Source organism: Micromonospora sp. NPDC047670 (genome assembly GCF_043204915.1).
Lineage (GTDB): Bacteria > Actinomycetota > Actinomycetes > Mycobacteriales > Micromonosporaceae > Micromonospora.
The window spans coordinates 1-54,370 of sequence record NZ_JBIDDA010000011.1 but is presented as its reverse complement, the minus strand read 5'-3'; the positions used below and the strand labels follow the sequence as shown (position 1 = coordinate 54,370).

The following is a 54,370-nucleotide window of genomic DNA, read 5'->3' as shown; positions in this document are numbered from 1 at the left end:
AGGCTGGAGTCGACCTGGCGGACCAGCTCGCCGAGCCACTCGATGAGGTCGACCAGCTCGTCGGTCTTGGCGTCCTCGGGCACGGTCTGCCGCAGCGTCTTGTACGCGTCGGCGAGGTAGCGCAGGACGAGGCCCTCGGAGCGGGTGAGGGAGTAGAACTGCACGTACTCGGTGAAGGTCATCGCCCGCTCGTACATGTCCCGCACGACGGACTTGGGGGAGAGCTGGTGGTCGGCCACCCACGGGTGCCCCTGCCGGTACATCTCGTACGCCGAGTCCAGCAGCTCCGCGAGGGGCTTGGGCCAGGTCACCTCGTCGAGCAGTTCGAGCCGGGCCTCGTACTCGATGCCCTCGGCCTTCATCGCGGCGACCGCCTCGCCGCGGGCCTTGAACTGCTGCGCGGAGAGCACCTGGCGCGGGTCGTCGAGGATCGACTCGATCACCGACAGCACGTCGAGGGCGTACGAGGGGGACGCGACGTCGAGCAGCTCGATCGCCGCGAGGGCCAGCGGCGACAGCGGCTGGTTGAGGGCGAAGTCGAGCTGGAGGTCGACGGTGAGGCGGACCCGCCGGCCGGTCTCGTCCGGCTCGGCGAGTTGCTCGACGACCCCGCCGGCGCGCAGCGCGCGGTAGATCGCGATGGCGCGCCGGATGTGCCGACGCTGGGCGGCCCGGTCCTCGTGGTTGTCGGTGAGCAGGTGCCGCATCGCGGCGAACGCGTCGCCGGGGCGGCCGATCACGTTCAGCAGCATCGAGTGGCTGACCTGGAAGCTGGAGGTCAGCGGCTCGGGCTCGGCCTCGACGAGGCGCTCGAAGGTGGGCTTGCCCCAGCCGATCGACCCCTCCGGCGGCTTCTTGCGCACCACCTTGCGCCGCTTCTTCGGGTCGTCGCCGGCCTTGGCCAGGGCCTTCTCGTTGTCGATGACGTGCTCGGGGGCCTGCACCACCACCCGGCCGATGGTGTCGAAGCCGGCCCGCCCGGCCCGCCCGGCGATCTGGTGGAACTCGCGGGCCTTGAGCAGCCGGGTGCGCACGCCGTCGTACTTGCTCAGGCCGGTGAAGAGCACGGTGCGGATCGGCACGTTGATCCCGACGCCGAGGGTGTCGGTGCCGCAGATGACCTTGAGCAGGCCGGCCTGGGCGAGCGTCTCCACCAGCCGGCGGTACTTCGGCAGCATGCCGGCGTGGTGCACGCCGATGCCGTGCCGGACCAGCCGGGACAGCGTCTTGCCGAAGCCGGAGGTGAACCGGAAGTTCCCGATCGCCTGCGCGATCATGTCCTTCTCGGCCCGGGTGCAGACGTTCACGCTCATCAGCGCCTGGGCGCGCTCCAGCGCGGCGGCCTGGGTGAAGTGCACGACGTACACCGGGGCCTGCTTGGTCTCCAACAGCTCCTCCAGGGTCTCGTGCAGCGGCGTCATCGCGTACGAGAAGAGGAGCGGGACGGGCCGCTCGGCGGAGCGGACGACGGCGGTCGGCCGGCCGGTGCGCCGGGTCAGGTCGTCGACGAAGCGGGTGGTGTCGCCCAGCGTCGCCGACATCAGCACGAACTGGGCCTGCGGCAGCTCGATCAGCGGCACCTGCCACGCCCAGCCCCGGTCCGGCTCGGCGTAGAAGTGGAACTCGTCCATGATCACCTGACCGACGTCGGCCCGGGCGCCCTCGCGCAGCGCGAGGTTGGCCAGGATCTCGGCGGTGCAGCAGATGATCGGGGCGTCGGCGTTGACGCTGGCGTCGCCGGTCAGCATGCCGACGTTGTCGGCGCCGAAGACCTCGCAGAGGGCGAAGAACTTCTCCGACACCAGCGCCTTGATCGGCGCGGTGTAGAAGGTCGTCCGGTCGTCGGCCAGGGCCGCGAAGTGCGCCGCGATCGCGACCAGGCTCTTGCCGGAGCCGGTCGGCGTATTCATGATCACGTTGGCGCCGGAGACGATCTCGATGACCGCCTCCTCCTGGTGGGGGTAGAGGTCGAGGCCGCGCTCCTTCGCCCAGCCGGCGAACGCGTCGAAGAGGGTGTCGGGGTCGGCGCTTGTCGGCAGCGCGGCGGTGAGCGTCATAGCGGGTCCCATGGTGCCTGGATCATGCCCCCGCGCGCCAACCGGCCCGGCGGGTCGAGCCTCGGATAGGGCCCCTCGCGCGACGGAACCCGTCGACAGGGCCCTTCCGCTCACGGTCGGCGGTAGATCAGGTCGAAGACCGGGCGGCCGGCCGTCAGGGCCCGGCGCTCGAACTTGGTCACCGGGCGGTGCGGCGGGCGGGGGGCGAAACCGTCGTGCGCGTTGGCCAGCCCCGGGTCGGCGTCCAGGGTCTCCCGCATCGCCTCGGCGTACTCGGCCCAGTCGGTGGCGCAGTGCAGGGTGCCGCCGGGCGCGAGTCGGGAGCGCAGCAGCGCGACGTGGGCCGGCTGGATGATCCGCCGCTTGTGGTGCCGCGACTTGGGCCAGGGGTCCGGGAAGAAGACGTGTACCGCGTCCAGCGCCGCCTCCGGCAGACCCGCGACCAGGTCCAGGGCGTCGCCCTGCGCCACCCGCACGTTGCGCAGGCCGAGCCGGTCCACCAGGTCCAGCAGGTTGGCGATTCCGGGCGTGTGCACCTCGACCGCCAGATAGTCTCGATCCGGGTCGGCGGCGGCCATCGCGGCGGTGGTGTCGCCCATCCCGGAGCCGATCTCCATCACCACCGGGGCGCGGCGACCGAACAGGCCGGCCAGGTCCACCGGCGTGCCGGGCTCGTCCGGGACGCGCAGGCCGTGGACCGGCCAGAGCCGGTCCAACGCCTCCGTCTGGCGGCTGCTCATCCGGCCGCGGCGCGGATGGAAGGTGCGGATCGTCCGGGCGGCGGGCGGCGTGGGCGCGGCGGCGGCGAGGTCGGTGGAGGTCACAACGACCCGAGCGTACGCGACGGTCGCGCCGGATCGGATGTGATGTTCGCCCGGGGATGAGAGGATCCATCCCGTACGGCAGACCGGGTGTCTGGTGTTGCCCGGCACTGCCCCAACGCGCCGGGAGGGGGCGTCGTGTCGGTGCACCGCGGCGGTCTGGCGCTGGCGACCGCGACCGTGCTCGTCGGCCCGCTGCTCGCGACCGCGCCGGCCGCGGCCGCACCCTCGACCACCGTCCTCACGACCACCGCCCGCACGGGTTCGGGCAGCCCTGTTGTCATCGGCCTCCCGGCCGGTGGGCACTTCGCTGCCGCCGGCCTCTCCGGTGCCGTCGGGCAGCCCGCGGCCCTCGGCTGGCGGGCGGAGCCCGCGCCGGTGGGCGCGCCCCAGCCCGTCCCGCCGGAGACCGCCGTCTTCGTGGAGGTCAGCCCGAGCACCGTCCAGCCGGGCTTCCTGGTCGGCATCCGGGCCAGCTGCCGGGACAACTCGATCCCCGCGACGGTGGTCTCGGACGCCTTCGGTCGGGTGCAGGTGCAGCCGCAGCGCGGGCTGTTGACGGCCGCGCCGATGGTGCGGGAGCGCACCCGGCCCGGCAACTACCGGATCAAGCTGGAGTGCCGTGACGGCGAGACCGCCTCGACCATGCTCCAGGTGGTCAAGGCGGTGAAACCCAGCCGCGGCCCGGCGACGGGCTTCGGCGGGGGCGCCGGCGGCTTCACCGGCGGGCTGCTGCTCCCCGGTGGCATCGCGTTGACCGTGACCGGCATCGTCCTCGCGGTGCTCGCGGCGCGCCGGCCCCGCTCCGTCCGTGGCGTGGCCCGACGCTGAGCCCGCCATGGCCGCCACGCCCGCCCCGCAGCCGTCCGCCGCAGCCTCGCGGCGGCGTCCGCCGCCCGGGCGCCGCCCCTGGTCGGTGCCGCTGGCCGTGCTGCTGGTGCTGGTCGGGGTCTTCGCCACCGGCGCGGGGCTCGGGCGCACCGCCGGGCCGCTCGACTGGGCCGCCGGTGCGGGGGAGTCGCGTTCGGCGCGCAGCGCAAGTGGCGCCCTGTCGGCCAGCCGGCCGGTGCGCCTGTCGATCCCGTCGATCGAGGTGTCCGCCCCGGTGGCGCCCGTGGGCCAGGCCCGGGACGGGTCGATCGGCGTCCCGCCGCTGGACCGGGCCGACGAGACCGGCTGGTACGACCGGGGCCCGACCCCCGGCGAGCCGGGCCCGGCGGTGATCGTGGGGCACGTGGACACCAAGCGCGGCCCGTCGGTCTTCTACGACCTGCACAAGCTGCGCCCCGGCGACCCGGTCGAGGTGACCCGGGCCGACGGGTCGGTCGTGCTGTTCCGCGTCGACTCGGTGGAGCACTTCCCGAAGGACCGGCTGCCGGCCGAGCGGGTCTACGGCGACGAGGGCCCGCCGGGCCTGCGCCTGATCACCTGCGGCGGCGACTGGCTCGGCGGCCGGACGGGCTACGCCGACAACGTCATCGCGTTCGCCACCCTGCTCTCCTCCCGCACCCCGTGATCCCGCTGCGCCGAGCGGGCCTGCGCGCTCGGCCGGCCGCGTCGCTGCCCGTGCGGGAGGGCAAGGCGGCGCTGCGCCGGACGGGCGCGGGTCAGGGGCGCGGCGGCACCTGCTGGACGACCTCGAACTCCAGGAGGCTGGCGCCCGAGGCGACCGGGGGACGCCGCTCGCCCGTGCCGGCGTGCGCGGCGCGGGCGGGGCCGGCCGCCCACGCCTGGTACGCCTCCTCGCTCTCCCAGCGCGTGTAGACGAAGTAGCGGTTCTCCCCGGCGACCGGGCGGAGCAGCTCGAAGCCGAGGAAGCCCGGGGAGTTCTCCACGGCGCCGGCCCGGGCGGCGAACCGCTTCTCCAGTTCCTCGCCTGCGCCGGGAGGGACGTCGATCGCGTTGATCTTCACGACTGCCATGGCTCCACCCTAGTCACGGCGGCGGGGCTCAGAACGACTCGACCGCCGGAACGAGGTCGGCGTCGACCACGATCGGGGCGTGGTCGGACGGGCCCTTGCCCTTGCGGGCCTCCCGGTCCACGTACGCCGAGCGGACCGCCCGGGCGAAGGGCGCCGAGGCGTACACCAGGTCGATCCGCATGCCCTTGTTCTGGTGGAACATCCCGGCCCGGTAGTCCCAGTAGGTGAACGGGTGTGGCCCCTTCATCGGCGTGGGCACCACGTCGGAGAGGCCCAGGTCGCGCAGCTCCGCGAGGGCCGCCCGCTCGGCCGGGGTGACGTGCGTGGAGTGGGTGAACACCTGCGGGTCCCAGACGTCGGCGTCGGTCGGGGCGACGTTGAAGTCGCCGCAGACCGCCAGCGGCAGCCCGCTCGCCAGTTCCGTCTCCAACGCGTCCCGCAGCGCCGCGAACCAGGCCAGCTTGTACGCGTAGTGCGGGTCGTCCGGCGCCCGGCCGTTCGGCACGTACACCGACCAGACGCGCACCCCGTCGCAGGTGGCGGAGATGGCCCGGGCCTCCGGCTCGGGGAAGCCCGGCTCGTCGGGGAACCCCACGACCACGTCGGCCAGGCCGACCCGGGACAGGATGGCCACCCCGTTCCACCGGCCGTCGCTGTGACTGGCCACGGTGTAGCCCAGCTCGCCCACCTCGGCCACCGGGAAGGCGCCGTCCGGGCACTTCGTCTCCTGCAGGCAGACGACGTCCGGCCCGGTGCCGGCCAGCCAGTCCAGGAGCCGGGGCAGGCGGGCCTTCACCGAGTTCACGTTCCAGGTCGCCAGGCGCATGGGTCCAGCCTGCCCCATCCGCGCCCGCGCCGCCGCGTCAGCTCCCCGGGGTGTCGCCCGGGCGGGTCTGCTCGGCCAGGAACCGCTCCAGCTCCGCCCCCAGCTCGTCGGCGGTGGGCAGCGGCGCGGCCTCCGGGGCGAGCAGGCTCCGTTCGCCCCGGCCACGCGCGAACGCGTCGTACTGCTCCTCCAGGGCCTGCACGAGCTGGGCGGCCTCGTCGGTCTGCGCGACCTGCCGGTCGATCTCGAGCCGGACCACCTCGGCCGCCGAGCGCAGCCCGTCGCGGGGCAGCAGCAGCCCGGTGCTGCGGGACACTGAGGCGAGCAGCACCTCGGCGGCGGCCGGGTACTCGGTCTGCGCCACGTAGTGCGGCACGTGGGCGGCGAAGCCCAGGGCGTCGCGGCCCAGCTCGCCGAGGCGGAACTCCAGCAGGTGCCCGACGCTGCCCGGCACCTGCACCCGCTGCAACCACGGCTCGTAGCCGGCGATCAGCTCGCGCCGGGTCGCGTGCGCGGTCACCCCGGCGGGCCGGGTGTGCGGCACGGCCATCGGGATCGCGTTGAGCCCCACGGTGAGCCGGACGTCCAGCCGCGCGGCGAGCGCGCCGACCGCGGCCACGAAGCGCTCCCACTGCAGGTCCGGCTCCGGGCCGGTGAGCAGCAGGAAGGGCGTCTCGTCGTCGTCCTGGAGCAGGTGCAGCTCCAGCGCCGGGGCGTCGTACGACTCCCAGTGGTCCTCGACGAAGGTCATCACCGGCCGGCGCGAGCGGTAATCGAAGAGCTGGTCGACGTCGAACCGGGCGATCGGGCGGGCGTCCAGCGAGGTGAGCAGCTGCTCCCTGGCCAGTCGGGTGGCGCTGCCGGCGTCGACGAACCCGGTGAGGGCCTGGATCAGGACGGGCTGACCGAGGTCGGGCAGCTCGTCGGTGAGTTCGTAGAGCTCGTGTGGGTCGAGCACCGGTGCGGACCTCCCTGGTCGTGCGTACGGGTCGCCGTGCGGGGACGGCACCCCGTTCGGGGAACGTACCCGCCATCCTCGTGCATTCCTGCCGGCGACTCCCCGGGGGTCACCGGCAGGACCAGCAATCGGGGCGTATCCCCGCAACTCCACCGTCGGGCGTCAAGCAATGGCTGCGAGGTGGACCAGCCTATCGGCCGAAAGGGTGAGTTTGGGGATCATGGGCCGAGTGCCGGTGGTACGTCCGTGTTGCGTACGCGGAGGGGCGCGCTGATCCGGCCGCGAGGTCTGCCCGGTCCGCGAGGTGCGTCCCGCCGGTCGCCCGGAACGGTCGGGGCGTCCCGCGCTCGGGGCCGATTTCGTGAAGAACGCCACCACATCACCCCAGGTCATCGCAGTTTGCGTCTGTCTAGCCTCGGCTGATGCGTGACGACCGCACCCTCGACCACCAGATCACCCCCGGTGACCCGATCGACCGTTCGGACGATACCCCCTCGCACGATCGGTCGGCCGGCATCCGCTCCGCCGGGGCGTACGCCCGGATGCTGCTGCCCGGGCCCGTCCGGGCCCGGGTCGCCCTCGCCACCGGCGTGCTGTGCTGCCTCGGCCTGGCCGCCGTCGCCGAGGGCGCCCGGGACGACTCCGCCGACGCGGCCCCCGTCGCCGCCCCGTCCGTGCTCGCCGAGCGCGCCGAGCCCGACCCGGCCTCCCGCAACCTGGAGCGCCACCCCGCCACCGCCAGCCCGACGCCCGCCAGCCCGACCCCCGCCGCCGACCCGGACACCACCCCCGCCCCGAAGAAGACCAAGCGCAAGCCCGTCGACCCCGCTCCCGTCGCCGGTCTCGACAACGCCCAGATGGAGAACGCCGAGGCGATCGTGCGCACGGGGCGGAAGATGGGGATGCCCCGGCGGGCGCTGGTGATCGCGGTCGCCACCGCGATGCAGGAGAGCAACCTCTACAACGTCGCCAGCGGCGTGCTCCCCGAGTCCCAGAACTACCCGCACCAGGGCATCGGTTGGGACCACGACTCGGTCGGGCTGTTCCAGCAGCGCTCCAGCAGCGGCTGGGGCGAGGTGGGGCAGCTGATGGACCCGGAGTTCGCCACCCGGCAGTTCCTTTCCGCGCTGGCGCAGGTGCCCGGCTGGCAGCAGATGCGGCTGACCGACGCCGCCCAGGCGGTGCAGGTCTCCGCCTACCCCGAGCACTACGCCAAGCACGAGTGGCGGGCCACGGAGGTCGTCGAGGCGATCCTGGAGGCCGGGCAGTAGTCTTCCGGCGGCCACAGTGGACGGTTGTGGTTCGGGCGTACGGGGTACAGAGGTTGTCGGACCGAGGTACACATGGAAGAGGCACCACCGACTGGAGGACGACATGTCTCTGATGCAGCGGATCAGCACCTTCCTGCGTTCACCCAAGGGTCAGCAGCTGGTCGACCGCGGCCGGCGCGAGCTGGCCAAGCCCGGCACCCAGCAGAAGCTGAAGGGCCTGGCGGCCAAGTTCCAGAACCGCCGCTGACCCCCGACGACGACCTCTCCGACCCCCCGGGAGACCCCGTGACCGATTCCGCGCCCGCCGACGGCCAGCCCGCCCAGCCCGCCGCGGGAGCGCCCCAGCCGCCGACGGTGGTGCCGGCGCCCCCGCAGGAGGTCCCGGAGGCGCCGCCGCTCAAGCTCTGGGACCGGATGCGGGAGGATCCGCAGTACGCTCCGGAGCACCTCGCCCTGGAGGCCGTGCGCCGGCTGGGGCCGGAGGCGGCGCAGTGGGCCGCGCGGGCCCGGGCCGAGCAGCCGGCCTGCTCCGCCGAGGCCCTGGCGGAGCAGGCCGTACGCAAGTTCGTCAACCACGCCCGGCTCTCCGGCGCCGTCTCGGGCGCCGCCGGGCTGCCCGGCGCCGTGATCGACGTGGGCGTGCTGGCCTGGACCCAGGCCCGGATGGTGCTGCACATCGCCGCCGCGTACGGCGTCGACCCGACGCACGCCGACCGGGCCACCGACCTGCTGGTGTTGCAGAAGGTGCACAAGGTCGCCGAGAGCGCCCGGCTCGCGCTCGGGGTGGCCGCCGGCCGGGAGCGCGCCGGCGCCCTGTTCGGCAGCGGCGGGCAGAACCCGCTCGGCAAGGTGATGCTGCGCCTGGGCGTACGACTGGCCCAGATGGCCGGCGTGCGCGCCGCGAAGCGCGTCTTCGCGAAGGTGGTGCCCGGCGCGGCGATCATCCTCGGCACCTGGGCCAACTCCTCGGCCACCAAGGACCTGGCCGCGCGCTCCCGCGCGCTCTACCGTCAGCACGGCGGCCCCGCCGTCCCCGAGCCCCGCCGGCCCTGAGCGCTCCCGGGCGCGCCGGCGCGCGGGGGCGGGGCGGCCGGCGGGTCAGGAGCCGAGGCCCGAGGCGCGCCAGGCCACGTCGGCGAGCCGGTCCTGGCCGGCGGCGTTGGGGTGGAACCAGTCCAGCGGGTTGACCAGGTCCAGGCTGAACCGCACCCGGTGCACCGCCCCGCCGTCGTACCGGCAGCGCGAGCCGTACGCCCTGCAGGCGGCGGCGAGCTGCGCGTTGTAGTCGTCGATCCGCTCCCGGACGGTCGCCCGCCGGGCCCGGTCGAGCGGGTCCGCCGACTCCGGGTTGGCCAGCAGCGCCGGGCAGACGCCCCGCTTCCACGCCCGGACCGCCCGCTTGTCGGTGTGCCCGACCTCCCAGAGCCGGTACAGGTCCGGGATGCTCACCACCAGGACCCGCGCCTTCGGCCGCCCCTGCCGCAGCACCCGCAGGCCGCGGTCCACCTCGGCGCGGAACCGCGTCACGGGCGTCATCGCCTCGATGCCGCCCCGGCACACGTCGTTGGCGCCGATCAGCACCGTCACGTGGTCGACGCGGTCGCGTACCGCCTGCTGGGCCTGCCCCTCGAGGGACGCGGCGCGGGCCCCCGGCCGGGCGTGGTTGTGGGCCCGGCCGCGGATGGCGGGGTCGCGGTCGAGCAGCCGGCGGTAGAGGCTGTCCACGCGCAGCCCGTCCCCGGTCGACCAGGAGTTGCGCTGGCACGAGGTGAGCACCAGGCAGGAGCCGAAGCCGGTGCTGATCGAGTCGCCGAGCGCCGCGATGCCGCCGGACGCTCCGGGCGACGGCGTCTGCCGGGGCGGGCGGGAGCCGGGCTCCCCACCGCCCTCGCAGGCGAGCGCGACCAGTGCCAGCAGGCAGGCGACGGCGGTGACCCAGCGTCGAGGCATCTCTTCCCCAGTCCCGCAGCGGAGAGCAACAGCGCGGTAACTCTACGCGCGGGCCGGGGCCGGATCGGCCGCTGCTGTCGGCTATGCGGCACAGACCTGTCCCGAAGCGCCTCGGCGTGCTAGCGGCCGGCGCTCCGGGCGTTCGGCACCGGATCCGCCCGGCTCGTCGGGATGCGCCGCCGGGCGTCGGCCGGTCAGCGGGCCAGCCGCCACGGCGGCGGCTGCCCGTGCAGCCACCAGTGCAGGGCCCGGGTGATCCGGGGCAGCACCAGGTAGGTCATCAGCGGCGTCAGGGTGAGGGTCATCAGCAGCACCCGGCCGGCCAGCGGCACCCCCGGCAGGAAGCGGCTGGTCAGCAGCGTCGCGGTGAGGCTGAGCGGGAAGAACGCCAGCCAGATCGTCACGGCCTGCTTCCAGCGCGGCGGGGACGGCGGCGGCACGGCCGGCTCGGCGCTGACCGGCACGGTCTCGACGTGCTCCCGCGGCGGGTCGAACCAGCCCTCGATCCCGGTGCGCCGCTCGACCCGGGTGTGCTCGACGATGCCCTGCGCGGAGGAGAGCCACCAGTGCCGCTGCGGCGACTCCTCCCACCGGCGCAACGTCTCGTGGTCGGCGAAGCGGTAGATGATGTGCCACTCGCCGGAGCCGGGCGCGCTGCGTACCCAGCCGGACCCGAGGAACCCCGGGAACGCCTCGGCCAGCGCCGTGCCGGCCCGCATCCAGGCCACCATCTCGCTGGTCCGGGCGGGATCGGTACGCCGCGCGACGGCGACGGTCACCGGCAGCGCGTGGGTCGTGGTCATGCCGACCATCCTCCCCGGCCGGAGCGGGAACGGGCGGCTCACGGCGCACGGGTGTAACGCACCTTACCGGCGGGGTGACGTGGCCCACCCGGCCCGTCGCCCGCACCGCGCGGGGCACCGGCGGGGCGGGTTAAGCCGGCCGATCGGGGGTAGGTCGGTGCAATGACGAGATCGCAGCCCCGGCGCGCCCGTGGCACGGTCGGCCACGCCTACAGCGCCCTGAACATGCGGCTCCTGCTCGCCGGGTTCGGGCTGGTCACGATGGCGGTCTTCGCGGTGCTGGCGTTCCGTGCCGACCTGGTGTGGCTGGGGGTCCTCTGCGTGGTCTTCGCGGTGGTCGCCGTGGTCGACCTGGTCATCATCCAGCGCCGCCGTGCCGCCCGCCGCCGGGAGGAGCCGGGCGCCCGCCACTCACTCTTCGAGTGACAGGAGTACGAGATGCCCATCGCGACCACCAACCCCGCCACCGGACAGGTGCTCAAGAGCTACGACCCGATGTCCGAGGAGCAGGTCGACGCCGCCATCGAGCGCGCCGACCTGGCGTACCGTCAGTTGCGCGACACCACGGTCGCGCAGCGCGGGCGGTGGCTGACCGCGGCGGCCGACCTGCTGGAGGCCGACCGCGACGAGACGGCCCGGCTGATGACCACCGAGATGGGCAAGACGTACGCCGCGGCGAAGGCCGAGGTCACCAAGTGCGCCGCCGCCTGCCGCTTCTACGCGGCGAAGGCCGCCGAGTTCCTCGCCGACGAGCCCGCCGACGCGGGGGCGGTCAGCGCCACCCGGGCGTTCGTCCGCTACCAGCCCATCGGGCCGGTGCTCGCGGTGATGCCGTGGAACTTCCCGCTCTGGCAGGTGATGCGCTTCGCCGCGCCGGCGCTGATGGCCGGCAACACCGGCCTGCTCAAGCACGCCTCCAACGTGCCGCAGACCGCGCTGCTGCTGGAGGACCTGTTCCGCCGCGCCGGCTTCCCGGAGGGGGCGTTCACCACGCTGCTGGTCGGCTCGGCCGAGGTCGACCGGGTGCTCAGCGACCCCCGCGTACGCGCGGCGACGCTGACCGGCAGCGAGGGCGCGGGCCGCTCGATCGCCCAGATCGCCGGCCGGGAGCTGAAGAAGACCGTGCTGGAACTCGGCGGGAGCGACCCGTTCGTGGTGATGCCGTCGGCCGACCTCGACCGGGCCGCCGAGGTCGCCACCACCGCCCGCTGCCAGAACAACGGCCAGTCCTGCATCGCCGCCAAGCGGTTCATCGTGCACGCGGACGTCTTCGACGCCTTCGCCGAGCGGTTCGCCGCGAACATGTCGGCCCTGCGGGTCGGCGACCCGATGGACCCCGACACCGACGTCGGCCCGCTGGCCAGCGAGGGCGGCCGCGACGAGATCCACGCCCAGGTGCGCGACGCGGTCGACAAGGGCGCCACCGTGCTCTGCGGCGGCGAGCCGCCCGCCGGCCCGGGCTGGTTCTACCCGCCGACGGTGGTGACCGACCTGCGGCCGGAGATGCGGATGTGGTCCGAGGAGGTCTTCGGGCCGGTCGCCGGTCTTTACCGGGTGTCGTCGTACGACGAGGCGGTCGAGGTGGCCAACGGCACCTCCTTCGGGCTCGGGTCGAACGCCTGGACCCGCGACCCCGACGAGCAGGAGCGCTTCGCCGCCGACCTGGACGCCGGCAACGTGTTCGTCAACGGGATGACCACGTCCTATCCGGAGCTGCCCTTCGGCGGGGTGAAGAACTCCGGCTACGGCCGGGAACTCTCCGCGCTGGGCATGCGGGAGTTCTGCAACACCAAGACCGTCTGGGTGGGCGAGGGGGCAGCCACGGCCGGCGCGGGCGCGCACGCCGAGTAGCCCTGCCCGTGCCCACCCGGTCGGGCGGCGACGGGCGGGAACAGCTTTAGCCGGACACCGTCATGGGTAGGGAGTGACGCCATGACGGTGTTCGGCTTCCACGCGTCCCACGAGCAGATCCATCCCCGCGCCCTGCTGGACGCGGTGATCCACGCCGAGCGGGCCGGCTTCGACGCCGCCATGTCCTCGGACCACTTCTCGCCCTGGAGCGAGCGGCAGGGCCAGTCCGGCTTCGCCTGGTCCTGGCTCGGCGCCGCCCTCCAGGCCACCAACCTGCCCTTCGGCGTGGTCAACGCGCCCGGCCAGCGCTACCACCCGGCGATCATCGCGCAGGCGATCGGCACCCTCGGCGCGATGTACCCGGGACGGTTCTGGGCCGCGCTGGGCACCGGCGAGGCGAGCAACGAGCACATCACCGGCGACGGCTGGCCGCGCAAGGACGTCCGCGCCGCCCGGCTGCGCGAGTGTGTGGACGTGATCCGCGCGCTGCTGGCCGGCGAGGAGGTCAGCCACGACGGCCTGGTCCGGGTCGACCGGGCGAAGCTGTGGACCCGGCCCGAGCAGCCGCCGGCACTGATCGGCGCGGCGGTCAGCGTGGCCACCGCCCGCTGGTGCGCCGAGTGGGCGGACGGGCTGATCACCGTGAACGCGCCGACCGCGCACCTGCGGCAGATGATCGACGCGTACCGGGACGCCGGTGGGCGCGGGCCGCTGCACCTGCAGGTGCACGTGAGCTGGGCGCCGGAGCAGGCCGAGGCCGAGCGGATCGCGTACGACCAGTGGCGCAGCAACGTCTTCGCGCCCCCGGTCTGCTGGGACCTGGACACCGCCGAGCACTTCGACGCGGTCTCGGCGCACGTGCCGATGGAGAAGGTCCACGAGGTCGTCAACGTCTCCGCGGACCCGGGCCGGCACGTCGGTTGGCTGGAGGAGTACGTGGGCCTCGGCTTCGACCAGATCGCCCTGCACCACGTCGGGCAGGAGCAGCGGGACTTCATCGACACGTTCGGCGCCCAGGTGCTGCCCAAGGTGCGCAACGCCGGGTGAGCGGGGGTGCCCCTAGGCTCGTCCCCCATGGAAGCTCTGTTCGACGTCGTCGTCTTCCTGGCGATCGCGACGCTGGGTGCGGCCCTGGCCCGCAAGCTGGGCCTGCTCGCGCCGATCCTGCTGGTGGTGCTCGGCCTCGTCCTCGCCTTCGTGCCGGGCTTTCCGCAGGTGCGGCTCGACCCGGAGCTGGTGCTCGTGGGCATCCTGCCGCCGCTGCTCTACGTCGCGGCGCTCGAAACGTCGGTGCCGGCGTTCCGGCTCAACCTGCGGCCGATCCTGCTGCTGGCCGTCGGGCTGGTGATCTTCACCGCGTTCGCGGTCGGCCTCGTCGTACACCTGATGCTGCCGGCGGTGCCGTTCGCGATCTGCCTGGCCCTCGGCGCGGTGCTGGCGCCGCCGGACGCGGTCGCCGCCACGGCGGTGGCCCGGCGCATCGGGCTGCCCCGGCGGGTGGTGACGATCCTGGAGGGGGAGAGCCTGCTCAACGACGCCACCGCACTGGTGCTGCTGCGGATCGCCACCATGGCCACCGTCGGCGGTGCGGTCGGCGTCACCGAGGTGGCCGTCGAGGTGGTCACCGCCACGGGCGGCGGCATCGCGATCGGCGTGCTCGGCGTGGTGGTCTTCGGCTTCCTGCACAAACGCGTCACCGACCCGCTGCTGGACAACGCGCTGTCGCTGATCATCCCCTTCGCGGTGGCCTTCGCCGCCGAGGCGGTCCACGCCTCCGCCGTGGTCGCGGTCGTGGTGACGGGCCTGGGACTCGGGCACAAGCTGCCCCGGCTGATGTCGGCCGCGTCCCGGCTCCAGGTCGGGGCGTTCTGGCGGCTGACCCGGTTCCTGCTGGAAGGGCTGGTCTTCCTGCTGGTCGGCCTCCAGTTGCCGCAGGTGCTGCGGGAACTCGACGAGCCGGCCGGCTTCCTGGCCGCGATCACGGCGGCGGTGCTGGTGACCGTCTTCCTGACCCGGTTCGTCTGGCTCTTCCCGGCCACCTACCTGGCCCGGCTGGTGCCCAAGGTCCGCAACCGGGAGCCAGCGCCGTCGCCGCGCTACCCGATCGTGCTGGGCTGGGCCGGGATGCGCGGGGTGGTCACCCTGGCCGCCGCGCTGGCCCTCCCGCTCACCCTCGCCGACGACCGGCCGTACCCGCGCGCGCTGTTCGTCTGGCTGGCGTTCGCGGTGATCGTGGTGACCCTGGTGGCGCAGGGCGCCACCCTGCCGATGGTCGCCCGGCGGCTCGAACTGCCGCCCGACGACCCGGTGCAGGACGCGCTCTCTGCCGCCGGCGTGCAGCAGCAGGCCAGCCGGGCGGCGCGGGAGCGCCTCGACGCGCTGGCCGACACCGCCCCGGCGGCCGTCGTCGAGCGGCTGCGCCGGCTGCTGGACGACCGCACCAACACGGCCTGGGAGCGTCTGGGCGGCGCCGCGCGGGAAACGCCGTCGCAGGCGTACGGTCGCTTGCGGCAGGAGATGATCGACGCCGAGCGGGAGGTGTTCCGGGCCGCCCGGGACTCCGGTCGCATCCCCGAGGAGGTGCTGGTGCGGGCGTACCGGGACCTGGATCTGGAAGAGTCGTTGCTGCGCCGGGAGGTCGTGGAGTGAGTTGTCAGCACCTGACCGGGGCGGGCGACGCCGCCCCGGAGACCACCGACGCGTGCCCGGAGTGCGTGGCCATCGGCAACGACGACTGGGTGCACCTGCGGTCCTGCCTCACCTGCGGGCACGTCGGCTGCTGCGACTCCTCGCCCTACCAGCACGCCACACAGCACTTCGCCGCCACCGCGCACCCGGTGATGCGGTCGATCCAGCCGGGGGAGACCTGGCGCTGGTGCTTCGTGGACGAGGAGATCGGCTGAGCCCGCGCCCGGAGCCGGACGGCGCGCGAAGTCAGGGCAGGCGGCGGGCGAGGACCTGCCCGGGCCACGGGTCGCGGCCCGGCCGCTCGACCGTGAACGGGTCGGTGGGGGTGAAGCCCTGTCGCTCGTACCAGCGGACCAGCGCGCCGTCCCCGCCCGCGTAGCAGTCGACCCGGAGCAGGCCGAGGCCGCGCCCACGGGCCAACTCCGCGGCGTGGGCGAGCAGCCGGCCGCCGATCCCCGAACCGCTGTGCGCCCGGTCGGTGACCAGCAGGTTGACGTACAACTCGGGCTCGGTGGCCGGCGGCACGTACTCCGTCGCCGCGCCCACCACCAGCGCGCCGACCGGCCGGTCGGCGAGCATCGCCAGCCACAGCCCGCCACTCGTCGCCCAGGCGTCGGCCTGGGCGATCCGCCGCGGATCGGTGGAGGCCGGCTCGGTGCCCCACTGGCCGGTGCGGCCGCGCGCCACCAGCCAGGCGGTCGCGTCGTCGAGCAGCCGCAGCACGGCGGGCGCGTCGGCCGGGCCACCGGGACGCAGGGTGGGACTCCGCTGCTCGGTCATGGTGGGCATCGTGCTACAGCGGCGAGCGTCGATTGCCGCCGCGGTCGTGCGCCGGCAGGGAGGCGTCCCGCGCGGGCCGGCCACACCTCGACCGCCGCCACCGCGAATGCGCGGCGCCCGCCGCCGGACCGGTCGGCGGGGCCGGTCAGCGCGGCGAGGTGCCGGGGGCCGGTCAGCGCGGCGGTTGTCGGGGGTCGTCCGGCGTGGCGGGGCCGGTCAGCGCGGCGAGTCGCTCGGTGGCCAGGCAGGAGATCAGACAGCGTTCCTTGTGGTCCCCGACCAGCCGCGCGGTCCAGTCCGTGAAGCCGCCGTCGCCGAGTTCGACCTCGTCCGCGCCGTCCCCGGCGGTGATCCGCAGCGCGGCGTCGACGTAGTAGCCCCGGCCGCGTCGGCGTTCCGGCTCGTCCACCACCGGCACGGCGGACGGGGCGAGCGCCGGCCGGACGGTGTCAGCGATCCGCTCCGCGACGACCGGGCTGTCGAACACGGTCAGGCGCAGGCGCGCCGCCGCCCCGGGCGCCAGGGCGGCGAGCACCCGCTGCCAGTAGGCCAGGTGCAGGGTGAGCAGCCGGGCCTGGGTGCTGCCCGAACCGCTGTCGCGGGCGCTGGAGACCAGCGCGAGGAGCCGGAAGTGCGCCGAGGCTCCCGGCCCGAAGTCCTGCGCCCGCAGCACCCGGTGGCAGGCGGCCAGGTGGACCGCGCCGTCGGCCCGCCGTTCCCGGCGGCGGACCGCGGCCTCGATCGCGAGGGCATTGGTGGGATCGCTGAGCACCTCGGTGAGCCGGAGAGTGGTGACGATCCGGTTCTGGCTCACCGGCGCGACCGCGGCGCAGGTCCCGAGCGGCGCGACGGGGGAGAGGTCGACGCCCGCGAAGTCGTCCGGCAGCAGTTCCCACAGGCGGGCCTCCACGCGGGCCAGCGTGCGCGGGTCGGCCGCCGCCGGGCGGGTGAACCGGTCCGTTCGCCAGCGGCGGACCAACTCCGCCGGGCGTACCGCCGCCGCCCGGTCGCGGGCCACCGCCAGCAGCAGCGTGCGCAGGTCGGCCGGGGCCAGGCCGGCCAGCGCGGCCCGGGCGCCGTCGGGCAGCCGCCCCCACACCCGCCGCTCCGCGTCGTCCATGCCGGCCACCATGTCGTACGCCCGAACGCCCCGTCCACCGAAATCGCCGGGCGGTCGACTCGGTCAGGTCGGGGCGGGCAGGCGACGACTTCGGGGAAGTAGTGCTCTCCCGCTGTGGGGAGACCACCACTTCCCCGATGGTGCGCGACCGTGGCCCGGGCGGGCCGCGCGATCGCCCGGCCGGGCCGGCGGTGGAGCGCCGGGCCCGGCCGGGCGGGGCGGGTCAGGAGAGCGTGCAGGCCGCGCCGTTGACGGTGATCAGGCCGGGCGCCGGATTGGCGCCGCCACCCGTCACCGCGTTGAAGCCGAAGGTCACCGTGCCGCCGGGGGCGATCCGGGCGTTGTACGACTCGTTCCGCGCGGTCACCGTGGCCCCGGCCTGCGTCACCTTGGCCAGCCACGCCTCGCGTACCTTCTGGTCGCCGGTGAAGGCGAACCTCGCGGTCCAGCCGTCGACGGCGGTGGCGCCCGTGTTGCGGATGGTCACCTGGCCGGTGAAGCCGGCGCCGCCGTGCCAGGCGCCGTAGTTGGTGTACGTGGCCGTGCAGGTCGGCGCGGGCACCGCCCCGGCGTCACCCTGGTCGGCGAGGAACGAGGCGATCCAGGCCAGCGCCGAGTTCCAGTTGATCGCCACCTCGTTGGTCGCGTACGAGTTGATGTCGTCGACGTAGCAGAACATCGGCTTGCAGCCGGCGAGCAACTTGGCGGCGAACGGGTCCTGCAGGGCGGCGTTCGGGCCACCGGCCAGCGAGCCGGCGGGCGGCCTCGGCAGGTCCGGGTCGAGTTGGTGGCCGAAGATGCGGCTGTGCTGGTTCTCGGCCGCGTGCTCGCCCCACCCGGTCACGTACGAGATGTTCAGGGCGTTGCGACCGAGGACGTAGTCCATCGCCTGCACCGCCCCGTCCCGGTACTTCGCGTCCCGGGTCAGGTCGAAGGCGGTGGCCAGCACGATCGCGTTGTTGATGACGTTGCTGTTGCCGCCCCAGAAGTAGCTGCCCGGGTCGCCGGGCATCGGCAGCCCGTACGCCTGCCGGCCCAGCTCGGCGAGGTGGGCGTCGGCGGCGGCGGTGACCGAGGCGCGGATCCGGCTCAGCTCGGCGGCCGGCAGCCCGTTCGGCACGGTGGCGAGGTCGAGCCGGCCCAGCGCGGCGACACCCTGCCAGCCGAACCCGCGCGGGTCGAAGACGTCCCCGGTGTGGTGCGGCGACGCGGTCAGGTCCGCCAGGTACGCCTGCTCGCCGGTGGTCAGCCACAGCTCGACGGCCGCCCAGTAGAACTCGTCGGTGACGTTGGTGTCGTCGTACGCCCCGCCGCCGGTGCTGTCGGTGGGGCTGGCGTACCGCGCCGGGTTGGCCTTCGCCGCGGCGTAGGCCGTCTTCGCCGCGGTGTCGCAGCGCTTCGCGAAGGTCGCGTCGTAGGGGGCGAACAGCCGCGCGCACTGGGCGGCGACGGCGGCCAGGTTGAGGGTGGCCGCCGTGGACGGCGGGTGCAGCTCACGCGGCTCGGGGTCGTCGTGCGGGGCCAGCGGCAGCCCGGTCCAGTTCCGGTCGTGGATCTTGTGGTGCGCCATGCCGGCGAGGGGTTTGCCGGCCGGCACCTGCATCCGCAGCAGGAACTCCAGCTCCCAGCGGGCCTCGTCGAGGACGTCCGGCACGCCGTTGTCGCGCTCGGGGACCCGCAGCGTGCCGTCGCCGAGGGCGGCGCCGTGGCCGGCGCTGGCCGCCGTCCTGGTCCGCTCGAAGGTGTTCAGCAGCTGGTAGGTGGCGATGCCGCCGTTGACCACGTACTTGCCGTGGTCGCCGGCGTCGTACCAGCCGCCGCGCACGTCGAGGGAGTAGTCGCAGACGCCCGGCTGGCAGGGCACGGAGGTGTCGCCCTGGTTGGGCGCGACGCCCAGGTGCCCGGCCGGGCGGGCGTACTCGGCGCCGATCAGGTCGCCGTCGATGGCGATGCCGCTGCGCTGGGCGTAGAAGAACTGGAGGGAGTCGGAGCGCAGCCGGTCGTAGAGGGCGCCGGAGATGTCGAAGGGGTGGCTGGTCTCGCCGTCGACGACCAGGGTCAGTCCCGATCCGGGGGTCCGGTACGACGAGAAGTCGACCGTCTGCACGTTCTGCCCGGAGGCGGCGTCGACGCCGCGCGGGGTGGTGGTGCCGCTGGCGAGGACCGCGCCGCCGGCCGACCGGAGCTGCCAGGGCAGGGCGTCGGTCGCCGACGTGACGACGGTGGCGTTCTTCGGCCCGCCGGGCAGGTAGCCGACCTGGTTGACCCGCACCCGCGGCCCGGTGTCGGGCACGTACGGCTCGGGCGGGTCGCCGCCGCGCAGCGAGACGTCGTCCAGGCAGACGGTCTGCTCGGCCGCGCCGCCGCCGACCTGGAAGATCAGCTGGGCGGCCGGGTTGCCCTCGGCGACCGTGAACGTCTTCTCGACCCGCTGGGCGGTGCCACCGGCGGCGGCGTCCACGCTGGCGTACGTGGTGTAGGGGGCGCTGCCCAGTTGCAGGACGGCCTTGACCGCCGTGCCGGGCGTGGCGGAGACGTCGAAGCCGAGGGTGTACTCGGCCCCGGCGACCAGCGGCACGCCGTCCTGGCCGATGCCGGCGTCCCAGGGGTTGGCCAGGCCGCCGGGGACCGTGGTGCAGAGCCGGCCGTCGGTCACCCCCAGCGGGCCGGTGCCGTAGGAGAACCAGGGGGACACGCCGGCGCTGAAGTCGCCGTTGTCGATCTGTTCGGGGGCGTCGGGGGGCGGCTCGGCGTGGGCCGCGCCGGCGGTGGCGCCGGTCAGGGCGATGGTGGTCGCGGCGGCGAGCAGCGCCAGGCGGCGTCGGGATGGCGTCACGGGTGGTCCTTCCGGACGACTGCGGGGGACGGGGTGTGGCGGTGGCGCGGTGGCGGCAATGCTGGGAGCGCTCCCAGATATGGCCCCGATGTTTCCAGTGCTCCCGGCCCCTGTCAATCGATCCGGCTGGATGACCTGTGGTGCCCGCGAAGGGCCGGCGACAGTGAGATTCGCCGCGCGACGCGCCGAGGTCCTGATCTCCTAGAGACAATTGCGCCCTCGGCCTGGCAGGCTGCCACCCATGACCCTGAAGCTACGTTCCGTGGGAACGAGCGACCGTGGGCTGATCCGCAGTGGGAACCAGGACGCCCTGCACGCCGGCACCTGGCTCGTCGCCGTCGCCGACGGCATGGGCGGGATGGCGGCCGGCGACCTGGCCAGCGCGATCACCATCGACGCGATCGCTCCGCTGGACGTGGAGACCCCGGAGGACGCGCTGGTGGCCGCGCTGCAGAGCGGCATCGAGCTGGCCACCGCGCGGATCCGCCAGGCGGTCGCCGAGGATCCGGAGCGGCAGGGCATGGGCACCACACTGACCGCCCTGCTCTTCGCCCGGACGGGCAGCTGCCTGGCCCTCGCCCACGTCGGCGACTCCCGCGCCTACCTGTTCCGAGAAGGGGTGCTCAAGCAGATCACCCGGGACGACACGTTCGTGCAGCTGCTCGTCGACCAGGGGGTGATCACCCCCGACCAGGCCAGCAGCCATCCCCGCCGGGCCGTGGTGACCCAGGCGTTGCAGGGCGACGAGGTGTCCCCGGCGTACGCGACGATGGTGCCCTGGGCCGGCGACCGCTGGCTGCTGTGCAGCGACGGCCTGTCCAACGTCGTCCGCCCGGACACGCTCGCCGAGGTGCTCGCCGAGCACCCGGACCGCGCGGAGTGCGCCCGCAGGCTGATCGACCTGGCACTGCGGGCCGGCGGGCCGGACAACGTCACGGTGGTCATCGCCGACGTGGTCGAGGAGTGAGCGAGCCTTCGCGGGCGAGCCGACCGGCTCGGCGCCCGGAGCCTCATGACGTCGGCGAGCGCGGGGGCCGCGACGGCGCGAGGCCGGGTCAGCGCCGGCGCGGGGTGGCGTGCCGGGTGGGCGCGGCCGTGGTCGGGTCCTCCGGCCATGGGTGACGCGGGTAGCGTCCGCGCAGCTCGGCCCGCACCTGCGGATAGCCGGTGCGCCAGAAGGACGCCAGGTCGGCGGTGACCGCCACCGGCCGCCCGGCGGGGGAGAGCAGGTGCAGCAGCACCGGCACCCGGCCGTCGGCGACCCGCGGCGCGTCGCGCCAGCCGAACGTCTCCTGGAGCTTCACCGCGAGCACCGGCGCCGCCGGGTCGGCGTAGTCGATCCGGATCCGGGAACCGCTCGGCACGGTGATCCGTTCCGGGGCGACCTCGTCGAGCCGCGTCGCCAGCGACCACGGCAACAGCCGGCGCAGCGCCCCGGCGACGTCGACCCGGGCCAGGTCGGCCCGGCGGCGGGCCGTGGCCAGCTCCGGGCCGAGCCAGGCCGGCGCGTCGGCGAGCAGCGCCCCGTCGCTGACGTCGGGCCAGTCGCCGCCCAACGCGTGCCGGCAGAACGCCAGCCGCCCGCGCAGCGCCAGCGCCGCCGGGGTCCAGGTCAGCAACCCGAGGCCGCCGCGGCGCAGGCCGGTCAGCAGGGCCGCCGCCACCTCGTCCGCGCCGGGCCGGGCCGGCCGCTCGGTCAGCTCGATCGCACCCAGCCGGACCACCTCGCGGGCCACCACGTCCTCGCCGGACCAGCCGACCTCCCGCTCGGCGCGCAGCAGCGGCCCGCCCGCCTCCCGGGCGGTCGCCTCGTCGAGCGGGGTGGCCAGCCGCACCCGGGCGGCCGGCGCGCCGGGGGCACGGTCCGCCACGGCCACCGCCAGCCACTCGGCGCCCGCCAGCCCCGACCCGCGCGCCAGCTCCGCCGCGGTCCCGCCGCTCATCAGGTACGCCGAGCCGCCCGGTCGCCGCGCCCGGGCCAGCCGCTCCGGGTGGGCCAGCCCGACCAGCAGCCCGGCGGCCAGGTCGTCGGGCAGGTCGCCCCGGCGCGGGTTCTCGACCGGGTCGAAGCCGGCGGTGGGTCGCGTACCGCCGGCGCTCCCGGCCGCCGCCGCGTCGGCCCCGGCGGTCCGGGGTGCCCGGCCGGGCCGCCTCGCCGTCGCCGAGGGGGCCTCGGGCAGGGCGGCGCGCAGCCGGCGTACCTCCGATCGCCAGCGGGCGGTGGCGCCCGGGTCCGTGCCCGCGCGCAGCCGGCGCCAGGCGGCGACCAGGTCGTCGCCCGGCCCGGCGACGGTGTCCTCGGCGAGCAGCGCCACGACCTCGGCCGCGCGCTCCGCGCCCACCCGGGGCGCCCCGTCGAGCAGCGCCCGGGCGAGCCGGGGATGCGCACCGACGGCGGCGATCGCCCGGCCCCGGTCGGTGATCCGGCCCTGCCCGTCGACCGCGCCGAGGGTGGCGAGGGCGTCGCGGGCCACCGCCATGCCCGCCGGCGGGGGCGGGTCCGGCAGGGCCAGCCCGGCGCCGTCCGGCGACCCCCAGGCGGCCAACTCCAGGGCGAAACCCGTCAGGTCGGCGGTGGCGATCTCCGGCTCCGGCTGTGCGGCCAGCCGTTCGTGGGTGGCCGCCGACCAGCAGCGGTAGACGTGTCCGGGTGCCTCCCGCCCGGCCCGGCCCGCCCGCTGGGTCGCCGCCGCCCGGGACACCGGCACGGTGACCAGCGCGCCCAGGCCGCGGGCCAGGTCCAGCCGGGCCACCCGGGACAGCCCGGCGTCCACCACCACCCGGACCCCCGGCACGGTCAGGCTGCTCTCCGCCACCGAGGTCGCCAGCACCACCCGCCGCCCGTCGGCCGGGCGCAGCGCCGCGTCCTGGTCGGCGGCGCGCTGCCGGCCGTGCAGCGGGAGGAGCGCGACCGCGTCGCGCAGATCGGCCAGCCGGCCCGCGACCGCGGCGATCTCGCCGGCCCCGGGCAGGAAGACCAGCACGTCACCGTCGCGCTCGCGCAGCGCCCGGCGCACCGTCGCCGCGACGTGGTCGAGCAGGCCCCGATCGACCGGGCCGGCGCCGGGCGCGACCACCGGCCGGGGCGGCGGCGCCCAGATCCGGGTCACCGGGTGCAGTGCCGAGGACGCCCGGACGATCGGCGCGGCGCCGCCCGCGCCGCCGAGCAGCGCGGCGAACCGGTCCGCCTCGGGGGTGGCCGACATCGCCAGCAGCCACAGGTCGGGCCGGAGCGCGGCCCGGGCCTCGACCGTGAAGGCGAGCGCCAGATCGGCGTCGAGGTGCCGCTCGTGGCACTCGTCGAGCAGCACCGCGCCCACCCCGGCCAACTCGGGGTCGCGGTGCAACCGGCGGACCAGCAGGCCGGTGGTGACGACCTCGACCCGGGTACGCGGACCGCCGCGGCGCTCGCCGCGCACGGCGTACCCGACGCGCTCGCCGACCGGTTCGCCGAGCAGCGCGGCCATCCGGCGCGCCGCCGCGCGGGCGGCCACCCGGCGGGGCTGGGCGACCAGCACCCGGCCGGTCACCTCGTCGGCCACGGCCAGCGGGGCGAGGGTGGTCTTGCCGGTGCCCGGCGGGGCCACGAGCACCCCGGTCCCGGCCGCGCGCAGCGCCGCGACCAGCCGGGGCAGCACCGGCCGCACGGGCAGGTCGAGGGGCACGTCCGAGAGCACGGCCCAGTCTCGCACCGCCCGCCGCGGCTCAGGCGGGGCGCACCCCGTCGAGGCCGTCGACGAAGGCCCGCCAGGCCGGCGCGGGGAACGCCAGCACCGGACCGCCCCGGTCCTTGCTGTCCCGGACGGCGATCCGGCCCTCGACGCCGGCGACCTCCACGCAGTTGCCGTTGCCCACGCTACGGCTGCTGGTGCGCCACCGGGCACGGGTCAGGTCGAGCGCGGTCATCGCGGTACCCCCGTCTGTGCGGCGTGCCGCGTCAGCGGTCACGCAAAGTAACGAGAAGCTTCCGTCAGGCGCGCCAACGACGCCTCCGGACCGAGTGCCAGCCGGCACAGCTCCTCGTGCACAAGGCTATACCCGCGCACGTGCTCGGCCCCCTCCAGAGCCAGTCCCATGGTGAGGTTTTCCAGGTAGACCACGGTGGCGTCGGCGGCGTCGGCGAACGTGAGGACGACGTACGGCGCGTTCATCGCCGGGTGCCCCCCGGCCGAGAACGGAAGTACCAGGAGCGTCACGTTCGGTAGTTGAGCGACCTTCGCGAGATGGGCCATCTGGTCGGCCATCACGGCGTTGCCGCCGATCGGGCGGCAGAGCACCGCCTCGTTGAGCACCACCGACAACTCGACCGGACTGTCGCGGTGCAACACGTTCTGCCGGTGCAGCCGCGCGGCGACCTTGCGTTCGATACCGTCCTCGCCCGCGGTGCGCCGGAAGACCTCCCGCGCGTACGCCTCGGTCTGCAGCAGCCCGGGCACCGCCTCGGCCTCGTACGTGCGCAGCGTCGCCGCCTCCGCCTCCAGTCCGACGTAGAACTCGAACCACTCCGGCAGCACGTCGCTGTAGTTCTGCCACCAGCCGCGCTGCTGCGCCCCACGGGCGATCTCGATGAGGGCCTCCGCGTCCGCCCCCGTCACCTCGTACAGGGCGAGCGCCGCCCGCACGTCGCGCGGCTTGATGCCGATCTGCGCGTTCTCGATGCGGGACAGGTTGCTCTTGGACATGTCCAGTTGCCGGGCGGCGACGTCCAGGGTCATCCCGGCTCGCTCGCGCAACTGGCGGAGTTCCCGGGCGATGCGGCGTCGGCGGACGGTGGGGCTCGCGGTCACCCTCCGAGTCTGTCACGACAAGATCCGCAGGTCGCATGAGCACAGGGTGCAACTTCCATTGATGGGAGTGCGTTGCGGATCGTGCGGGTGGGGCCGGAGGAGGCGCGGCCGTTCGCGGGGCCCATCGCCGAGGCGTTCACGGCCATCGACGCCACCCGGGCCGGCCGCTGAACGACGACGGCCGGGCCACCTGCGAGGTGACCCGGCCGTCCGCCGAATGGCTGCCGTGGGTCGGACACGGCGAGGGCCGGGCCCGCCGGCCCGGCCCTCGCCCACCACCCTCTAGTACGTGCCGTCGAGCTGCCCTCGCAGCTTGGTCAGCGCGCGGGCCAGCAGCCGGGAGACGTGCATCTGCGAGACGCCGATCTGCTCGGCGATCTGCGACTGCGTCAGGTTGCCGTAGAACCGCAGCGTGAGGATCTTCTGCTCCCGCTCGTCCAGGGTGGCCAGCGCGGGCCCGAGGGCGACCCGCAGCTCGGCCAGCTCGAACTCGCCGTCCTCGCCGCCGAGCATGTCGCCCAGCTCCGTCGCGCGGTCGCCGTCGCCCGTCGGCGTCGAGAGCGAGACCGCGTTGTAGGCGCGGGCGCCCTCCAGGCCCTCCAGGACCTCTTCCTCGGTGAGCTTGAGGTGGGCGGCGATGTCGGCGACCGTCGGCGAGCGGCCGAGGGTCTGCAGCAGCGAGCTGTTGGCGTCGGAGATGGCCAGCCGCAGCTCCTGGAGGCGGCGCGGCACCCGGATGTCCCAGGTGCGGTCGCGGAAGTGCCGCTTCAGCTCGCCGATGATGGTCGGGATGGCGTAGCCGGCGAAGTCGACGCCCCGGGAGGGGTCGAACTTGTCGATCGCCTTGATCAGGCCGACGGCGGCGGTCTGGGCCAGGTCGTCGGTGGGCTCGCCGCGACCGCTGTAGCGGTGGGCCAGGTGGTTGGCGAGCGGCAGCCAGGCCTCGATCGCCTTGTCGCGCAGGGCGGCGCGGGACGGGTGGTCGGCCGGCAGCGCGGCCATCGCGTTGAGCAGGTCGGCGGCGCTGTCGGTGAGCGCTCGCGGGTCGAGCTTCTCGGTGGTGTCCGGCGTCGCTGTGGCCGTCTGCTCGCTGATCGTTGGCGCGGTCATGGGTGGTCCTCCCTGCACCTCGTCCGCGGATAAAAGACGTGACGCTTTGGTTTAGCTTCAGATGTACGTTCGGAAGTCACCTTAGCCCGATCGGTCCGAGGAAATCTAGCCGAAAGTACGATGTACTCAAGGGATTTTCGCCTGCATAGGCGGCGCATGGGGCAAATCTCCATCGTATTGTGAGGCCGGTTACGCCACGCGGACGGTCAGGCGATGCCGACCAGACATCGACGTACGGGAGTCCGGGAGGGTCGCGGGCCCGGCCGAGCGGTCCGCCGGGCGCGGACGACCGGCCGTCAATGTCGGCTTTCCGTCGTTGTCCCGTACACGGGACCGGCCGTAGCGTGCGGGTACATCCCTTTCGGAGGTGCCGTGCTCGACCCCGCCGCCCCCCAGCTCGTCCTGAACAGCCGCACGCTGTTCTTCAGTTGGCTGCCGGCGGATCCGGACGCGGTCGCGGCGCTGGTGCCGCCCGGGCTGACCCCGCACCCGGACCGCCAGGTCTTCATGAACCAGTACGTCGTCGACGACGAGAGCCAGACCTCCGGGTTCGGCGCCTACTCGCTGACGTACCTCGGGGTGTGCCTGGCCGGCGTCGACGCGCCCGGCGGACGCAGCCCCGGCGGCTGGTGGACGCACTACGTGACCTCGAGCGAACGGATTCGCGACTACGCCGCCGCGCGCGGCGCCCCCGCGGTCGTCGGCCGCACCGGGATCGAGAGCCACGGCGGGAACCTGGTCGCCGAGACGGAGATCGGCGGCGTGCCGCTGATCCGGGCGCGCTGCCAGGTCGGGGAGACGGACCAGACGATCACCAGCGGCCACCACCGCTACTTCACCGCCCGGGACGGGCAGTTGCTCAGCGCCGTGTACCCGTTCGTCGCCGAGCCGGTGAACCCGTTCGTGATCGAGTCGGTGGAGTTCCTGGACCCGGGGCACCCGCTCTACGCGCTACGCCCGGAGAATCCGCTCACGATCGGCTTCGGCTTCTTCTCCCCGCGCGCCTCGTTCGCCTACCCGGGCGGCCTGACCGTACACACTCCGGACCCCGGCGTCGCGGCCGGGCGCGCCCGGACCGGCGCCGTCTCCGTGTCGGCGTAGCCGCCTCACCAGGTGCCCGCCCGGCGTGCCCGCAGCGGTCGCCCGTCGGGGTCGTACACCAGCCGGTAAGCCGGCAGCGCCCAGGCCCGGGTGTACCAGGACAGCCGCTCCGGCCGGTGCGGCAGCAACCGGCCCGGCGGCCGCGGGCCGACCCGCCCGGAGTCGTGCCACCGGCGCAGCGCGTCAGCGGCGGCGGTGATCGCCGCCACGGCGTCGGCCGGGTCGAGCAGGTCGGCGTCCTCGCCGCCGTCGGGGTCGCGGTCCAGGTGCTCGCGCCACAGCCGCAGCCGCAGTTCCCGGGCGAAGACCCGGGCCCCGTCGCCGAGACCGGCCGGGTCGGCCGGCGCCCGGCCGTCGCGGGTGTCGTCCAGCACGGCGCAGGAGAGCTCGCTGTCGTGGGTCCAGGACCGGCGGTTGAAGTTGTCGCTGCCGACGCTGGCCCAGACGTCGTCGACCACGCACACCTTGGCGTGCACGTAGACCGGCGTGCCGGCGTGGTTCTCCACGTCGAAGACGTGCACCCGGTCCGGGGCCGCCCGCTCGCACAGTGACAGCGCCTGCTCGCGGCCGACGGAGTTCGGCGGCAGCGCCAGCCGGCCGTCCACGTCCGGATAGCGGGGGACGACGGCGACCAGGTGCAGGTCGGGATTGTCCCGCAGCGCGCGGGCGAAGAGGTCGGCCACCTCCGTGGACCAGAGGTACTGGTCCTCCAGGTAGATCAGCCGGCGGGCCCGGCGGACCGCCTTGGTGTAGCCGCGGGCCACCGTCCGCTCGCCGTCCGGGGCGAAGGAGTAGCGGGGGCGGACCGTCGGGTAGGTCCGCAGCACCTGCACGTGGTGCGGGCCACAGGGCGGCGGGTCGGCCGGCTGGTCCGGCAACGGATCGGGGCGCAGGTCCGCGCCGCGCAGCCGGTCCCGCACGTACGCCAGGGGGTTCTCCGAGTCCAGCGGCATCGGGTCGGTCCAGCGTTCGCGGAAGGTGGTGTCCAGCGCGCCCACCACCGGCCCCCGCACGGCGAGCTGCACGTCGTGCCAGGGTGGGCGCTCGCCGTAGCGGGCGGACATCCGCACCGCCTGCGGGTCGCCCCGGTGCCCGGCGTCGTCACGCCGGCTGTGGCACAGGTCGATGCCGCCGGCGAAGGCGATGTCCCGCTCGGGCGCGCGGGGGTGCCGCAGCACCACCAGCTTCTGGTGGTGCGAGCCGCCCCGGCGTACCCGCTGGTCGAGCAGCACCTCGCCGCCGGCGGCGGAGATCGTCTCGCTCAGGTCGCGGTTCTCCGCCTCGCTGTAGGCCAGGGCGTCGAGGTGGGAGCGCCAGACGAGGCCCTTGACCACCACGCCGCGCTGGGCGGCCCGCGCGAAGAGCTGGGCCACCGTCGGCCCGTCGGGGCGCATCCGCTCGTCCGGGTCGCCCCGCCAGTCGGTGAAGAAGAGGTGGTCACCCGCCTCCAGTGCCTCCACCTCGTCGACGAGCCGGTCGAAGTACGCGGCACCGTGAATTAACGGCTCGGCAAGGTTTCCGCTGGACCAGACGGGTAACTCTGACCCCGGGTTGGCGCGTTCCCGTGCGCTGAGGAACCAGTTGTGCGGTGCCATCGTTCCAGCCCCCCGAGGTCGACGACGTCCTCACGGTAGGACCCCCGTCGCGGGTCCGCATCCCGACCGGCGCCCCGGCGGCCGGCCGGCCGACCCCCGACACCGCCCGATCACGACGCGAGGAACCGAGGAGGCAACACCATGCCCGGCGAGCCGACGAACTCCGTGACCGAGTACCGCGAGCAGGCGGTGGAGAGCGAGCGGGGTGCGCTGGTGGCGGTGTTGCTCATGGTGATCCTGGGCGTCGCCGGCATCTTCGCCGTCTCCTGACGCCACGCCGACGCGCCGGTGGCGCCCCGGTGCGTACCGGGGCGCCACCGCCCGCGCCCGGGCTCAGGGTCGAGGCCCCTGGCCGCCGGTGTGCGGCAGCCGTTCGGCCGGAACGACACCGAGCCGGCCGGCCTGGAAGTCCTCGAACGCCTTGAGCAGCTCGTCGCGGGTGTTCATGACGAACGGGCCGTAGTGCGCCACCGGCTCCCGGATCGGCTCGCCGCCCATGATGTAGAGGTCGAGCGCCGGGGTGTGGCTGTCCTGGCGCGCGTCCGCCGCGAAGCGCAGCGCGTCGCCCGGGCCGTGCACGGCGAGCTGCCCCGTGTGCACCGGCCGCCCGTCGGTGCCGACCGTGCCCCGGCCGCCCAGCACGTAGACCAGGGCGTTGAAGTCCGGTCGCCACGGCAGGTCGACGCGCGCGCCCGGCTGCACGGTCACGTGGGTGATGGTGATCGGGGTGTGGGTCGAGCCGGGCCCGCGGTGCCCGGCGATCTCGCCGGCGATCACCCGGATCAGCGCGCCACCGTCCGGGGTGGTGAGCAGCGCCGCCTCCCGGCCGCGGATGTCCTGGTAGCGGGGTGGGCTCATCTTGGCCACCTTCGGCAGGTTGACCCAGAGCTGGGTGCCGTGGAACAGTCCGCCGCTGGTCACGAGGTGCTCCGGCGGCGCCTCGATGTGCAACAGGCCGCTGCCGGCCGTCATCCACTGGGTGTCGCCGTTGGTGATGGTGCCGCCGCCGCCCTGCGAGTCCTGGTGGTCCATGATCCCGTCGATCATGTAGGTCACGGTCTCGAAGCCGCGGTGCGGATGCCAGGAGGTGCCCTTCGGCTCGCCCGGCGCGTAGTCCACCTCGCCCATCTGGTCGAGGTGGATGAACGGGTCCAGCTCGCTCAGCGGCACGCCGGCGAAGGCCCGGCGGACCGGGAAGCCCTCGCCCTCGTAGCCGCTCGGGGCGGTGGTCAGCCGGCGGACCGGCCGGAACGCGGTGGACTCGTCGAGCCGGGGCAGGCGCGGCAGGACGAGCACGTTGTCGACGGTGATGGCGGGCATCGGAAACTCCTCAGTCTTCGTGGTGGAGGGTCGACGCGTCGCGGTCCGCGCGCAGGCGCCGGCCGAGCCGCTCGAAGATCCGGGTGAGGCAGGCGACCTCGGCGTCGTCGAGGTCGTCCATCAGGTGGGCGCGTACCGACCTCAGGTGGTGCGGGGCGGCCTCGCGCAGCGCCAGCAGCCCGGCGGCGGTGAGCACCGCCTCGCTGCCGCGGCGGTCGTCGGGACAGGACTCCCGGGCGACGAGACCGCGCCGCTGCATGGTGGAGATCTGGTACGTCAGGCGGCTCGGCGAGAAGACCAGGCGGCTCGCCAGCTCGCCCATCCGCAGCCGCTGGCCCGGCGCCTCGGAGAGCAGGACGAGCACGTGGTAGTCGGCGAAGCTCAGCCCGCTGTCGGCGCGCAGGTCCTCCTCCAGCCGCGTGAACAGCCGCTGGCTCGCCTCGATGTAGGCGCGCCAGGCGGCGAGTCGGTGGGGGGCCAGGCTCTCGGTCACGCCATGACAGTAGCACTCTTTCAAAATTTAACTAGTGGCCTGTGAGCGCGATTACCGCCTCCGAGCCGTGGATCGTGCGACTTTGAAGAATCCGAGCCGGGGGATGCCCCCGTCCCGGCCGGGGGCGCGCCGGGATCGGGGCGCCGCCCACCCGGGGGCGGGCGGCAGGTCCCGGCTCGGTCACCGTTCCCGGGGCGCCGCGGTCAGGTGCATCCGGCCGACCAGCTGACGGGCCTGCTCGGCGAACTGCTCGTCGACGATGACCGCGTACTGGCCGGCGCGCAGCGAGCTGGCCGAGGTGAAGTCGCGCTGGCCGCCCGTCATCGCGTGCGCGACCGCGCCGAACACCGCGCCCCAGATCGCGCCGACCACCAGGGCCACCAGGATCACGGCGATCCAGTTGTTGCCCGCCGTGAAGATGCCGAACAGCAGCCCGATGAAGAGCCCGAACCAGGCGCCCGTGCCGGCGCCCACCAGCGCCGCCCGGCCGGTGGTCATCCGGCCGAGCACCGTCTCGACCAGGGTGAGGTTCGTGCCGACGATGGCGGTGTGCTCCACCGGGAAGCGGTTGTCCGCCAGGTGGTCCACCACGCGCTGGGCGGACGGATAGTCCGGGTACGACCCGATCGTCACGGTGGGCGGGCCCAGCGCCGGGCCGTGCCCGTCGCCGGCATGGGCCGCCGGCCGACCGGCGGGACCGGACGGGAGGGTGTCGCCGCCAGGCATGCCGGGCCGCCAGCCCGAGGTCCCACTCGACGGTGTGCTCATCAGCTCCTCCTTCGTCAACCGCCCGGGTTCCCGCCGCCGCCCCCGGGTAACGCCGGCGGAGGGCCCGGACCCGGCCCGTCCTGCCGGGCGCCCCGTGCGGCGCTCGGCGGACCGGCGTCGGCGGCCCCCGCCCGGCGTCGCAGTCGGCCGAGATCGCCCCGATGCGACCGGGACGGGCGGGACCGTCCCGGTCGCATCGGGTGCGGGCGGGATCCGCCGGGCCACCGCCGGGGACCGGCGGCGGGCGGGAGCCGTCAGGAGCAGGCGGTGCCGTTGAGGGTGTGGCCCGTCGGGGTGGGCAGGGTGCCGCCGGCCCAGGTGCCCTGGAAGCCGAGGGTGGTCGTGCCGCCCGTGGGCAGGTCCGCGTTCCACGCGGCGTTGCGGACGGTGATCAGGTCGCCCGACTGGCTCCAGTCGCCGTTCCAGCCGTTGGTCAGGCGGACCCCGGCGCCGGGGGCGAAGGTGAGGGTCCAGCCGGTGAGTGGGGCGCCCCGGTTGGTCACCCGCAGTTCGGCGGTGAAGCCCCCCGGCCACGAGTTCGCGGTGTAGGACACGGCGCAGCCACCGGCCGGCGGGGGAGTGCTCGGCGGGGTCGTGGTGGGCGGTGCGGTGGTGGGCGGTGCGGTGGTCGGCGGGGTCGTGGTCGGCGGTGCGGTGGTCGGCGCCGGGCCGGCGGCCACCGCCAGGTCGTACGCCCGCTGTGGCACGAACTGGCCGGCGGGCGCGAGGCAGCCGTCGGCCTCGCCGGGCAGCTTCACCCACAGGTACGCGTCGATCGCCGGGTCGCCGGTGGCGGTGGTGCTCGGGGTGCCGATCGCCCGGCCGGACGGATCGCACCACTCGGAGCCGAGCGGCCCGTTGCCGTTGCGGCTGGTGTCCACGACCGCCCTGAGCCGGGACACCCCGGTCGCCGCGATCACCTGCTTGGCGTAGGCGACCTCGTCGGCGGTGCGCCGGTAGTTGGAGACGTTCAGCGAGATGCCGTCCGCGCTGTTGGCGATGTCCGCGCCGAGCAGCCGGGCGGCGGCCTCGGCGGGGGAGAGCCACGCCGAGTGCCCGGTGTCGAAGTAGACCTTCGCCGAGGCCGAACCCGCCTTGAGCTTCTTGCCGGCGTACGCCATGGAGGCCTTCGTCTCGGCCTGCTGGGCCGCGTTCTGACAGCTCGTCATCAGCGGCAGCACGTCCGGCTCCAGGACGATGGTCGCCGGCCGCCCGGCCAGGCCGGCCGCGACCTGGTCGATCCACTGCCGGTAGGTGGCGTGGTCGGGGGCGCCGCCGCCGCTAGCGCCGCTGCAGTCCCGGTTGGGGATGTTGTAGACCACCAGGATGGGGATCTTGCCGGCGGCGGCCGCCGCCCCGACCAGGGCGTCCACCTCCAAGCGTACGGTCGAGGTGTTGGTCCGGGTGAACCAGCGGCCCTGCGGGACGCTCGCGATCCGGTCCCGGATCACGGCGGCGCGGGAGTCGCCGGGGTTGGCGGCGACCCAGGCCGCGGCGGCCGTGGCCGGGTCGACGTAGAACGCCGAGTCGGCGGCGGCCGCGGCGGGCGCCCGGACGACGCCGACGGTGACGGTGGTGGTGATGGTGAGCGAGGCCGCGGCGGCGGCCACCGCGGCGAGTGCCGGTCTGCTTCTCACGGGGTCTCCCATTCCATCGAGGAGCGCCACTGGAAGCGCTCCCATGCATGGCCGTCAAACTACGTCCTCATCGCGGCGCTGTGAAGGGTTCGGGCACGCGAAACCGGGCGAGGTGGGACGCGGCTTCCGGCGGGCGGGGCCGCCCTCGCGGAGAATGGGGGGATGCGCCTGGTGATCACCGCCGACACCCACGTGCCGCTGCGCGCCAAGGACCTGCCCGCGCCGCTCTGGGCGGCCGTCGACGCGGCCGACGTGGTGCTGCACGCGGGCGACTGGGTGGACGAGGCCCTGCTCGACGCCCTGGCCGCCCGGGCCCGCCGGCTCGTCGGCGTGTACGGCAACAACGACGGGCCGGCGCTGCGCGCCCGGCTGCCGGAGATCGCCCGGGTGGAACTCGACGGGCTACGGGTCGCCGTCGTGCACGAGACCGGGCCGAAGACCCGGCGCGAGGAGCGCTGCGCGGCCCGCTTCCCCGACACCGACCTGCTGGTCTTCGGCCACTCGCACATCCCCTGGGACACCGTCGCCCCCGGCGGGCTGCGCCTGCTCAACCCGGGCTCGCCGACCGACCGGCGGGCCCAGCCGCACGCCACCTTCCTCACGGCGCGGGTGGCGGCGGGGCGGCTCGACGAGGTCGAGCTGCACCGCCTCCCACCGCGCCGCGCGCCGGGTCACTGACCGCGGCCGGTCTCCTCCTGGAGCTCGTCGATCCGCTTGGAGGCCTCGGCCTTCGTCAGCCCCTCCGGCAACTCCTCGCCGGCCTCCCGGGCCAGCGTCGCCAGGTACGACTCCTGCGCGGCGGTCGGCGGCTCGTCCCCGGTGACCCACTCGTCGGGATCCTTGATCGCGCCCTGCGGGTTGGCCTGACTGCTGTCGCGGTCCGTCATCATCTCCACCTTCCGTCGAACAGACGTGCCAATACCCCGCCCGTGCCCGGTCCATGCGGGTCCCGGCGGATCGTGCCGCCCAGGACGCCCGCCGTGCCGACATGCCGGATCGATCTCGCCCGTCTGTTCGGCGCCGTGCGCATACGATCACCCGGTGACTGCGGGCCGGGCGGGTGTGGTGGTGGTCGGCGCCGGTATCGCCGGGGTCGCGTGCGCGACGGAACTCGTTCGCGCCGGCGTGCCGGTGCAGATCCGGGAGCGCGCCCGGGTGCCCGGCGGCCGGATGGCCAGCAGGCGCTTCGACGGCAGGCCCGCCGACACCGGCGCCGCGTACCTCACCGTCAGCGATCCCGACTTTGCCCAGGTGGTCGAGGGGTGGCGGGCGGCCGGGCTGGCCCGGGAGTGGACCGACACGTTCGTCGCGTACGGCGTCGACGGCCGGCGCGAGGTGCCCGGTCCGATGCGCTGGGCGGCGCCCCGGGGGCTGCGGTCGCTGGTCGAGCACCTGGCCCGGGACCTGCCGGTGACCGTCGACCGGCTCGTGCTCGGCGTCGACCCGGGGCCGGTGGTCGACGGGCGGCCCTGCGAGGCGGTGGCCCTGGCCATGCCGGGGCCCCAGGCGGCCCTGCTGCTCGCCCCGGCCCTGGCCGCCGCCACCCGCGTCGTGCAGGCCCAGCGGTGGTCGCCGGCGCTGACCGGGGTGCTGCGCTTCCCGACCCGCCGGTGGGCGGCCTTCCGGGGCGCGTTCGTCAACGACCACCCGCTGCTGAGCCTGGTCTGCGACGACGGCGACCGGCGCGGCGACGACGCGCCGGTGCTGGTCGCGCATACCACGCCGGAGTTCGCCGCCGGCCACCTCGCCCAGCCCACCGGCGCCGGGCCGGCGATCGAGGAGGCCGTCCGGGACCTGCTGGGGCTGCCCGAGCCGGCGGAGCACGTGCACGTGCACCGGTGGACGTACGCCAAGCCGACGGCCGGCCCCGGCGGGACGTACCACCTGGACGCCGACGGCGTCGGGCTGGCCGGGGACGCCTTCGGCAGGCCCCGGGTGCAGAGCGCCTGGCTCTCCGGCCGGGACCTCGGCCGCGCCCTCGTCGCCCGCCTGACCTGACCGGTCGCCCGGCCCGGAGTCGGCCGGTCAGCCCGGCGCGGCGACCGGTTCGCCGGCGCGGCCCGGCTCGGACGGATCGGCGGTGCGCTCGCCGCGGCGGTCCAGCAGTTGCATCACCGGGGTCGCCGCGACGCCGTGCACCACCACCGAGACGATCACCACGAGGCCGACGGTCGCCCAGACGAGGTCCGCCTGCGGGAAGTCGGTCTTCGCCGTCGCGTACGCGAGGTAGAAGAAGGAGCCGACGCCGCGGATGCCGAAGAAGGCGATCACCCAGTGCTCGGCGGGTCGGCCCGGCGCGCCGAGCAGGGACAGCCGGCCGACCAGCGGCCGGACCACGAAGACCAGCGCCAGCCCGACCGCGGCGGCCGGCCAGGTCAGCGGGCCCAACAGGCCGCCCACCACGGCACCGCCGAAGAGCAGCAGCAGCAGCACGGTCAGCAGCCGCTCGATCTGCTCGGCGAAGGCGTGCAGCACCGAGTGGAACTCGTGGGTGCGCTCGGCGGACCGGATCGCCCGGGCGGCCACGAAGACCGCCAGGAAGCCGTACCCGCCGGCCACCTCCACCAGCCCGTACGCCAGGAAGGTCGCGGCGAGCGCGAGGAAGCCTTCGGCGTGCCGGGCCAGCCGCAGCTCGCTCGGGGCCCGGAAGAAGAGCTTGCCGAGCAGCCAGCCGACCAGCCAGCCGCCCGCCAGCCCGGCGGCGACCTTCCACAGCACGTCCACGCCCAGCCACCGGCCCAGCCAGTCGCCGGGGGCCAGGCCGGTGGTGGCGATGGCGATGGCCGCGTACACGAAGGGGAAGGCCAGCCCGTCGTTCAGCCCGGCCTCCGAGGTGAGCGCGAAGCGGACCTCGTCCTCGGAGTCCTCGACGTCGGTGGGCTCACCGACCTGCACGTCGGCCGCGAGCACCGGGTCGGTGGGGGCGAGGGCCGCGCCCAGCAGCAGCGCGGCGGCCGGCACGAGGCCGGCCCACCACCAGCCGAGCAGCGCCACCGCGGCGATGCACAGCGGCATGGCGATCGCCAGCAGCCGCCACGTCGACGACCAACGGGCCCAGCTCAACGGCCGGTCGATCTTCAGCCCTGCGCCCATCAGCGCGACGATCACGCCGATCTCGGTGAGGTGGGTGGCGATCTCCGGGTACGCGAGCGGGTCGGGGTTCGGCAGGCCGACGGGGAGGACGAAGACCAGCATGCCGAGCCCGAGGAAGGCGATCGGCATGGACAGCGGGCGGCGTTCGAGCACCCGGGGCAGGATCCCCGCCAGCAGCGCTCCCAGGCCGACCACCGCGAACGCCACGTCTACCGGCTCCACACCCACCACCTCTCCGCCTCGCCCACGGCGTGTGGGCAGGTGGAGAGACTCCTTGCCCCCGGAGGTCTTTTCGTATTCCTGTCCGGTTCGACTTCCTGATCACGTCCGCGCCGCCGAGCCGGCCGGCCGTCACCTCGCGGCGACGATCGGCGAGTCCGCGAGGGCGGCGAGCAGCGCGGCCGGGTCGTCGTAGACGGCCACCGCCCCGGCCCCGGCCAGCTCGCCCCGGCTCGTGCCGCCGCAGGTCAGCCCGACGCACGGGATGTCCAGCCTGCCGGCGGCCGCGACGTCCCAGACCGAGTCGCCGACGAAGACCACCCGCTCGGCGGCCAGGCCGGACTGCTCCAGCGCGGCCACCAGGATGTCCGGCGCCGGCTTGCTCTCCTCGGCGTCCGCCGAGCAGGTGACGGTGTCGATCACGTCGTCGGCGGCCAGCGCCCGGCGCAGCGCGGCGACCTCGTGCTCGGCGGCGGAGGTGGCCAGCACCACCCGCAGCCCCCGCTCCGCGCAGGCCCGCAGCAGGTCCGCCGCGCGGGGCAGCGGGACCAGCCGCTCCCAGTACTCCGCGAAGAGCGCGTCGTGGGCGTCCCGCAGCTTGCCGTCCGCGTCGCGGTCCCGCTCCGGGCCGAGCAGGTGGTCGAGCAGCTTGTCCGAGCCCATCCCGATGGCGCGGTGGATCTCCGCCATCGGCACGCGCCGGTCGCTCTGACGCAGCGCCTCCCACCAGCTCACGGTGTGCAGATAGGTGGTGTCGACCAGGGTGCCGTCCACGTCGAAGAGGACACCGGCGGGCTGTTCGGTGGGCATGGTCCCTACCTACCCCGTACCGGGCCGGCTGACGCCACCGCTCACCGGGCCGGGATGAGGATCTCGAACCAGACCGTCGAGCCACGGACGGTCGGGTCCGTCCCCCAGGCGTCGCTCAACTCCTCGATCAGCCCGAGCCCCCGGCCCCGGCTGCTCAGCGTGTCGGTCTGTGCCCGGGTGACGGTGCCGCGGGTGCCCGAGTCGGCGACCGACACCAGCAGCCGCTCGGGGCTGAGGTCGATCTCCACCCGGGCGGCGGTGCCGGCGTGCAGCAGCGCGTTGGTGGTCAGCTCGCTGGTGCAGAGCACCGCCGCGCCGATGATCGACTCGGGCACCTGCCACTCCGTGAGCTGCCCGGTCATCCAGTGCCGCACCCGGCTCGGCGCGGTCGGTTCCGCCGGCACCTCCATGCTCGCCGACCGGCTCGGCCGCAGCGCGTGCTCCACCGCCAGCACCGCGACGTCGTCCTCGGTGGCGCCGGGCACCGCCGCGGTGGCCACCGCGCACAGGGCGCGCGGATCGCCGCTGCCCGCCCCGGCCACCGCCTCGGCCAGGGCGTCCAGGCCGGCCGTGAGCCCCTGCCGGCGCCGCTCCACCACGCCGTCGCTGAACAGCAGCAGCGTGTCGCCGGGGGCGAAGCGGACCGTCGCGGTGGGCGGCCGGCAGCCCAGGCCCAGCGGGGCGCCGGCGGGCACGTCGACGTACTCGGCGACCGGCTCGCCGTCGGGCGCGCACCGGCGGATCAGCGGGGCGGGGTGGCCGGCACTGGCCAGGGTGAGCTGCTGCCGCTGGACGTCGACCACCCCGAAGACCACGGTCACGAAGAGCTCGTGCGTGTCCCCCTCGGCGCCCAGGCTGGTGACCAGCCGGTCGAGCCCCGCCAGCACGGCGTCCGGGCGCGGGTCGGTCAGCGCCAGCGCGCGCAGCGCGGCACGGACCTGCCCCATCCGGGCCGCGGCCTGCACGTCGTGGCCGGCGACGTCGCCGAGCACGATGCCCAGGTCGCCCGTGGGCAGCAGGAAGGCGTCGTAGAAGTCCCCGCCGGCGGCGTTGCCGTCGACGCCCGGGTCGTAGCGGGCGGCGATCCGCATCGGCGGCAGGTCCGGCAGGTGTTCCGGCAGCATGCTGCGTTGCAGCAGCTGGGCGGTGCCGTGCTGGGTCTCGAACCGGCGGGCCCGCTCGGCCGCCTGGCCGACCAGTTCCGCCGACGCGGCCAGCAGGGCCCGCTGGGCGGCCGACCAGACGCGCGGAACCTGGTAGCCGACGGCCAGGCCGCCCCGGACCACCGACGCGCGCAGCGGCACCGCCGCCAGCGACCGGACCTTCTGGTCGTGCCGGTCCACCGCGATGTCCCGCAGCGGCTGGCCGTCGTCCACGAAGAGCGGCACGCCGGCGCGGGCGGCCGACACGACCGGTCCCTCCCAGTCCGGCGGGACGCGCCGCCACAACGGCGGGAGCCGCTCGTCGGCCTCGTCCATCAGCTCCCCGCGTACGCGCCGGACCATCCGCCAGCCGCCCCCGCCCTCGTCGACGGCGAACGACACCAGGTCGGCGTCGAACGACGTGATCGCGTAGCGCAGCGCGACCCGGGCCACGTCGTCCAGGGTGAGGGTGCCGGCGAGCGCGGCGGCGAAGTCGCTGAGGCTCTGCAACTGCTGGGTGACCTGGGCGGTCTCCGCGGCGACGGTCAGCACGCCGACGATCCGCCCGGCGCTGTCGCGCACGGGGGAGTGGCCCCGGGTGAAGACCGCCTGCTCGACCAGGCCGGGCCGGCGGTGCAGCGGAAGGGTGGACTCCTTCTCCAGGAACGGCTCGCCCGAGCGGTAGGTGTGCTCGACGGCGTCGCCGACCCCGGGCATCGGCCAGATCTCCGACAACACCTCGGCGGCCGGCCGGCCCACCGCCCCCGGGTGCCGGTCGCCGATCAGCTCCGCGTACCCGTCGTTGTAGAGCAGCAGGTGGTCGTCGCCCAGGGTGAGGGCCATCGGCACGGGCGAGGCGAGGATCACCTCGGCCGCCGCGCGGACCGCCGGATCCCACGAGTGCCACGGACCGAGCGGGGTGCCGGCCCAGTGGTGGCCGAGGACGGCGGCCGCCGCTCCCGAGGCGGAGGGTGCTCCCGACACCGGGGCTGGTGGGTTGGGGACCCGTCCGACCGTTCCTGGCATGACCGCAGCCTAACCGGACCACCCGGCACCCGTTCCCGATCATGCCCCGCGCGTCGTCGCCGCCGAACGTTGGGGCAGGTCAGGGCCGGTCTGCGCTGACATGTCGGGAAAAAGTCGGGGACCGGTACGGCGTGCCGCGTCGGTGACCGGGTAAGCGCGCGGCGCAGTCCATGCGACAGGAGGGACATCATGCCGGAAACCCTCGCGGTCAGGCAGGCCGACATCGGCGACGCCGTGGCCGACATGTGGAGGTCGGTGCTGCTGTTCATACCGCGGGCCATCGCGTTCATCGCGATCCTCGTGGTCGGATGGCTCATCGCCAGAGCCGTGCTGAAGATCGTCGACGCGGCACTGGAACGGGTCAACTTCGACAAGGCGGTGGAACGGGGCGGCATCAAACGGGCGCTGGAACGCACGAAGTACGACGCGAGTGACATCCTGGCGAAACTGGCGTACTACGCCGTGCTGCTGTTCACCCTGCAGTTCGCCTTCGGGGTCTGGGGACCCAACGCGATCAGTGACCTGATCAGCGGCGTGGTCGCCTGGCTGCCACGCGCGTTCGTGGCGATCGTCATCGTCGTCGTGGCCGCCGCGATCGCCAACGCCGTCCGGGATCTGGTCACCGGGGCGCTGGGCGGCCTCGCGTACGGCAAGATCCTGGCCGACCTGGTGGCGGTCTTCATCCTCGCGCTGGGTGTGATCGCGGCGCTGAACCAGGTGGGCATCGCCACCACGGTGACGACTCCGGTGCTGATCGCCGTGCTCGCCACGGTGGCCGGCATCCTGATCGTCGGCGTCGGCGGTGGTCTGGTGAAGCCGATGCAGAGCCGCTGGGACGGCTGGCTGAACCGGATGGCCGAGGAGTCGCGGGCGGTGCAGGAGCACCGCCGGGCCCGGGAGGCCGGCCAGACCGACGTCGGCCGGCAGATGGCCGACCGGACGGCGGCCGAGCGCACCGAGATCATGCCGCGCGGGCAGGAGTCCGCGACGGCCGGCGGGCGCGGCGCCTACCAGTCGGGCAACGTCAGCGACGAGACCCAACAGTTCCGCCGCTGACCGCGCCGGTGACGGCGAGGCGGGAGGAGGGGTGTCCGCGAACCGGCGGGCGCCCCTCCGGCGTGCCGGCGGACCCCGCCCGCCGCGCGGTCAGACCCGGGGGAGCGGGCCCGGCGCCGGGGTGCCCAGCGAACGGGCCAGCGCGCAGACCGCGAGCAGCCGGGTGAGCAGCCAGTCCGGCTCGGACCAGTCCACCGGCGCGGCCGGCGGCTGCCAGCCGTGCTCCAGTGCGGCGGCGCGAACGCCCTCCGCGTAACCCGCCAGCGCGGCCGCGCTCAGCGGCCGCCGGTCGCCGTCCAGGCTCTCCCGCACCGCCGCCGCGTGCTGGTCGACCAGGGCGAGCAGCCCCGGCCGCGCGGCGGCGGCGGCCAGCCCCTCGGCGCCGACCGAGGTGGACAGGAGGGCCAGAGTGGCTCGCGCCGAGGTGGCGGCGGAACGGGCCTCGACCCGGTTGAACGGCACACGCATGGGGAACGAGGCTATCCGGCCGATCCCCGCGTCGACCTCGGCCACTCGGCGGGTTTTTGCCCCTCCACCGATCGGTCAGCCCGGTCCGTGGGGACTGGCCCGGCGCGGGTGGGGCAGGAGGAGAACCGCCCGGACGGGCGCAGCCGACACCGTGGAGGAACGGATGGGACAGGACGTGGACGGACCGGACGAACGGCACCGCCGGCCCGCCGGGGTCAGCGACGAGACGGTGGCCGCGCTCGGCAAGCTCAGCGAGGCGCTGGAGTGCGTCGAGCGGGTGCGGGGCCACCTCTACTCGCTGCACCAACTGGTCGGGCACGCCGACCTCATGCTCGACGACGCGGTGGAGATGTTCCGCGCCGCCGGGCACGGGCACATCGCCGAGCGCATCGACACCGAGCTGCTGGGGCGCAACGTGATCGCCGGCCGCTGGACGTTCCAGATCGTCGAGGACTTCGACGACGGGTACTACGCCCTCTTCCGCGACCTCGACCGGGCGGCCCGCGAGGAGCTGGTCGCCGGTCGCCGGCACCTCTACGAGGCGGAGATGAAGGAGCGGCGGCGGACCCGGGGCCGCCCCGGCCACGAGGCGCGCCCCGGTGAAACGCGCTGACGCGGCCCCGGGTCGCCCGGCACGCAGGCACGTCCGGAGCGGTCGCGGTCGCCGAGCCGGGGTGCGGGGGAACGGGTCGTCCGGCGCTGTCGAGCTGAGTCGTCTGTGACATCGGGCGGTGTCCGGGCCCGCGGTGGCGCCCGGCTAACCAGGGGTGAGTCGTCTGTGACGTCGGGCGGTGTCCGGGCCCGCGGTGGCCCCCGGCCGACCGGGGGTGAATCGTCTGCGACATCAGCTCGACAGCCCCGGCCGACGGGTCATCCGCCGGCCGCCACCGCGTGCCCCTCGGCCGCGATGCGCAGCGCCTCGACCAACCGGCGGTAGAGGTCGTCGCCGGCCAGCAGCTCGGAGTGGGTGCCCTGGGCCCGGATCCGGCCCTGCTCCATCACCACGATCCGGTCGGCGTCGAGCACGGTGGAGAGCCGGTGGGCGATGGTCACCACGGCTCCCGCCGCCGCGCGCTGCCGGACGCACTCCTGCAACGCCGCCTCGGTCAGCCCGTCGACCTGCGCGGTCGCCTCGTCGAGCAGCAGCACGTCGGGGGTGCGCAGCATGGCCCGCGCCAACGCGATGCGCTGACGCTGCCCGCCGGACACCTCCGTCGACGACAGCGACGTGTCCAGTCCGTCCGGCAGCGAGTCGACCTTGTCGTCGAGCCGGACGGCGCGGAGCACCGCCCGGATCTCCTCATCCGTGGCGTCCGGGTGGGTGAAGCGCAGGTTGTCGCGGATGGTGCCGGGCACCACCGGGGTCTCCTGCTCGACGTACGCGAGCCGGGCCCGCACCTCGTCGTGCCCGTGGGCCGCGTACGGGCGGCCGTCGAGGAGCAGTTGCCCCCGCTCGGGCTCCAGGAAGCGCAGGATCAGCGAGAACAGCGTGGTCTTGCCGGCCCCCGACGGCCCCACGATCGCGGTGTGCCCGCGCCGGGGGATGGCCAGGTCGATGTCGTGCACCGCGGCGGGCGCGTCCGGGCCGTAGCGGGCGGTGACCCCACGGAACACCAGCACCGGCTGCTCCGCGTCGCGCACCCCCGGGCGCTCTGCCGGGGCGGACACCGGGCCCGCCGGCTCGGTCGGAAGGGTCTCGACCTCGCGGATCCGCCCCGCCGCGGCGATCCCGGCCTGTAGTGCCGTCGTGTTCTGGGTCAGCTCGGTGATCGGCCCCATGAGCTGGAACGTGTACAGCAGGAACGCGATGAGGCTGGAGATCTCCAGCAGGTCGCGCTGGGCCCGCCAGGCGCCGATGCCCAGGATCGCGATCACCGCGAGCTGGATCCCCGTCCAGGCGATGGTCCAGACCGACGCGGTCACCCGCGCCGCTCGTACGCTGTGCGTCGCCGCCTGCCGGGCGTCGGCGACGATCCGCTCGGTCAACCGGGCCTCGGCCCGGCTGGCCTTGACCGTCCGGATCGCGCGCAGCGCCCCCTCCAGCGCGCCGCCGAGCGTGCCCATCGACTCCTGTGCCGCGGCCTGTGCCGTGGCGATGCGGGGCATGAGCGCGCCCATGACCGCCGCGACCACCAGCACGGCCACGATGGTGCAGCCCAGCAGGAACAGGTCGAGCACGCCCATCAGCACGAGCGTGCCGAGCAGGGCGATGCCGGCGTTCACCAGGCCGACGATGCTGCCGGACGCCTCGCGCAGCAGTTGCGTGTCGGAGGTGGCCCGGGTGACCAGCTCGCCGGTGGGCCGGCGTTGCAGGTCGCCGACGCGGGCCCGGAAGTAGTGCCGGACGATCGCGGCCCGGGCGTCGAGCACGATGTGCTCGGCCAGCGCCCCGAGCAGCCGCCACTGCCACAGCGTGATGGCCGCGCCGACGACGACGAGCGCCAGCAGCACGCAGATCGGGCGGGTCATCGACCCGCCGGTGCCCAGCGTGTCCAGGACCCACTTGGTGACCATCGGCGTCGCGAGCCCGGCCGCGTTCGCGGCGAGCCCCAACCCGAGCCCGAGGATCATCGTCCGCCGGTGCGGGGCGAGGAACGACGCGAGCGTACGTAACCGGGGCAGCGTCGGAGCGGAGGAAGTCATGCCCTGAATGGAACAGCCGTGTTCCAAACCAGTCAAGCGCTATTCCGAAACGAGGTATTGCTATCCTCGCCGCGTGACCGACGCGCAGGTGTCCGGCAGCCGAGCCCGGACCCGCCAGGCCATCGTCGACGCGGCGATCGAGGTGCTGGGGCGCAACCCCGCCGCCTCCCTCGGCGACATCGCCGCCGCCGCCGACGTGGGGCGTACGACGCTGCACCGCTACTTCGCCGAGCGCGCCGACCTGCTTGCCGCCGTCGGCACCGAGGCCGGCGCCCGGTTGGCCCGGGCGACCGCCCAGGCGCGGCTGGCCGAGGGCACCGGGGCGTCGGCCGTGCGCCGGCTCTGCCAGGAGTACTTCGACCTCGGCAGCCTGCTCTCGCTGATCTTCACCGAGCCGGACCTCGGCGCCGGCCCGACCACCGAGGGGCCGGCCGGCTGCGATCCGGAGTTCGCCGCGATGGTCGAGCGCGGCCACCGCGACGGCACCATCGATCCGGAGCTGCCGGCGGACTGGGTGCAGAGCCTGGTCTGGTCGCAGCTGTACGCCGGTTGGGCCTACGTCGCCGAGACCGGCGCCTCCCGGCACGAGGTGCTGCGCCTGATCCTGCGTACGGTCGACGGCGCGATCGCGGTCAAGTCGGGCTGATCCCGCGCGGTGCGGGCCGCGACGTCCGCGCGCGCCGGAGGCGGTGCGGGCGGAGGGCCCGTGGGGGCGGTGCGACGTGGCTGCCGTCGCGCCGTGGGGCTACTCGCTCGAGCGCGCGTCGGCCGGGCGGCGCCGGGCCGCGTCGTCGGCGATGATCACGGTCGCCACCATCAGGGCCACGCAGAGGCTGAACAACCAGGAGTCGTCCGAGACCAGCTTGGCGGAGACGGGAGCCTGGAGCGCGGCGAGGAGAAAGCCGAGCCAAGCCAGGCGACGCTGACGCGTGGAGAGGAATCCGGAGCCCTGTTGCATCCCGAAAGTCTTGCGCGCGACCCGGGGGTTGCCGTCAGCCGAACGGCCGATTCTGGATGAGCTGTCCGTTTCCCCGGCCGTCCGGACCGCACTTCCTGTCCTCGTGGGGGAGGGGTGGTCGCGGCGCGGACGGCGGCAGGCAGGATGGTCGTCCGTGTCCACCACCCCGCCCCGCGCCTCGTTGCTCCTGCTGGCCTACCTCGCCTTCGTCAGTCTCGGCCTGCCCGACGGGCTCATCGGTGTGGGGTGGCCCTCGATCCGGGCCGACTTCGGCGTGCCCACGGAGGCCGTCGGCCTGGTGCTCACCGCCGGAACCGCCGGCTACCTCGCCTCCAGCGTCCTGGCCGGGTTCACGCTGGCCCGGCTCGGCGTCGGCTGGCTGCTCGCCGTCAGCACCCTGCTGGCCAGTCTCGCGCTCACCGGCTACGCGCTGACTCCCGGGCTCGCCCTGATGGTGGGGTGCGCCCTGGTGCTCGGTCTGGGCTCCGGCGCGATCGACTCCGGGCTGAACGCGTACGCGGCGGGTGCCTTCGGCCCCCGGCACATGAACTGGATGCACGCGTTCTTCGGGCTCGGGGTGGCGCTCGGGCCGCTGATCATGACCGGCGCGCTCAGCGCCGGGCTCTCCTGGCGTTGGGGGTACGGCCTGGTGGCGACGGCCCAGCTCGCCCTGGCCGCCGCGTTCGCGCTGACCGTCCGGGCGTGGCGGGACCGCGCCCCGGCCCGCGAGCCGGCCGCCGGCGCGGCGCCCGCGGACCCGCCGGCCGCCACGTCGGTACGCGACACACTGCGCCTGCCGGCGGTCTGGATCGGCGCGCTGGCCTTCGCCGTCTACGTGGCGATCGAGGTGGCCGCGGGACTCTGGGCGTTCCTGCTGCTGACCGAGGGTCGCGGCCTCGGCGCGGCGGTGGCCGGAGTCTGCGTCTCCGGCTTCTGGGGCAGCCTGTTCGTCGGACGGGTGGTGCAGGGGGTGGTGGCCGAGCGGCTGGGCGCGGGACTGGTGCTGCGGGGCAGCCTGGTCGGGATGGCGGTCGGCGCGGTCCTGATCGCGGTGCCGGCCCCGGCCTGGCTCGCGGTGGTCGGACTGTTCGTCGTCGGGTTCGCCGCCGCCCCGGTCTTCCCGCTGCTCACCCTCACCACCGTCGACCGGGTCGGCGCGGCGCACGCGGACCGGACCATCGGGCTCCAGATCGCCGCGGCCGGGCTGGGCGGAGCGCTGGTCCCGGCGGGGATCGGGGTGCTGCTCGGCAACACCTCGGTCGAGCTCCTCGGGCCGGCGCTGGTGGTGCTCGCGCTGGGGCTGATCGCGCTGCACGCGGCCAGCACCCGCCGCCCGGTCCCGGCGGCGCGCTGAGCGGACCGACGCGCACGGCCCGGCCGTACGCGTCGGTCCACCCGGCTCACATCGTGTCGGGGCCGGTCCGGCCGGTCGTGGAGGGCCGGTAGGCGCGATCGGCGTCGGTGGGCTCGCGGCCGGCCCCGGCGGCCTGCCCGCCGCGGTCCACCGCCTCCGGCCCGTGCCCGAACGCGGCCTCCTCACCGGCGTCGTTGCCCGTCACATCGTCGGCCTGGCCGTCCAGCGTCGACCGCGCGACGGCCCGGTCCAGTTCCTGCAGGGGAGTCCGTTCCTCGTCCCGCCACACCTTGTTCTCGTCCGTCATACCATCGCGGTACCCGGGCCCACCGCCGACAAACGGCGATGGCCGCCGGGCGAGCCGGCGGCCATCGGAGTCGTACCCGGGGGGCGGGATCAGGGCTGCGGCCGGTCGACCTTGCCGCGCCAGGCGCCGGTCTCCTGACCGCGCCGCTCGATGAACTGCTTGAACCGCTCCAGGTCGCCCTTGGCGCGCCGGTCGACGATGCCCAGCTTGTCGCCGGCCTGCTCGACCACGCCGTGCGGCTCGAACTCGAGCTGCAGGGTCACCCGGGTGGTCTCCGGATCCAGCCGGTGGAAGGTCACCACGCCGGCCTGCTTGGTGCCGCCGGTCGAGCGCCAGGCGACCCGTTCGTCCGGGAGCTGCTCGGTGATCTCGGCGTCGAACTCACGCTTCACCCCGGCGATCTCGACGGTCCAGTGGGTCATCGTGTCCGTCAGCTGCCGGACCTCCTGCACCCCCTCCATGAACTGGGGGAACTCCTCGAACTGGGTCCACTGGTCGTACGCGGTGCGCACCGGCACGGAGACGTCCACATGTTCGGTAACGCCACTCATCAGGCATCCTCCTTCGTCCGCGGGTGTCGGTCCGGATCCTGCGGGGAACCGGTCACCAGCGGGTCGTCTCGTTCTTGTGGCCGAGCGCCGCCCACACCTCGGAGACCGTCTGGTAACGAATGCCGTCGGGCAGCCGCTCCAGCTCGGAGACGATGTCCGCCGGCGCGTCGTTGTCCCGCGCGTTGGCGATCAACGCCTCCCGGTCGCCGGGCAGGGCGGCCATCGTGATGAACCGTCCGAGCCGGCTGCGCCGCTCGACGTCCTCGGAGCTCATCCCCTTGGGCGCGCCCGTGCGCAGTTCGCCGGCCGGAGCCGTCGTGGCCTCCGGCTGGTCCTCACCCGCCGGCTCCGGCACACGGGACTCGTCGACCCGCGAGCCGCCGGTCCCGGGCCCCTGCACGAGGCCGCTGACCTCCCGGCTCATCTGCTCGTCGACCCTCGGTCCGTGCTTGTTGCTGCCACGTTCCATGCCTTCTGCGCTACCCGGTGGCACCGGCGGTAAACCGGCATCCGGTGACGCCAGCGGTGTGCCGGCACCCCTCGGCGGCGGTGGACCGGGACGCGGTCACGCGCCGGCCGGCGTCTTCGGGGGCAGGACCGGCTCGTCCGGGTCCGGCTCGCCGGCCTGGAGCACCCGGCCCCGCTGCAACTCGGCGTTGATCTGCACGCCGAGCATGAGCGCCGAATTGGACAGGTAGAGCCAGACCAGGAACGCGATCACCGCGCCGAGGCTGCCGTACGTGGCGTCGTACGAGCCGAAGTTGGCCACGTAGAGGCCGAAGCCGAAGGAGGCGAGGACCCAGGACAGCAGGGCGACCGCCCCACCGGGGGTGAGCCAGCGGAACCGGGGTTGCTGGACGTTCGGCGCGATCCAGAACAGCAGGCTCAGCAGCACCATCATGATCATTGCCAGCACCGGCCACTTGGCGACGCTCCACACGGTGCGCGCGAGGCCGCCGGCGTGGAGCAGGTCGCCCACCGCGTCGGTGACCGGGCCGCTGACGATCAGGCCGGTGGCGACGATGGCGAGCAGCACCAGCGAGACCGCCGCGAGGCCGATCTGCATCGGTCGCAGCTTCCAGACCGGTCGCCCCTCCTGGACCCCGTAGACGGCGTTGGAGGCCCGGGTGAACGCCCCGATGAAGCCGGAGGCCGACCAGAGCGCGCCGAGCAGACCGAAGCTCAGCAGCACGCTCGCCGAGTCGTTCTGGTCGACCACGCCCCGGACCACGGAGACGAAGCCCTCGTTGGCCACCACCGAGCCGGCGCCCATGTCCCGGGCCAGGTCGAGCACGGTGTCCACGGTCTGCTCGCCGTTGGAGACCAGCCCGACCAGGGCGACCACCACGATGGTCGACGGGAAGAGCGCGAGCACCCCGTGGTAGGTGAGCGCGGCGGCCCAGTCCGCGCAGTTGTCCTTGACGAAGTTCCGCGCGCTGCGCACCAGCACCCCGCGCCAGGTCCGCCAGCTCAACTGCCGCACCCTGCGGGGCATCCGCGGCCGCTGCTCGCCGGTGAGCGCCGTGCCGGGCTCCGTCGTCGTCATGGCCCGCTCCCTGTGCCCCGGCCGCCGGATCACCGGTGTGCCTCCTGCTCCGCCTGGCCCCGCCGGTACCCCCGGCCCGAAATCGACAAACCCGGCGGACCGGTTTGCCGACCGGTCGCGGGGGAACGGTCAACCAGAACCCATCGACGCGGAGGAGGACGAGATGCCCGGGCGCGAGGTACTGCCCAGCACGCTGCGGCGCTCCCCGAAGAAGGCGCAGCGCACCTGGGAGAAGACGCACGACTCGGCCGTGGAGACGTACGGCGAGGGGGAGCGGGCGCACCGCACCGCCTTCGCCGCGGTGAAGCACGAGTTCGAGAAGGTGGGCGACCACTGGGAGCCCAAGGGCCGCAAGGGCCCGAGCGACCGCCAGGCGGCCGGCGGCGGACCGGAGCGCCGGGCGCCCACCGCCGGCGGGGTGGACGCCAACGCCACCAAGGACCACCTGATGAAGGTGGCCCGCAAGCTGGACGTGCCCGGCCGGTCGAGCATGACCAAGCCCGAACTGGTCAAGGCCATCGAGAAGGCGAACAACCGGCAGACCGCCAAGGCCCGCGGTCGCTGACGCGTTCCGGCGTACGACGAAGGGGCTGTCCGACCACGGACAGCCCCTTCGTCCGCGGTCACCAGTGGCCGCCGCCGGGGGCCTCGATGTGCACCGCCTTGGTGGCGGTGAACTCGTCGAGTAACTCGGGGCCGTACCCGAAGCCGTGGCCGCTGGCGCGGCGCGGGTGCGCGGCGCCGCCCGGGGCCCCGCCGAACACCGCGTTGATCTTCACGGTGCCCACCGGCAGCTCCCGCCAGGCGCGCTGGGCGTGGCTCATCGAGCCGGTCAACACCGTCGCGGCCAGCCCGTACGGTGAGTCGGCGGCGCAGCGCAGCGCCTCGGAGAACGAGTCGACCACGACGATCGCGGCGACCGGCCCGAACGTCTCCTCGCGGACCAGCGTCATGTCGTGTCGGCAGTCCGTGACCACGGTGGCGGGGTAGAACGCCCCGGGGCCGTCGGGCAGCGTCCCGCCGGTGCGGACGCGCGCCCCCTCCGCCACCGCCGCGGTCACCTGCCCGTGCACGTGGTCGCGGTGCCGCCGGTCCACGAGTGGCCCCAGCTCGGTCGCCGGGTCGCCGCCCGGGCCGACGCGCAGCCGCTCCGCCCGCTCCACCAGGGCCTGCGTGAAGTCCTCGGCGACGTCGCGGTGCACGTAGATCCGCTCCACCGCGACACAGATCTGTCCCGCGTTGGCGAACGCGCCGACCGCCGCCTGCCCGGCCGCCCACACCGGGTCGACGTCGCCGTCCACGACCAGCGGGTCGCTGCCGCCGTTCTCCAGCAGCACCTTGGCGCCGGTGCGGGCCGCCGCGGCCGCGATGGCCCGGCCGGTGGCGGTGGAGCCGACGTGCGCGACCACGTCCACCTCCTGCGCGGCCAGCGCCGCGCCGACCTCCGGGCCGCCGGTCAGCAGCGAGAGCACCCCGGGCGGCAGCGCGCTGTCCAGCGCCCTCGCCAGCAACCAGCCGGTCGCCGGGGCGCGTTCGCTCGGCTTGTGGAGCACCACGTTCCCGGTGACCAGGGCGGCGCCGAGCAGGCCGCAGGAGACCGCCACCGGGTCGTTCCACGGGGTGATCGCGGCGACCACCCCGCGCGGCTGCGGCACCATGAAGTCGAGGGCGTGGGTGCCGCCGTGCAGGGTCCGCCCGCCGCGCACCGGGGCGAGCTCCGCGTACTGTCGCAGGGTGCCGATGCCCGCCTCCACGCCGCCCCGCGCGTCCGCGAGTGGCTTGCCCATCTCGGCCGTCGTCGCCCGGGCCAACTCGTCGGCGACGGCCGCCACCGCGTCCGCCGCCCGGTGCAGGGCCGCCGCCCGGTCGGCGGGGGCGGTCGCCGCCCACTCCGCCGCGGCGCCGCGCGCCGCCTCCACCGCCTTGCCGACCTCGTCCGCCGTCGCCACCGGCACGGAGCTGACCGGGGAGCCGTCGGCCGGATCGTGTACGACCAGTTCGCCCCCTTCGCCGCCCGCGCCCCACACTCCACCTATGAGCTGCGCAACCGTGTACATGCGGCAGTGGATGCCCCGGCCCCGGCAAGGCAAACGCGTTTCGCCCGGTTGCCGGCCGGGTAGGCGGATCGGATGAGTTCGACCGGCGCGGAGAGCGCGGACGCCGTCGTCGTCGGAGCCGGCCACAACGGTCTGGTCGCCGCCAACCTGCTCGCGGACGCCGGCTGGGACGTCCTGGTGTTGGAGGCCACCGCCGCGCCCGGCGGCGCCGTGCGCTCCGCCGAGGTGACCGCCCCCGGTTACCTCAGCGACCTGTACAGCTCCTTCTACCCCCTCGGCTACGCCTCGCCCGTGCTGCGCGGACTGGGGCTCGACCGGTACGGCCTGCGCTGGCGGCACTCCCCGGACGTGCTGGCGCACCTGCTGCCCGACGGTCGGGCGGCGGTGCTCAACCGCGACCCGGAGGCCACCGCGGCCTCGCTGGAGGCGTTCGCGCCGGGCGACGGCAAGCGCTGGCTGCACGCGTACGACGACTGGCGGCAGGTCGCCGAGCCGATGCTGGAGACCATCACCACGCCCTTTCCGCCGGTGCGCGGCGGCCTGACCCTGCTGCGCCGGTTGCGGGTCGCCGGTGCGCTGCGGCTGGCCCGGCGACTGGTGGTGCCGATCCGCAAGCTCGGTGACGAACTCTTCGACGGCGAAGGCGGCCCGGCGCTGCTGGCCGGCTGCGCCCTGCACACCGACCTGTCCCCCGAGGAGGCCGGCTCGGGGGTGTACGGCTGGCTGCTCGCGATGCTCGGCCAGCAGGTCGGCTGGCCGGTGCCCGACGGCGGCGCGCAGAAGATCACCGACGCGCTGGTGGCCCGGCTGACCGACCGGGGCGGCCGGATCCTCTACGGCGCCCGGGTCGACCGGGTGCTGACCGCCCGGGGGCGGGCGATGGGGGTGCGCACCGCAGGCGGGGCCCTGTGGCGGGCCCGCCGGGCGGTGCTCGCCGACGTCCCGGCCCCCGCGCTCTACCTGGACCTGGTCGGCGCGGCGGCGCTGCCGCCCCGGCTGGTGGAGGACCTGGCGCACTTCCGGTGGGACGGCTCGACGCTGAAGGTGGACTGGGCGCTGTCCGCGCCCGTGCCGTGGACCAACCGCGCGGTGGCCACCGCCGGCACCGTGCACCTCGGCGCGGACCTGAACGGGCTGACCAGCTACGCCGCCGCGCTGGCCCGCTCGGAGCTCCCGCGCGACCCGTTCCTGCTGGTGGGGCAGATGTCGGTGGCCGACCCGAGCCACTCGCCGCCGGGCACCGAGTCGCTCTGGTCGTACACCCACCTGCCGTTCCGGCGGAACTGGCGGGCCGAGGAGATCACCGCCCACGTCGAACGGATGGAGCGGGTGCTCGAGGAGGCCGCACCCGGCTTCCGCAGCCTCATCGTGGGACGGCACGTGGCCGGGCCGGCCGACCTGGAGGCCGGCGACCCGAACCTGGTCGGCGGCGCGGTCGGCGGTGGCACCGCCGCCGCGTACCAGCAGCTCTTCCTGCGCCCGATTCCCGGCCTGGGCCGCGCGGACACCCCGGTGGACCGGTTGTTCCTGGCCAGCGCGTCGGCGCATCCCGGCGGCGGCGTGCACGGCGCCCCCGGCGCGAACGCCGCGCGCGCCGCCCTGGCCCGCGACCGCGCGCTCACCGGCCCGGCGTACGCCGCCACGATCGGCGCGGCGCACCGCGCGGTCTACCGCTGACCCCGTCCCGGCCGGGCTCTCCGGACTGTCCGGCCCGGCGCGGTCAGCGCTCGACGTTGCGGTGCTTGGTGCGCAGCTTGAACGGCATCAGCGCGCTCTCGATCTTGGTGGCGGTGGTCATCTTGGACGCGCCGTCGCGCCGCTCCTCGAAGCGGATCGGCACCTCCAGGATGGTGTGCCCCAGCTTCGTGGCCAGGTAGTGCATCTCCACCTGGAAGCTGTAACCGTTGGACTGCACCCGCTCCAGGCCGATGTCGCGCAGCGCGTCCGCCCGCCAGATCTTGAAGCCGGCGGTGAGGTCGCGGATCCGGACCCGCAGCAGCGTGTGCACGTAGAGGTTGGCCCAGCCGCTGAGCGCCCGCCGGTAGAGCGGCCAGTTCTCGTCCAGCTCGCCGCCCGGCACGTACCGGGAGCCGATCACCACGCCGGCCTGGGTGGACAGCAGCGCACCGAGCATGCCGGGGAGCGCCTCCGGCGGGTGCGACAGGTCGGCGTCCATCTGCGCCACGTACTCCGCGCCGCCGTCGAGCGCGCGCCCGATCCCGTCCACGTACGCCCGGCCGAGGCCCTCCTTGCCGGCCCGGTGCACGACCTGGATCCGGTCGGGGTGCTCGATGGCCAGCTTGTCCGCCACCTCGCCGGTGCCGTCGGGGGAGTTGTCGTCGGCGACGAGGATCTTCAGGCCCGGCAGCGGCAGGGCCAGGAGCCGCTCGACCAGGACCGGGAGGTTGCCCGCCTCGTTGTAGGTGGGAACCACGACGGTCAGGCGTGCGTCCCGCCAGGGCGCGGGCAACTGCACGGGTTCGATCATGTCGGACATCCTCGGTCGGCGGACAGGGCTCCATGAGAGCGTAGCCAGTCGCCACATCCGGGTCGAAAAGGCACCCCTTTCCGTCGGGTGACCCAGCCCCTGCGGAGGGCGACGGCGGGCCGGGCGCGAGCGTCGCCCGCCCGGGCCGGCGGGAGCGGTTGCCGTCAGCGGAGGCGGCGGGTCAGGGCGGTGAGGGCCAGGGCCAGACCGGCGAGCGCGAGGCCCGAGACGGCCGGCTTGTGCGTACCGACCCAGAGGGCGGCCGAGCGGGTGCGGGCCCGGTCGGTGAAGACGCCCTCCGCGCCCCGGTCCTGCTCGTCGTCGCCGGGGCGGTCCAGGTTGTCCCGCCAGGCGGCCCGGTCGATCGGGGTCTCGGTCTGCTGACTGTCGTACCCGTCGCGGGCCAGCTTCCGGTCCAGCAGGCCGGGCGCGACGATGTCGCCGAGCCGGGCGCGCCAGGTCGGCCCGCCCACGTTCAGCTCGCGCGGCCCGTGGTCGGCCGCCCAGACGATCGCCCTCGCGGCCACCTCCGGCGCGAAGATCGGCGGCACCGGCTGCGGATGCCGGGGCAGCCGGGTGCGCACCCAGGAGAACTGCGGGGTGTTGATCGCCGGCAGTTGCACCATCGACAGCTTCACCCCCGGGCAGTCGTGCAGCAGCTCCGCCCGCAGGGAGTCGTTGAAGCCCTGGATGGCGTGCTTGCTCGCGCAGTACGCCGACTGCAGCGGGATCCCCCGGTACGCCAGCGCGGAGCCGACCTGCACGATCGCGCCCCGGCCGCGCGCCCGCATGTGGCGCAGCGCCGCGAGGGTGCCGTGTACGGTGCCGAGGTAGTTGACCTCGGTGACCCGCCGGAACTCGGGGGCCGGGATCTCCCACGCCGGGGCGAAGACCGAGACCATCGCGTTGTTCACCCAGACGTCGATCCCGCCGAAGCGGTGCACCACGTCGTCGGCGGCCTGCTGCACCGCGCCGGCGTCGGCCACGTCGACCCGGTAGGTGCGCACCTCGGCGGCGCCCAGCTCCCGGCAGTCCCGAGCGGCCGCGGCCAGGCCGGCCTCGCCCCGGGCGAGCAACGCGAGCCGGGCGCCGCGCTCGGCGTACCGGCGGGCGACGGCGCGGCCCACGCCGGCGCTCGCCCCGGTCACCACCACGGTCTGCGTCATTCGTCCGCCTTCTGTCGCTTGGCGATGTCCGCCAACCGGGTCAGGGTCTCCTTGTTGCGCTGGTGCAGCACCAGGTCGTTGACCTTGTTGCGCACCCAGCGCAGCGGGCCGGCGGCGAAGTCCTCGCCGATGCGCACCCGGGTGGCGCCCGTACCGACCGGTTCGAGGGTGAAGACCACGATCGCCTCGCCGGCCGGCCAGAGCCCGGCGCGGATGACCAGCCGGCGCGGGGGCTCGCAGGCGAGGACCGTCGAGGAGTCCTGGAGGGAGAAGGGCCACGGCCCGGCCTTGTGGTGCAGTTGGCTGCCCACGCGGGGCCAGGCGTCGTCCACGTCGCGGACGTGCACCGTGCCGACGACCCAGTCGCTGTACGTCCACCCGTCGGCCAGCACCGCCCAGACCTGCTCCGGGGGAGCTTCGATCACTTTCTCCACAATCGCCACTGCGCCCCCATACCCCCGGCGCGGCCCGGACTAACGACGCCCGCGGGTTAGCTTCTCCGGGGCGGCGGGTAACGCCACCCCGGGCCGGCGTGTCGACGCCGCCGGCGCACGCGACGCGGCAGCGCGTCGAAGATGATGTTTACTCCCCGGGGCGCCGGGAACCCGCCCGCTGTGCGACAGGACCAGGTGGAGCCGGATCAGCGCAGGTCAGCCCGGGTTGATGCCGGTGCCGACCGGGCCGCGGCCGGGCCCGTCCTGTTCGACGCGGTGTTGCTGGATCGGGATGGCACGTTGGTGGAGGACGTTCCGTACAACGGTGATCCGGAGAAGGTGCGTGTGGTGCCGGGGG

General features: G+C 74.7%; 55 protein-coding genes and 1 pseudogene (1 of these 56 cut by a window edge). 22 read left to right on the top strand and 34 right to left on the bottom strand.

Annotated elements, in window-relative coordinates; genetic code table 11:
• Together ACGF7U_RS23875 and trmB are read right to left on the bottom strand one after the other, a co-directional pair.
• Window positions 1–2,057, bottom strand: partial view of a DEAD/DEAH box helicase gene (locus tag ACGF7U_RS23875; RefSeq protein ID WP_393110287.1) — the 5' portion only. Its footprint begins 448 nt before the window's first position; only the first 2,057 of its 2,505 coding nucleotides appear in the window; its start codon is at window positions 2,055–2,057; its stop codon lies beyond the left edge, outside the window.
• Between the two features lie 110 nt (window positions 2,058–2,167).
• Entirely contained in the window at window positions 2,168–2,797 is a 630-nt protein-coding gene (trmB, locus tag ACGF7U_RS23870; protein WP_393110285.1) for a tRNA (guanosine(46)-N7)-methyltransferase TrmB, read from the bottom strand.
• Between the two features lie 225 nt (window positions 2,798–3,022).
• Here trmB and ACGF7U_RS23865 point away from each other — a divergent pair, with 225 nt between their 5' ends.
• The gene (locus ACGF7U_RS23865) at window positions 3,023–3,709 is read left to right on the top strand and encodes a hypothetical protein (RefSeq protein ID WP_393110283.1); all 687 of its coding nucleotides are present in this window, start codon (window positions 3,023–3,025) and stop codon (window positions 3,707–3,709) included.
• A 7-nt stretch (window positions 3,710–3,716) separates the two neighbouring features.
• Window positions 3,717–4,394 carry a class F sortase gene (locus ACGF7U_RS23860; RefSeq protein WP_393110087.1) on the top strand — a complete coding sequence of 226 codons (678 nt, stop codon included), beginning with the start codon at window positions 3,717–3,719 and terminating at the stop codon, window positions 4,392–4,394.
• A gap of 91 nt (window positions 4,395–4,485) precedes the next feature.
• Here the strand turns inward: ACGF7U_RS23860 and ACGF7U_RS23855 are convergent, their stop codons facing one another.
• From ACGF7U_RS23855 to ACGF7U_RS23845, 3 genes are read right to left on the bottom strand one after another with little or no spacing between them, the layout of a single operon-like run.
• Window positions 4,486–4,800, bottom strand: a complete 315-nt coding sequence (locus ACGF7U_RS23855; RefSeq protein ID WP_350682892.1) for an antibiotic biosynthesis monooxygenase — start codon at window positions 4,798–4,800, stop codon at window positions 4,486–4,488.
• 28 nt (window positions 4,801–4,828) lie between these two features.
• Window positions 4,829–5,626, bottom strand: coding sequence for an exodeoxyribonuclease III (locus ACGF7U_RS23850; RefSeq protein ID WP_393110085.1), 798 nt, complete (start codon window positions 5,624–5,626; stop codon window positions 4,829–4,831).
• 37 nt (window positions 5,627–5,663) lie between these two features.
• The gene (locus tag ACGF7U_RS23845) at window positions 5,664–6,584 is read right to left on the bottom strand and encodes a proteasome assembly chaperone family protein (RefSeq protein WP_393110083.1); all 921 of its coding nucleotides are present in this window, start codon (window positions 6,582–6,584) and stop codon (window positions 5,664–5,666) included.
• 422 nt (window positions 6,585–7,006) lie between these two features.
• Between ACGF7U_RS23845 and ACGF7U_RS23840 the strand changes: the two genes are divergently transcribed.
• From ACGF7U_RS23840 to ACGF7U_RS23830, 3 genes are all read left to right on the top strand, one after another.
• Window positions 7,007–7,855 carry a peptidase M23 gene (locus tag ACGF7U_RS23840; protein WP_393110081.1) on the top strand — a complete coding sequence of 283 codons (849 nt, stop codon included), beginning with the start codon at window positions 7,007–7,009 and terminating at the stop codon, window positions 7,853–7,855.
• A gap of 103 nt (window positions 7,856–7,958) precedes the next feature.
• Window positions 7,959–8,102 carry a hypothetical protein gene (locus tag ACGF7U_RS23835; RefSeq protein ID WP_393110079.1) on the top strand — a complete coding sequence of 48 codons (144 nt, stop codon included), beginning with the start codon at window positions 7,959–7,961 and terminating at the stop codon, window positions 8,100–8,102.
• 38 nt (window positions 8,103–8,140) lie between these two features.
• Window positions 8,141–8,908: an EcsC family protein gene (locus tag ACGF7U_RS23830; protein ID WP_393110077.1), complete on the top strand. Its 768-nt coding sequence runs from the start codon at window positions 8,141–8,143 to the stop codon at window positions 8,906–8,908.
• A 45-nt stretch (window positions 8,909–8,953) separates the two neighbouring features.
• Here the strand turns inward: ACGF7U_RS23830 and ACGF7U_RS23825 are convergent, their stop codons facing one another.
• Together ACGF7U_RS23825 and ACGF7U_RS23820 are read right to left on the bottom strand one after the other, a co-directional pair.
• Window positions 8,954–9,805 carry a GDSL-type esterase/lipase family protein gene (locus ACGF7U_RS23825; RefSeq protein ID WP_393110075.1) on the bottom strand — a complete coding sequence of 284 codons (852 nt, stop codon included), beginning with the start codon at window positions 9,803–9,805 and terminating at the stop codon, window positions 8,954–8,956.
• 194 nt (window positions 9,806–9,999) lie between these two features.
• Complete coding sequence (locus tag ACGF7U_RS23820) at window positions 10,000–10,608, bottom strand: antibiotic biosynthesis monooxygenase (protein WP_393110073.1); 609 nt, start codon at window positions 10,606–10,608, stop codon at window positions 10,000–10,002.
• 162 nt (window positions 10,609–10,770) lie between these two features.
• Between ACGF7U_RS23820 and ACGF7U_RS23815 the strand changes: the two genes are divergently transcribed.
• From ACGF7U_RS23815 to ACGF7U_RS23795, 5 genes are all read left to right on the top strand, one after another.
• Entirely contained in the window at window positions 10,771–11,034 is a 264-nt protein-coding gene (locus tag ACGF7U_RS23815) for a DUF6343 family protein (RefSeq protein WP_357697619.1), read from the top strand.
• Between the two features lie 12 nt (window positions 11,035–11,046).
• A complete protein-coding gene (locus ACGF7U_RS23810; protein WP_393110071.1) occupies window positions 11,047–12,459 on the top strand; it encodes an NADP-dependent succinic semialdehyde dehydrogenase in 1,413 nt (470 codons plus the stop codon).
• A gap of 81 nt (window positions 12,460–12,540) precedes the next feature.
• Complete coding sequence (locus ACGF7U_RS23805; protein WP_393110069.1) at window positions 12,541–13,506, top strand: TIGR03885 family FMN-dependent LLM class oxidoreductase; 966 nt, start codon at window positions 12,541–12,543, stop codon at window positions 13,504–13,506.
• Between the two features lie 27 nt (window positions 13,507–13,533).
• Window positions 13,534–15,108, top strand: coding sequence for a Na+/H+ antiporter (locus tag ACGF7U_RS23800; protein WP_393110067.1), 1,575 nt, complete (start codon window positions 13,534–13,536; stop codon window positions 15,106–15,108).
• Window positions 15,105–15,362 carry a UBP-type zinc finger domain-containing protein gene (locus tag ACGF7U_RS23795; protein ID WP_393110065.1) on the top strand — a complete coding sequence of 86 codons (258 nt, stop codon included), beginning with the start codon at window positions 15,105–15,107 and terminating at the stop codon, window positions 15,360–15,362. The genes ACGF7U_RS23800 and ACGF7U_RS23795 overlap by 4 nt, the downstream gene beginning before the upstream one ends.
• A gap of 31 nt (window positions 15,363–15,393) precedes the next feature.
• Here the strand turns inward: ACGF7U_RS23795 and ACGF7U_RS23790 are convergent, their stop codons facing one another.
• The 3 genes from ACGF7U_RS23790 to ACGF7U_RS23780 form a co-directional block, all read right to left on the bottom strand.
• Entirely contained in the window at window positions 15,394–15,927 is a 534-nt protein-coding gene (locus tag ACGF7U_RS23790; RefSeq protein WP_393110063.1) for a GNAT family N-acetyltransferase, read from the bottom strand.
• A gap of 172 nt (window positions 15,928–16,099) precedes the next feature.
• On the bottom strand, window positions 16,100–17,047 hold the full coding sequence (locus tag ACGF7U_RS23785; protein ID WP_393110061.1) for a hypothetical protein: 948 nt from the start codon (window positions 17,045–17,047) through the stop codon (window positions 16,100–16,102).
• A gap of 223 nt (window positions 17,048–17,270) precedes the next feature.
• Complete coding sequence (locus ACGF7U_RS23780; protein ID WP_393110059.1) at window positions 17,271–19,883, bottom strand: glycoside hydrolase family 9 protein; 2,613 nt, start codon at window positions 19,881–19,883, stop codon at window positions 17,271–17,273.
• Window positions 19,884–20,124: 241 nt separating this feature from the next.
• Here ACGF7U_RS23780 and ACGF7U_RS23775 point away from each other — a divergent pair, with 241 nt between their 5' ends.
• Window positions 20,125–20,850: a PP2C family protein-serine/threonine phosphatase gene (locus tag ACGF7U_RS23775; RefSeq protein ID WP_393110057.1), complete on the top strand. Its 726-nt coding sequence runs from the start codon at window positions 20,125–20,127 to the stop codon at window positions 20,848–20,850.
• A gap of 88 nt (window positions 20,851–20,938) precedes the next feature.
• Here the strand turns inward: ACGF7U_RS23775 and hrpB are convergent, their stop codons facing one another.
• The 4 genes from hrpB to ACGF7U_RS23755 form a co-directional block, all read right to left on the bottom strand.
• Window positions 20,939–23,560, bottom strand: coding sequence for an ATP-dependent helicase HrpB (gene hrpB, locus ACGF7U_RS23770; protein ID WP_393110055.1), 2,622 nt, complete (start codon window positions 23,558–23,560; stop codon window positions 20,939–20,941).
• A gap of 28 nt (window positions 23,561–23,588) precedes the next feature.
• On the bottom strand, window positions 23,589–23,789 hold the full coding sequence (locus ACGF7U_RS23765) for a DUF397 domain-containing protein (protein ID WP_393110053.1): 201 nt from the start codon (window positions 23,787–23,789) through the stop codon (window positions 23,589–23,591).
• A gap of 38 nt (window positions 23,790–23,827) precedes the next feature.
• On the bottom strand, window positions 23,828–24,670 hold the full coding sequence (locus ACGF7U_RS23760) for a helix-turn-helix domain-containing protein (protein WP_393110051.1): 843 nt from the start codon (window positions 24,668–24,670) through the stop codon (window positions 23,828–23,830).
• Window positions 24,671–24,952: 282 nt separating this feature from the next.
• The gene (locus tag ACGF7U_RS23755) at window positions 24,953–25,780 is read right to left on the bottom strand and encodes a SigB/SigF/SigG family RNA polymerase sigma factor (protein ID WP_393110049.1); all 828 of its coding nucleotides are present in this window, start codon (window positions 25,778–25,780) and stop codon (window positions 24,953–24,955) included.
• 372 nt (window positions 25,781–26,152) lie between these two features.
• Between ACGF7U_RS23755 and ACGF7U_RS23750 the strand changes: the two genes are divergently transcribed.
• Window positions 26,153–26,881 carry a hypothetical protein gene (locus ACGF7U_RS23750; RefSeq protein ID WP_393110047.1) on the top strand — a complete coding sequence of 243 codons (729 nt, stop codon included), beginning with the start codon at window positions 26,153–26,155 and terminating at the stop codon, window positions 26,879–26,881.
• 5 nt (window positions 26,882–26,886) lie between these two features.
• On the opposite strand, the gene ACGF7U_RS23745 is transcribed toward ACGF7U_RS23750, so the two are convergent.
• The gene (locus ACGF7U_RS23745) at window positions 26,887–28,476 is read right to left on the bottom strand and encodes a phospholipase D family protein (RefSeq protein ID WP_393110045.1); all 1,590 of its coding nucleotides are present in this window, start codon (window positions 28,474–28,476) and stop codon (window positions 26,887–26,889) included.
• 141 nt (window positions 28,477–28,617) lie between these two features.
• Between ACGF7U_RS23745 and ACGF7U_RS23740 the strand changes: the two genes are divergently transcribed.
• Window positions 28,618–28,746, top strand: coding sequence for a hypothetical protein (locus ACGF7U_RS23740; RefSeq protein ID WP_393110043.1), 129 nt, complete (start codon window positions 28,618–28,620; stop codon window positions 28,744–28,746).
• A gap of 63 nt (window positions 28,747–28,809) precedes the next feature.
• On the opposite strand, the gene ACGF7U_RS23735 is transcribed toward ACGF7U_RS23740, so the two are convergent.
• The 4 genes from ACGF7U_RS23735 to ACGF7U_RS23720 form a co-directional block, all read right to left on the bottom strand.
• Window positions 28,810–29,796 (bottom strand): pirin family protein, encoded by a 987-nt coding sequence (locus ACGF7U_RS23735; protein ID WP_393110041.1) that lies wholly within the window; start codon window positions 29,794–29,796, stop codon window positions 28,810–28,812.
• 10 nt (window positions 29,797–29,806) lie between these two features.
• Complete coding sequence (locus tag ACGF7U_RS23730) at window positions 29,807–30,289, bottom strand: MarR family winged helix-turn-helix transcriptional regulator (RefSeq protein ID WP_393110039.1); 483 nt, start codon at window positions 30,287–30,289, stop codon at window positions 29,807–29,809.
• Window positions 30,290–30,469: 180 nt separating this feature from the next.
• The gene (locus tag ACGF7U_RS23725; RefSeq protein WP_393110037.1) at window positions 30,470–31,057 is read right to left on the bottom strand and encodes a general stress protein; all 588 of its coding nucleotides are present in this window, start codon (window positions 31,055–31,057) and stop codon (window positions 30,470–30,472) included.
• Window positions 31,058–31,311: 254 nt separating this feature from the next.
• Window positions 31,312–32,694 carry a glycoside hydrolase family 6 protein gene (locus ACGF7U_RS23720; RefSeq protein ID WP_393110035.1) on the bottom strand — a complete coding sequence of 461 codons (1,383 nt, stop codon included), beginning with the start codon at window positions 32,692–32,694 and terminating at the stop codon, window positions 31,312–31,314.
• A 162-nt stretch (window positions 32,695–32,856) separates the two neighbouring features.
• Here ACGF7U_RS23720 and ACGF7U_RS23715 point away from each other — a divergent pair, with 162 nt between their 5' ends.
• Window positions 32,857–33,372: a metallophosphoesterase family protein gene (locus ACGF7U_RS23715; protein ID WP_393110033.1), complete on the top strand. Its 516-nt coding sequence runs from the start codon at window positions 32,857–32,859 to the stop codon at window positions 33,370–33,372.
• Here ACGF7U_RS23715 and ACGF7U_RS23710 read toward each other — a convergent pair.
• The gene (locus tag ACGF7U_RS23710; protein ID WP_393110031.1) at window positions 33,366–33,581 is read right to left on the bottom strand and encodes a DUF3072 domain-containing protein; all 216 of its coding nucleotides are present in this window, start codon (window positions 33,579–33,581) and stop codon (window positions 33,366–33,368) included. The two genes, ACGF7U_RS23715 and ACGF7U_RS23710, sit on opposite strands and share 7 nt — an antisense overlap.
• Window positions 33,582–33,756: 175 nt before the next feature.
• Between ACGF7U_RS23710 and ACGF7U_RS23705 the strand changes: the two genes are divergently transcribed.
• Window positions 33,757–34,692, top strand: a complete 936-nt coding sequence (locus ACGF7U_RS23705) for an NAD(P)/FAD-dependent oxidoreductase (protein WP_393110281.1) — start codon at window positions 33,757–33,759, stop codon at window positions 34,690–34,692.
• 27 nt (window positions 34,693–34,719) lie between these two features.
• Here ACGF7U_RS23705 and ACGF7U_RS23700 read toward each other — a convergent pair whose 3' ends face one another.
• From ACGF7U_RS23700 to ACGF7U_RS23690, 3 genes are all read right to left on the bottom strand, one after another.
• Window positions 34,720–36,009 carry a cation:proton antiporter gene (locus ACGF7U_RS23700; RefSeq protein ID WP_393110029.1) on the bottom strand — a complete coding sequence of 430 codons (1,290 nt, stop codon included), beginning with the start codon at window positions 36,007–36,009 and terminating at the stop codon, window positions 34,720–34,722.
• A 129-nt stretch (window positions 36,010–36,138) separates the two neighbouring features.
• Complete coding sequence (locus ACGF7U_RS23695) at window positions 36,139–36,816, bottom strand: HAD family hydrolase (RefSeq protein WP_393110027.1); 678 nt, start codon at window positions 36,814–36,816, stop codon at window positions 36,139–36,141.
• Between the two features lie 41 nt (window positions 36,817–36,857).
• Window positions 36,858–38,984 (bottom strand): SpoIIE family protein phosphatase, encoded by a 2,127-nt coding sequence (locus tag ACGF7U_RS23690; RefSeq protein WP_393110025.1) that lies wholly within the window; start codon window positions 38,982–38,984, stop codon window positions 36,858–36,860.
• Window positions 38,985–39,173: 189 nt separating this feature from the next.
• On the opposite strand from ACGF7U_RS23690, the gene ACGF7U_RS23685 reads away from it, so the two are divergent.
• Window positions 39,174–40,040 (top strand): hypothetical protein, encoded by an 867-nt coding sequence (locus tag ACGF7U_RS23685; protein WP_393110023.1) that lies wholly within the window; start codon window positions 39,174–39,176, stop codon window positions 40,038–40,040.
• Window positions 40,041–40,130: 90 nt separating this feature from the next.
• On the opposite strand, the gene ACGF7U_RS23680 is transcribed toward ACGF7U_RS23685, so the two are convergent.
• On the bottom strand, window positions 40,131–40,508 hold the full coding sequence (locus ACGF7U_RS23680) for a DUF6401 family natural product biosynthesis protein (protein ID WP_393110021.1): 378 nt from the start codon (window positions 40,506–40,508) through the stop codon (window positions 40,131–40,133).
• A 163-nt stretch (window positions 40,509–40,671) separates the two neighbouring features.
• On the opposite strand from ACGF7U_RS23680, the gene ACGF7U_RS23675 reads away from it, so the two are divergent.
• Entirely contained in the window at window positions 40,672–41,121 is a 450-nt protein-coding gene (locus tag ACGF7U_RS23675; protein WP_393110019.1) for a hypothetical protein, read from the top strand.
• Window positions 41,122–41,378: 257 nt separating this feature from the next.
• Here the strand turns inward: ACGF7U_RS23675 and ACGF7U_RS23670 are convergent, their stop codons facing one another.
• Window positions 41,379–43,151: an ABC transporter ATP-binding protein gene (locus ACGF7U_RS23670; protein ID WP_393110017.1), complete on the bottom strand. Its 1,773-nt coding sequence runs from the start codon at window positions 43,149–43,151 to the stop codon at window positions 41,379–41,381.
• Window positions 43,152–43,224: 73 nt separating this feature from the next.
• Here ACGF7U_RS23670 and ACGF7U_RS23665 point away from each other — a divergent pair, with 73 nt between their 5' ends.
• Entirely contained in the window at window positions 43,225–43,797 is a 573-nt protein-coding gene (locus ACGF7U_RS23665) for a TetR/AcrR family transcriptional regulator (protein ID WP_393110015.1), read from the top strand.
• 99 nt (window positions 43,798–43,896) lie between these two features.
• Here ACGF7U_RS23665 and ACGF7U_RS23660 read toward each other — a convergent pair whose 3' ends face one another.
• Entirely contained in the window at window positions 43,897–44,109 is a 213-nt protein-coding gene (locus ACGF7U_RS23660; protein ID WP_393110013.1) for a hypothetical protein, read from the bottom strand.
• Window positions 44,110–44,263: 154 nt separating this feature from the next.
• Between ACGF7U_RS23660 and ACGF7U_RS23655 the strand changes: the two genes are divergently transcribed.
• Complete coding sequence (locus ACGF7U_RS23655) at window positions 44,264–45,463, top strand: MFS transporter (RefSeq protein ID WP_393110011.1); 1,200 nt, start codon at window positions 44,264–44,266, stop codon at window positions 45,461–45,463.
• Window positions 45,464–45,509: 46 nt separating this feature from the next.
• On the opposite strand, the gene ACGF7U_RS23650 is transcribed toward ACGF7U_RS23655, so the two are convergent.
• The 4 genes from ACGF7U_RS23650 to ACGF7U_RS23635 form a co-directional block, all read right to left on the bottom strand.
• Window positions 45,510–45,770 carry a hypothetical protein gene (locus ACGF7U_RS23650; protein WP_393110009.1) on the bottom strand — a complete coding sequence of 87 codons (261 nt, stop codon included), beginning with the start codon at window positions 45,768–45,770 and terminating at the stop codon, window positions 45,510–45,512.
• Window positions 45,771–45,859: 89 nt separating this feature from the next.
• The gene (locus ACGF7U_RS23645) at window positions 45,860–46,321 is read right to left on the bottom strand and encodes an SRPBCC family protein (protein WP_393110007.1); all 462 of its coding nucleotides are present in this window, start codon (window positions 46,319–46,321) and stop codon (window positions 45,860–45,862) included.
• Window positions 46,322–46,373: 52 nt separating this feature from the next.
• A complete protein-coding gene (locus ACGF7U_RS23640; protein ID WP_393110005.1) occupies window positions 46,374–46,790 on the bottom strand; it encodes a DUF2795 domain-containing protein in 417 nt (138 codons plus the stop codon).
• A 96-nt stretch (window positions 46,791–46,886) separates the two neighbouring features.
• A complete protein-coding gene (locus tag ACGF7U_RS23635; RefSeq protein WP_393110003.1) occupies window positions 46,887–47,867 on the bottom strand; it encodes a YihY/virulence factor BrkB family protein in 981 nt (326 codons plus the stop codon).
• 163 nt (window positions 47,868–48,030) lie between these two features.
• Here ACGF7U_RS23635 and ACGF7U_RS23630 point away from each other — a divergent pair, with 163 nt between their 5' ends.
• Entirely contained in the window at window positions 48,031–48,432 is a 402-nt protein-coding gene (locus ACGF7U_RS23630) for a ChaB family protein (RefSeq protein ID WP_091095813.1), read from the top strand.
• 58 nt (window positions 48,433–48,490) lie between these two features.
• On the opposite strand, the gene ACGF7U_RS23625 is transcribed toward ACGF7U_RS23630, so the two are convergent.
• Entirely contained in the window at window positions 48,491–49,924 is a 1,434-nt protein-coding gene (locus tag ACGF7U_RS23625) for an aldehyde dehydrogenase family protein (RefSeq protein ID WP_393110001.1), read from the bottom strand.
• Between the two features lie 72 nt (window positions 49,925–49,996).
• Here ACGF7U_RS23625 and ACGF7U_RS23620 point away from each other — a divergent pair, with 72 nt between their 5' ends.
• Window positions 49,997–51,601, top strand: a complete 1,605-nt coding sequence (locus ACGF7U_RS23620; RefSeq protein ID WP_393109999.1) for a phytoene desaturase family protein — start codon at window positions 49,997–49,999, stop codon at window positions 51,599–51,601.
• 43 nt (window positions 51,602–51,644) lie between these two features.
• Here ACGF7U_RS23620 and ACGF7U_RS23615 read toward each other — a convergent pair whose 3' ends face one another.
• The 3 genes from ACGF7U_RS23615 to ACGF7U_RS23605 all read right to left on the bottom strand — a co-directional run bounded on the left by ACGF7U_RS23615 (window position 51,645) and on the right by ACGF7U_RS23605 (window position 54,003).
• Window positions 51,645–52,412, bottom strand: coding sequence for a polyprenol monophosphomannose synthase (locus ACGF7U_RS23615; RefSeq protein WP_091095806.1), 768 nt, complete (start codon window positions 52,410–52,412; stop codon window positions 51,645–51,647).
• A gap of 164 nt (window positions 52,413–52,576) precedes the next feature.
• Window positions 52,577–53,578, bottom strand: a complete 1,002-nt coding sequence (locus ACGF7U_RS23610) for an SDR family oxidoreductase (protein WP_393109997.1) — start codon at window positions 53,576–53,578, stop codon at window positions 52,577–52,579.
• Window positions 53,575–54,003 (bottom strand): SRPBCC family protein, encoded by a 429-nt coding sequence (locus ACGF7U_RS23605; RefSeq protein WP_393109995.1) that lies wholly within the window; start codon window positions 54,001–54,003, stop codon window positions 53,575–53,577. Before ACGF7U_RS23605 ends, ACGF7U_RS23610 begins: the two co-directional genes overlap by 4 nt.
• Window positions 54,004–54,156: 153 nt before the next feature.
• Between ACGF7U_RS23605 and ACGF7U_RS23600 the strand changes: the two are divergent.
• Window positions 54,157–54,370: pseudogene (locus ACGF7U_RS23600) on the top strand (hypothetical protein); the annotation flags it as partial.

Coding starts and splice junctions, on each gene's coding strand:
- ACGF7U_RS23855 (WP_350682892.1), bottom strand. CDS start 4,800: ATGGCAGTCGTGAAGATCAACGCGATCGACGTCCCTCCCGGCGCAGGC.
- ACGF7U_RS23815 (WP_357697619.1), top strand. CDS start 10,771: ATGACGAGATCGCAGCCCCGGCGCGCCCGTGGCACGGTCGGCCACGCC.
- ACGF7U_RS23800 (WP_393110067.1), top strand. CDS start 13,534: ATGGAAGCTCTGTTCGACGTCGTCGTCTTCCTGGCGATCGCGACGCTG.
- ACGF7U_RS23680 (WP_393110021.1), bottom strand. CDS start 40,508: ATGCGTGTGCCGTTCAACCGGGTCGAGGCCCGTTCCGCCGCCACCTCG.
- ACGF7U_RS23695 (WP_393110027.1), bottom strand. CDS start 36,816: ATGCCCACCGAACAGCCCGCCGGTGTCCTCTTCGACGTGGACGGCACC.
- ACGF7U_RS23735 (WP_393110041.1), bottom strand. CDS start 29,796: ATGCCCGCCATCACCGTCGACAACGTGCTCGTCCTGCCGCGCCTGCCC.
- ACGF7U_RS23820 (WP_393110073.1), bottom strand. CDS start 10,608: ATGACCACGACCCACGCGCTGCCGGTGACCGTCGCCGTCGCGCGGCGT.
- ACGF7U_RS23615 (WP_091095806.1), bottom strand. CDS start 52,412: ATGATCGAACCCGTGCAGTTGCCCGCGCCCTGGCGGGACGCACGCCTG.
- ACGF7U_RS23610 (WP_393109997.1), bottom strand. CDS start 53,578: ATGACGCAGACCGTGGTGGTGACCGGGGCGAGCGCCGGCGTGGGCCGC.
- ACGF7U_RS23835 (WP_393110079.1), top strand. CDS start 7,959: ATGTCTCTGATGCAGCGGATCAGCACCTTCCTGCGTTCACCCAAGGGT.
- ACGF7U_RS23620 (WP_393109999.1), top strand. CDS start 49,997: ATGAGTTCGACCGGCGCGGAGAGCGCGGACGCCGTCGTCGTCGGAGCC.
- ACGF7U_RS23755 (WP_393110049.1), bottom strand. CDS start 25,780: ATGACCGCGCCAACGATCAGCGAGCAGACGGCCACAGCGACGCCGGAC.
- ACGF7U_RS23740 (WP_393110043.1), top strand. CDS start 28,618: ATGCCCGGCGAGCCGACGAACTCCGTGACCGAGTACCGCGAGCAGGCG.
- ACGF7U_RS23690 (WP_393110025.1), bottom strand. CDS start 38,984: ATGCCAGGAACGGTCGGACGGGTCCCCAACCCACCAGCCCCGGTGTCG.
- ACGF7U_RS23725 (WP_393110037.1), bottom strand. CDS start 31,057: ATGAGCACACCGTCGAGTGGGACCTCGGGCTGGCGGCCCGGCATGCCT.
- ACGF7U_RS23745 (WP_393110045.1), bottom strand. CDS start 28,476: ATGGCACCGCACAACTGGTTCCTCAGCGCACGGGAACGCGCCAACCCG.
- ACGF7U_RS23650 (WP_393110009.1), bottom strand. CDS start 45,770: ATGACGGACGAGAACAAGGTGTGGCGGGACGAGGAACGGACTCCCCTG.
- ACGF7U_RS23805 (WP_393110069.1), top strand. CDS start 12,541: ATGACGGTGTTCGGCTTCCACGCGTCCCACGAGCAGATCCATCCCCGC.
- ACGF7U_RS23765 (WP_393110053.1), bottom strand. CDS start 23,789: ATGACCGCGCTCGACCTGACCCGTGCCCGGTGGCGCACCAGCAGCCGT.
- ACGF7U_RS23685 (WP_393110023.1), top strand. CDS start 39,174: ATGCCGGAAACCCTCGCGGTCAGGCAGGCCGACATCGGCGACGCCGTG.
- ACGF7U_RS23850 (WP_393110085.1), bottom strand. CDS start 5,626: ATGCGCCTGGCGACCTGGAACGTGAACTCGGTGAAGGCCCGCCTGCCC.
- ACGF7U_RS23625 (WP_393110001.1), bottom strand. CDS start 49,924: ATGTACACGGTTGCGCAGCTCATAGGTGGAGTGTGGGGCGCGGGCGGC.
- ACGF7U_RS23840 (WP_393110081.1), top strand. CDS start 7,007: ATGCGTGACGACCGCACCCTCGACCACCAGATCACCCCCGGTGACCCG.
- ACGF7U_RS23670 (WP_393110017.1), bottom strand. CDS start 43,151: ATGACTTCCTCCGCTCCGACGCTGCCCCGGTTACGTACGCTCGCGTCG.
- ACGF7U_RS23640 (WP_393110005.1), bottom strand. CDS start 46,790: ATGGAACGTGGCAGCAACAAGCACGGACCGAGGGTCGACGAGCAGATG.
- ACGF7U_RS23710 (WP_393110031.1), bottom strand. CDS start 33,581: ATGACGGACCGCGACAGCAGTCAGGCCAACCCGCAGGGCGCGATCAAG.
- ACGF7U_RS23825 (WP_393110075.1), bottom strand. CDS start 9,805: ATGCCTCGACGCTGGGTCACCGCCGTCGCCTGCCTGCTGGCACTGGTC.
- ACGF7U_RS23630 (WP_091095813.1), top strand. CDS start 48,031: ATGCCCGGGCGCGAGGTACTGCCCAGCACGCTGCGGCGCTCCCCGAAG.
- ACGF7U_RS23775 (WP_393110057.1), top strand. CDS start 20,125: ATGACCCTGAAGCTACGTTCCGTGGGAACGAGCGACCGTGGGCTGATC.
- ACGF7U_RS23785 (WP_393110061.1), bottom strand. CDS start 17,047: ATGGACGACGCGGAGCGGCGGGTGTGGGGGCGGCTGCCCGACGGCGCC.
- ACGF7U_RS23660 (WP_393110013.1), bottom strand. CDS start 44,109: ATGCAACAGGGCTCCGGATTCCTCTCCACGCGTCAGCGTCGCCTGGCT.
- ACGF7U_RS23645 (WP_393110007.1), bottom strand. CDS start 46,321: ATGAGTGGCGTTACCGAACATGTGGACGTCTCCGTGCCGGTGCGCACC.
- ACGF7U_RS23810 (WP_393110071.1), top strand. CDS start 11,047: ATGCCCATCGCGACCACCAACCCCGCCACCGGACAGGTGCTCAAGAGC.
- ACGF7U_RS23715 (WP_393110033.1), top strand. CDS start 32,857: ATGCGCCTGGTGATCACCGCCGACACCCACGTGCCGCTGCGCGCCAAG.
- ACGF7U_RS23790 (WP_393110063.1), bottom strand. CDS start 15,927: ATGACCGAGCAGCGGAGTCCCACCCTGCGTCCCGGTGGCCCGGCCGAC.
- ACGF7U_RS23860 (WP_393110087.1), top strand. CDS start 3,717: ATGGCCGCCACGCCCGCCCCGCAGCCGTCCGCCGCAGCCTCGCGGCGG.
- ACGF7U_RS23635 (WP_393110003.1), bottom strand. CDS start 47,867: ATGACGACGACGGAGCCCGGCACGGCGCTCACCGGCGAGCAGCGGCCG.
- trmB (WP_393110285.1), bottom strand. CDS start 2,797: ATGAGCAGCCGCCAGACGGAGGCGTTGGACCGGCTCTGGCCGGTCCAC.
- ACGF7U_RS23675 (WP_393110019.1), top strand. CDS start 40,672: ATGGGACAGGACGTGGACGGACCGGACGAACGGCACCGCCGGCCCGCC.